This is a genomic window from Nostoc sp. CCY 9925, from assembly GCF_963920935.1.
Taxonomy (GTDB): Bacteria; Cyanobacteriota; Cyanobacteriia; order Cyanobacteriales; family Nostocaceae; genus Nostoc.
In genome coordinates, this window is sequence record NZ_CAWUDO010000071.1 from 1 (window position 1) to 44,769 (window position 44,769).

General features: G+C 41.3%; 35 protein-coding genes and 1 pseudogene. 19 read left to right on the forward strand and 17 right to left on the reverse strand.

The annotated features are described in order from the left end of the window. The 4 genes and pseudogenes from ACM0OY_RS27850 to dxs all read right to left on the reverse strand — a co-directional run. A pseudogene (locus ACM0OY_RS27850) lies at positions 1 to 229 on the reverse strand (hypothetical protein); the annotation flags it as partial. A 505-nt stretch (positions 230 to 734) separates the two neighbouring features. After that, the gene (locus ACM0OY_RS27855) at positions 735 to 905 is read right to left on the reverse strand and encodes a hypothetical protein (protein WP_414572027.1); all 171 of its coding nucleotides are present in this window, start codon (positions 903 to 905) and stop codon (positions 735 to 737) included. A gap of 100 nt (positions 906 to 1,005) precedes the next feature. Continuing rightward, complete coding sequence (locus ACM0OY_RS27860) at positions 1,006 to 2,529, reverse strand: hypothetical protein (RefSeq protein ID WP_414572028.1); 1,524 nt, start codon at positions 2,527 to 2,529, stop codon at positions 1,006 to 1,008. Positions 2,530 to 2,611: 82 nt separating this feature from the next. Continuing rightward, complete coding sequence (gene dxs, locus ACM0OY_RS27865; protein WP_414572029.1) at positions 2,612 to 4,519, reverse strand: 1-deoxy-D-xylulose-5-phosphate synthase; 1,908 nt, start codon at positions 4,517 to 4,519, stop codon at positions 2,612 to 2,614. A gap of 814 nt (positions 4,520 to 5,333) precedes the next feature. Between dxs and ACM0OY_RS27870 the strand changes: the two genes are divergently transcribed. Together ACM0OY_RS27870 and ACM0OY_RS27875 are read left to right on the forward strand one after the other, a co-directional pair. Next, the gene (locus tag ACM0OY_RS27870; RefSeq protein WP_414572030.1) at positions 5,334 to 5,525 is read left to right on the forward strand and encodes a hypothetical protein; all 192 of its coding nucleotides are present in this window, start codon (positions 5,334 to 5,336) and stop codon (positions 5,523 to 5,525) included. Between the two features lie 176 nt (positions 5,526 to 5,701). Next, positions 5,702 to 6,883, forward strand: a complete 1,182-nt coding sequence (locus tag ACM0OY_RS27875; protein ID WP_414572031.1) for an aldo/keto reductase — start codon at positions 5,702 to 5,704, stop codon at positions 6,881 to 6,883. Positions 6,884 to 7,046: 163 nt separating this feature from the next. On the opposite strand, the gene ACM0OY_RS27880 is transcribed toward ACM0OY_RS27875, so the two are convergent. Beyond that, complete coding sequence (locus tag ACM0OY_RS27880; RefSeq protein WP_414572032.1) at positions 7,047 to 8,375, reverse strand: hemolysin family protein; 1,329 nt, start codon at positions 8,373 to 8,375, stop codon at positions 7,047 to 7,049. Between the two features lie 243 nt (positions 8,376 to 8,618). Between ACM0OY_RS27880 and mfd the strand changes: the two genes are divergently transcribed. The 7 genes from mfd (at position 8,619) to ACM0OY_RS27915 (ending at position 16,925) form a co-directional block, all read left to right on the forward strand. Next, positions 8,619 to 12,146 carry a transcription-repair coupling factor gene (gene mfd / locus ACM0OY_RS27885; protein ID WP_414572033.1) on the forward strand — a complete coding sequence of 1,176 codons (3,528 nt, stop codon included), beginning with the start codon at positions 8,619 to 8,621 and terminating at the stop codon, positions 12,144 to 12,146. A gap of 230 nt (positions 12,147 to 12,376) precedes the next feature. Next, on the forward strand, positions 12,377 to 12,595 hold the full coding sequence (locus ACM0OY_RS27890; protein ID WP_414572034.1) for a hypothetical protein: 219 nt from the start codon (positions 12,377 to 12,379) through the stop codon (positions 12,593 to 12,595). After that, positions 12,592 to 12,861, forward strand: coding sequence for a hypothetical protein (locus ACM0OY_RS27895; protein ID WP_414572035.1), 270 nt, complete (start codon positions 12,592 to 12,594; stop codon positions 12,859 to 12,861). The genes ACM0OY_RS27890 and ACM0OY_RS27895 overlap by 4 nt, the downstream gene beginning before the upstream one ends. Before the next feature lie 341 nt (positions 12,862 to 13,202). Beyond that, positions 13,203 to 14,087, forward strand: coding sequence for a TIR domain-containing protein (locus ACM0OY_RS27900; protein WP_414572036.1), 885 nt, complete (start codon positions 13,203 to 13,205; stop codon positions 14,085 to 14,087). A 168-nt stretch (positions 14,088 to 14,255) separates the two neighbouring features. Next, positions 14,256 to 15,029 (forward strand): class I SAM-dependent methyltransferase, encoded by a 774-nt coding sequence (locus ACM0OY_RS27905; RefSeq protein WP_414572037.1) that lies wholly within the window; start codon positions 14,256 to 14,258, stop codon positions 15,027 to 15,029. An 89-nt stretch (positions 15,030 to 15,118) separates the two neighbouring features. Then, positions 15,119 to 15,625, forward strand: a complete 507-nt coding sequence (locus ACM0OY_RS27910) for a hypothetical protein (RefSeq protein WP_414572060.1) — start codon at positions 15,119 to 15,121, stop codon at positions 15,623 to 15,625. 253 nt (positions 15,626 to 15,878) lie between these two features. Then, positions 15,879 to 16,925 carry a PstS family phosphate ABC transporter substrate-binding protein gene (locus ACM0OY_RS27915; RefSeq protein ID WP_414572038.1) on the forward strand — a complete coding sequence of 349 codons (1,047 nt, stop codon included), beginning with the start codon at positions 15,879 to 15,881 and terminating at the stop codon, positions 16,923 to 16,925. A 53-nt stretch (positions 16,926 to 16,978) separates the two neighbouring features. On the opposite strand, the gene ACM0OY_RS27920 is transcribed toward ACM0OY_RS27915, so the two are convergent. Continuing rightward, positions 16,979 to 17,698: a Crp/Fnr family transcriptional regulator gene (locus ACM0OY_RS27920; RefSeq protein WP_096536235.1), complete on the reverse strand. Its 720-nt coding sequence runs from the start codon at positions 17,696 to 17,698 to the stop codon at positions 16,979 to 16,981. A 526-nt stretch (positions 17,699 to 18,224) separates the two neighbouring features. Here ACM0OY_RS27920 and ACM0OY_RS27925 point away from each other — a divergent pair. Next, positions 18,225 to 18,944 (forward strand): DALR anticodon-binding domain-containing protein, encoded by a 720-nt coding sequence (locus ACM0OY_RS27925; protein WP_414572039.1) that lies wholly within the window; start codon positions 18,225 to 18,227, stop codon positions 18,942 to 18,944. A 149-nt stretch (positions 18,945 to 19,093) separates the two neighbouring features. Here ACM0OY_RS27925 and ACM0OY_RS27930 read toward each other — a convergent pair whose 3' ends face one another. Both ACM0OY_RS27930 and ACM0OY_RS27935 read right to left on the reverse strand, forming a co-directional pair. Then, positions 19,094 to 19,966 carry a Cof-type HAD-IIB family hydrolase gene (locus tag ACM0OY_RS27930; protein ID WP_414572040.1) on the reverse strand — a complete coding sequence of 291 codons (873 nt, stop codon included), beginning with the start codon at positions 19,964 to 19,966 and terminating at the stop codon, positions 19,094 to 19,096. Positions 19,967 to 20,159: 193 nt separating this feature from the next. Beyond that, the gene (locus ACM0OY_RS27935; protein WP_414572041.1) at positions 20,160 to 20,867 is read right to left on the reverse strand and encodes a choice-of-anchor E domain-containing protein; all 708 of its coding nucleotides are present in this window, start codon (positions 20,865 to 20,867) and stop codon (positions 20,160 to 20,162) included. 251 nt (positions 20,868 to 21,118) lie between these two features. Between ACM0OY_RS27935 and polA the strand changes: the two genes are divergently transcribed. Together polA and ACM0OY_RS27945 are read left to right on the forward strand one after the other, a co-directional pair. Next, positions 21,119 to 24,040 (forward strand): DNA polymerase I, encoded by a 2,922-nt coding sequence (gene polA / locus ACM0OY_RS27940; RefSeq protein WP_414572042.1) that lies wholly within the window; start codon positions 21,119 to 21,121, stop codon positions 24,038 to 24,040. 776 nt (positions 24,041 to 24,816) lie between these two features. After that, a complete protein-coding gene (locus ACM0OY_RS27945) occupies positions 24,817 to 25,752 on the forward strand; it encodes an ABC transporter substrate-binding protein (protein WP_414572043.1) in 936 nt (311 codons plus the stop codon). A gap of 73 nt (positions 25,753 to 25,825) precedes the next feature. Here the strand turns inward: ACM0OY_RS27945 and ACM0OY_RS27950 are convergent, their stop codons facing one another. The 4 genes from ACM0OY_RS27950 to ACM0OY_RS27965 all read right to left on the reverse strand — a co-directional run bounded on the left by ACM0OY_RS27950 (position 25,826) and on the right by ACM0OY_RS27965 (position 29,800). Then, positions 25,826 to 26,794: an FTR1 family iron permease gene (locus ACM0OY_RS27950; RefSeq protein ID WP_414572044.1), complete on the reverse strand. Its 969-nt coding sequence runs from the start codon at positions 26,792 to 26,794 to the stop codon at positions 25,826 to 25,828. Positions 26,795 to 26,888: 94 nt separating this feature from the next. Then, positions 26,889 to 27,323: a ferritin-like domain-containing protein gene (locus ACM0OY_RS27955; protein ID WP_414572045.1), complete on the reverse strand. Its 435-nt coding sequence runs from the start codon at positions 27,321 to 27,323 to the stop codon at positions 26,889 to 26,891. Between the two features lie 209 nt (positions 27,324 to 27,532). Beyond that, entirely contained in the window at positions 27,533 to 28,573 is a 1,041-nt protein-coding gene (locus tag ACM0OY_RS27960) for a ComEA family DNA-binding protein (protein WP_414572046.1), read from the reverse strand. A gap of 201 nt (positions 28,574 to 28,774) precedes the next feature. Beyond that, positions 28,775 to 29,800, reverse strand: a complete 1,026-nt coding sequence (locus ACM0OY_RS27965) for a multicopper oxidase domain-containing protein (RefSeq protein ID WP_414572047.1) — start codon at positions 29,798 to 29,800, stop codon at positions 28,775 to 28,777. A 760-nt stretch (positions 29,801 to 30,560) separates the two neighbouring features. On the opposite strand from ACM0OY_RS27965, the gene ACM0OY_RS27970 reads away from it, so the two are divergent. From ACM0OY_RS27970 to ACM0OY_RS27995, 6 genes are all read left to right on the forward strand, one after another. Further along, on the forward strand, positions 30,561 to 30,752 hold the full coding sequence (locus ACM0OY_RS27970) for a CbtB domain-containing protein (RefSeq protein ID WP_414572048.1): 192 nt from the start codon (positions 30,561 to 30,563) through the stop codon (positions 30,750 to 30,752). 243 nt (positions 30,753 to 30,995) lie between these two features. Further along, positions 30,996 to 32,165 (forward strand): hypothetical protein, encoded by a 1,170-nt coding sequence (locus ACM0OY_RS27975; RefSeq protein ID WP_414572049.1) that lies wholly within the window; start codon positions 30,996 to 30,998, stop codon positions 32,163 to 32,165. 175 nt (positions 32,166 to 32,340) lie between these two features. Further along, positions 32,341 to 33,942 carry a glycosyltransferase family 39 protein gene (locus ACM0OY_RS27980; RefSeq protein WP_414572050.1) on the forward strand — a complete coding sequence of 534 codons (1,602 nt, stop codon included), beginning with the start codon at positions 32,341 to 32,343 and terminating at the stop codon, positions 33,940 to 33,942. A 112-nt stretch (positions 33,943 to 34,054) separates the two neighbouring features. Beyond that, positions 34,055 to 35,230, forward strand: a complete 1,176-nt coding sequence (gene cofH, locus ACM0OY_RS27985) for a 7,8-didemethyl-8-hydroxy-5-deazariboflavin synthase subunit CofH (protein WP_414572051.1) — start codon at positions 34,055 to 34,057, stop codon at positions 35,228 to 35,230. Between the two features lie 190 nt (positions 35,231 to 35,420). After that, positions 35,421 to 35,819 (forward strand): photosystem II protein Psb27, encoded by a 399-nt coding sequence (gene psb27 / locus ACM0OY_RS27990; RefSeq protein ID WP_414572052.1) that lies wholly within the window; start codon positions 35,421 to 35,423, stop codon positions 35,817 to 35,819. Positions 35,820 to 36,574: 755 nt separating this feature from the next. Further along, the gene (locus ACM0OY_RS27995) at positions 36,575 to 38,074 is read left to right on the forward strand and encodes a family 10 glycosylhydrolase (protein WP_414572053.1); all 1,500 of its coding nucleotides are present in this window, start codon (positions 36,575 to 36,577) and stop codon (positions 38,072 to 38,074) included. A gap of 348 nt (positions 38,075 to 38,422) precedes the next feature. Here the strand turns inward: ACM0OY_RS27995 and ACM0OY_RS28000 are convergent, their stop codons facing one another. The 3 genes from ACM0OY_RS28000 to ACM0OY_RS28010 form a co-directional block, all read right to left on the reverse strand. After that, positions 38,423 to 39,052 carry a molybdenum cofactor guanylyltransferase gene (locus ACM0OY_RS28000; protein ID WP_414572054.1) on the reverse strand — a complete coding sequence of 210 codons (630 nt, stop codon included), beginning with the start codon at positions 39,050 to 39,052 and terminating at the stop codon, positions 38,423 to 38,425. A gap of 10 nt (positions 39,053 to 39,062) precedes the next feature. Beyond that, positions 39,063 to 41,135 carry a thioredoxin domain-containing protein gene (locus ACM0OY_RS28005; protein WP_414572055.1) on the reverse strand — a complete coding sequence of 691 codons (2,073 nt, stop codon included), beginning with the start codon at positions 41,133 to 41,135 and terminating at the stop codon, positions 39,063 to 39,065. Positions 41,136 to 41,535: 400 nt separating this feature from the next. Further along, positions 41,536 to 41,694: a hypothetical protein gene (locus tag ACM0OY_RS28010; RefSeq protein ID WP_414572056.1), complete on the reverse strand. Its 159-nt coding sequence runs from the start codon at positions 41,692 to 41,694 to the stop codon at positions 41,536 to 41,538. Positions 41,695 to 42,318: 624 nt separating this feature from the next. Between ACM0OY_RS28010 and clpP the strand changes: the two genes are divergently transcribed. Further along, complete coding sequence (clpP, locus tag ACM0OY_RS28015) at positions 42,319 to 42,924, forward strand: ATP-dependent Clp endopeptidase proteolytic subunit ClpP (RefSeq protein ID WP_414572057.1); 606 nt, start codon at positions 42,319 to 42,321, stop codon at positions 42,922 to 42,924. Positions 42,925 to 43,038: 114 nt separating this feature from the next. Here the strand turns inward: clpP and ACM0OY_RS28020 are convergent, their stop codons facing one another. Both ACM0OY_RS28020 and ACM0OY_RS28025 read right to left on the reverse strand, forming a co-directional pair. Further along, positions 43,039 to 43,185: a hypothetical protein gene (locus tag ACM0OY_RS28020; RefSeq protein WP_414572058.1), complete on the reverse strand. Its 147-nt coding sequence runs from the start codon at positions 43,183 to 43,185 to the stop codon at positions 43,039 to 43,041. An 87-nt stretch (positions 43,186 to 43,272) separates the two neighbouring features. Continuing rightward, on the reverse strand, positions 43,273 to 44,157 hold the full coding sequence (locus tag ACM0OY_RS28025) for a hypothetical protein (protein ID WP_414572059.1): 885 nt from the start codon (positions 44,155 to 44,157) through the stop codon (positions 43,273 to 43,275). Positions 44,158 to 44,769 lie beyond the last annotated feature (612 nt).

A 44,769-nucleotide genomic window follows, 5' to 3' on the forward strand; every position in this document is an offset into this window, starting at 1 on the left:
AATCAATGACGATATCTTGCTCTTTGGCAACAACAGAATTATCAAAGTACTCGAAAACAAATTGGTCGTTCCCTGCACCGCCAGATAAGGTATCACTTCCAGCGCCACCTAATAATTGATCGTTTCCACCCAGCCCAGAAAGGGTATCATTACCGTTTAAGCCTTGAATAGTATCATTTCCAGAAGTGCCGACTAGATTATCGTTATTGTTTGTTCCTAGAATAGCCATGATTTTATCCTCTTTTTTGAGTTTTAAGATAGTGCAGGCATTTTGAAATGTAGACAAAAATTCTTATGGATTGAATATCAAAATCAATCTTGATTTTGAAAAAAAATCCACGACAAAACACGGGGTTAATTTATAGCAGGAAACAGGCAACAAGTAACAGGCTTCAAAATCTCTTGATGCCGATGTTTAACAATCAGTTGATGTGCTAATGTTACTGACTACTGCTACAAGTGGTTAAACCCATAAAAAATAGAGCGATCGCTTTTTTCTAAATTGATACTGTTACTGAATTGATCGTATAAGAATCCGAGTAATTAACTAGATTAAGTATACAGATAATATAACGATATCAGTTAATTTAAGTAATAATTTAATACCTAGTGGTTTCACTGATTGACTAAGTTTAATCAAACATCATATTACTGATATGAAACTTAGACTTTTCATAAAAGATTGCCCACACCTGAGTCACAAGTGTGGGCGATTCGTTATGATGGAGAGTTAGCTAAAAAACAGCAGATACTTCTTTTTTAAAGAAAGCTTCTAAAACTCTCTGTGCTATTTGGCGATCGCCCAAACCTAATTCTGCGTTAAATTCATTCGGTTCGGTATGGTTTACTAAAACATCTAGTACGCCAAAAGGCTTGACAAAAATCAGAATATCTGCATCTAACAAGGCTTAGGCGATCGCATAAGAGATCGTTTATTAAGTCTCGAAATATGCGTTTAACACACCCTACAAAAATGTTATTTTTACTAGAATTAAGCTTGTTACTTTAACCAAGTCTTCTAGTCATAGGTACGTTTCTGGCAAGTGGATTCCTTCCGAAAAGCTTGATGATAGCTTCAGCAAATTCTTTATTATCGTAAAACTCATGCATTAAAGTAATGGGTTGTGAATAAAGTTTATCGCTCAAAAAGATTGATTTCCAATTTAGTTCGGTACTATTAACAGCTCCAATTTGTGCCATTACTTTGAGGAATTCATAAGCAATCAAACCTTGACCAATGGCAGATGGATGAATGCCGTCTAAACTAAATAGTCCACCTTGTCGTAGTCGCCCGCTTGTATCTGCGTGGTAGTATTTAGTGTTAACTTGGGGATAGATAAAATCGAAATATTCTGGAAAATCATACTGTACTTGTCCAGCATTTCGCTTGAAGGCAATTTCTTGTAAGGCATTAGCAAGTTCAACAATGTGATACCGCGATCGCTGATAGTTACTGTTCTTACTCTTGACCAGTTCTCTAATTATTTGATTGTATTTGCGAATACAGTCATCAATGTAGAGTGCATCTTGTAGCGTTAGGTATAAAGTTCCAGTTTTTCTAACCGTATCCTCTTCAAAAGGAAAATAAGTATAGTATTTGTAGTAAATTGAAGGCCTATCATCTCCAGGGATGTTAATTTCAGTAGTTGGCCCCACGCCTTTTGCTAAAGGTATGATAGTTATCAGTGGTACTGTTCCAACGAAGACATTCCAATCAGGATTGTTGTTACCCTGCATGATTGTATCAACGCGATCGAGCAATTCTTGATATTCAGCCTCAAAATCATTGGGATGCCACAGGTTCCATTGTTCTCTTACCTCCCGGAATGATTCAGGCTTTTGACTTGGGTTTTTGAGAGTCTGATTCGAGTCATTGGGAGTTTGATTAATTTGTAAACTGATGACAGTCCCAAGGGCATTGTTCGATCCTAGCCAGAGAATTAAATTCTCAACTCCTTGAGTTGTGGTTGTATGATGCTTCAACCAATCTAGTTGACTATAGTTGTCATAAATAGGGTTTAAAGATGGGTTGAGAACTTTCAGTGCTGTTCGGTAGAACCCAGCATTAGGTAGACCTAAAAAATCAGGTTTATTTTCTCCTTTTTCGTTACTAATTTCAATTTGGTGTTTACAAATATGGGGTGTAATCATCCAAGAATCAGCAACATCAAAGCCTTGAATTGCTACATTGTGGAAGAATTCAAATCCTCCTGGATAAGGCTGCTTAGCACTACCTCCTTGGCGTTCATAGTAATCTTCAGCTTCATCTAATACTTTCTCAATAGTTGGCAATATGGTGACCCAATCGAAGCCGTTGATATCTGAGCCATATTTTTTCTCCAAACGTCGTAAAATATTCTCAATATTGGCTGGTAGTCCACCCATTGGCCATTCAGGGTAAAGATATTCAGCACCAACTTGTAGCCCGATTGACTTAGCAATCAAAGTTGAAAAGCAAAGGTCTGTCCGGGCTGCTGCCAAAGACATAAAGCCTTGAGAAATACTGTCACCAATTGTAAATAGTTTCATAAGTTTTCCCAAATTTAATAAAATTATCGCCCACACTTGAATCACAAGTGTGGGCGATAATTTTATTCTTACAAAGAATTAGCTAAACAACAGCAGATACTTGTTGTTTAAAGAAAGCTGACAAAACTCTCTCTGCTATTTGATGGCTAGTCAAACCTAATTCTGTCTTCGATTCATTGGGTTCGGCGTGGTCTACTAACACATCTGGTACACCAAAACGCTTGACAGGAACGAGAATATCTGCATCTAATAAAGCTTCGGCGATCGCACTACCAAAGCCACCCATGACACAGCCTTCCTCTAAGGTGACAACGCGTCCGATTTTCTTAGCTAAAGGCAAAATCAACTCGGTGTCCAAAGGCTTAACGAAACGGGCATTAATCACAGTTGCTTCAATGCCGTGTTCACTCAAGATTTCAGCCGCTTGCATTCCTGGATAAACCATTGTGCCATAGCCGACAATTAACACGTCATCGCCTGTACGTAAAATTTCGCCTTTGCCGATTTCCAGAGGTTCCCAGCCTTCTTCCATCAGAGGAACGCCGTAGCCATTGCCACGCGGGTAACGCATGGCGATGGGGCCGCTAGTATGGTTAACGCCAGTTACTATCATGCGTTGCAGTTCTGCTTCGTCTTTGGGCGCCATCACTACCATGTTAGGAATGCAACGCAGATAAGCGATGTCATACATACCTTGGTGGGTGGGGCCATCGGAACCAACAATTCCTGCCCTGTCTAAGCAGAAGAAGACTGGTAAGTTTTGGATGCAGACATCATGAATGATCTGGTCGTAGGCGCGTTGCAAGAAGGTAGAGTAAATGGCGGCGATGGGACGCATTCCTTCAGTTGCCAGTCCAGCTGCTAAAGTCACAGCGTGTTGTTCAGCAATACCGACATCTATATATTGATTGGGCAGTTTTGCTTGCAGTTTATCTAAACCTGTTCCGGTTGCCATCGCCGCAGTAATGCCGACGATTTTCGGGTTTTGTTCGGCAAGTTTCACCAAAGTGTGAGAAAAGACTTTGGCATAAGCTGGCGGTTTGGGTTTGCTGGAGGGAATAGCTTTGCCAGTTGCTACATTGAAGGGGCTTTGGGCATGGTAACCTACTTGGTCTTGTTCGGCGATTTCATAACCTTTGCCCTTGACTGTTGCCACATGTACCAAAACTGGGCCTGGTATTTGATGTGCTTGTTGGAAGGTGGCAATTAATTCTTCTAAATTATGTCCATCAACTGGGCCGATGTAGGTAAAGCCGAGTTCTTCAAAAACTGCACCCACCTTGGGAACAGCTAAGCGTTTCATACCTTCTTTGATGCGTCCGAGTTCCGGAGACAGAGATTCACCAACGAAGGGAATTTGTTTAAACTGTTCCTCAAGATTATCTTTAATAAATTGCACTGGTTGGCTGAGGCGCATTTTGTTCAGATAGCGGGGAATCGCGCCCACGTTGCGAGATATGGACATGTCGTTGTCGTTGAGAACAACCAACAAATTAGTTTTCGGCAAGTGTCCCGCATGGTTGATGGCTTCTAAAGCCATACCTCCTGTAAGTGCGCCATCGCCAATGACAGCCACGGCTTTAAATTTTTCGCCTTTTAAATCTCGCGCTAAAGCCATACCCAATGCAGCTGAAATACTGGTGGAAGCATGTCCAGCACCAAAATGATCGAATTTGTTTTCACAACGCTTGAGATAACCGGCAACTCCGTCCTTTTGTCTGAGGGTATGGAAGGAATCGTAACGTCCTGTAAGTAGTTTGTGGGGATAAGCTTGGTGTCCTACATCCCAAATGACTTTATCCCGATCTAAGTCCAGTGTTTGATAAAGCCCTAGTGTTAATTCTACGACACCCAACCCTGGTCCCAAATGTCCACCATTAACCGCTACGGTTTGAAGATGCTTATCTCGAATTTGACGGGCAATTTGTTGCAGTTGTCGAACGGATAAACCGTGCAACTGATTGGGATGAGTAATTTCGCTCAGATGCATATTACAGGGTTTTCCTCTCTAATTTCTGGTTTCGGTATCTATGATTTTCCCACGGTCGGGTTATCCACATAATCAGACTGTTACATTGTTACTAAGTTGTAGCGGAAAGTATAACTTCGTAATTGATAACCCCTAAAAATGTGCCAATCATTAACAATTCGTCAAAAAAGAATTCAAACTATATCAGCCCTTGCTGTGAATTTTCAACTTAAGTACAAGGCAACAACCAACAGGCAATTAATCTTTCCCCATTGCCTATTACCTACTCCCTTTTGCCTTTTAAAGCTACCTCACGCATGTTTGTTGTCTTGGTTTGATACCACCAGATGTTCTGCTGTGCGATCGCCACTTCATTTGTTTACCATAACTTTGTCAGTAAAGCTACTCGGTTTTTTCCTCCAAATTCAGTACTAACTTCGTAACTTAAACTTTATTTTTCTTAATAAACTTTATCATATTTGTTGCATAAATGGCAAAGAAAATGCTGAAAAACAATATAACATAAGGCTTATAAATTAAGCTGTGAAATAAATCCCATAAAATAATACTTAAACATAAAGTAGATAATAATTACATATATTATTACTTGGCAAAAATAGCTGTATGTACAAAATAACACTGTTATACTTACCCGGAAAAATTAGCAGCTATTGGTTGTGTTGTTGGTCACCAAGTCAGCATTAGATGTACTGCTAATGAATACGAGCTTTACACTGTCAAGCAAGCACCCCAAGAGAACCCAGAGAATATTCTTTATGTTACAGCCCCAGGGCGATCGCGTTTAGCAGCAACTTGATTCCCATTTAATGCTACCGTGGATTCACAAGTAGTTCATTCCACATTCACAGATAGAAGAAGCAGAAGCTATGCATTAGCTTTTCACGGCTTGTCGCAAAGCAAGATTTTAATTAGTGGCAGTGATAGGCTTCCGCTTAAAGAAGAAATTCAGCAAGCAATTGAAAATGCGATCGAAAAATCCTTGCTAGTATTAACTAGAATGTCATAATTGGTTTGTGGAGCTGGAACAAGTCGCAGTCTAATAACCAAAAGACTTGACAAATCTCATCCTCGAATAAATATTGCTGATGTCACAGCTTAAACAGAGGTAATTATTGTGACATTAAAGGCTCGAATGAGTCTTGTTTTGAGGTTTTAAGTTGTTAAATAATCCACAATCCACTAATGCTATATAGACGATTTGGACGCACAGAATTACAGATGCCGGTCTTTTCCTGCGGCGGCATGAGATATCAGTTCAAATGGCAAGATGTTCCTGAGTCAGAAATTCCTGCTAAGAACCAGGCTAATCTAGAAGCGACCATTAAAAAAGCTGTGGAAGTTGGAATTAATCACATTGAAACTGCCCGCGGTTATGGCACTTCCGAAATGCAATTGGGAAGAATATTGCCCAAGTTTCCCCGCGCAAAGTTGATTGTTCAGACCAAAGTCGGTCCAAGAGAAGATGCAAAAGAATTCCGCGAAAATTTTGAGAAATCGTTGCAATATCTCCAACTAGATTATGTTGACCTTTTAGGTTTGCATGGCATTAATACTCGTGAGTCGTTGGACTACAGTATTCGTCCCGGCGGCTGTTTAGATGTGGTACGTCAGTTACAAGCAGAGGGAAAAGTGAGATTTGTTGGCTTTTCTACACATGGCCCAACAGATGTAATTGTGCAGACAATTAATACTAATCAATTTGATTATGTAAACCTGCACTGGTACTACATTAATCAATGGAATTGGGCAGCAATTGAAGCAGCTAAACGTCAAGATATGGGGGTATTTATTATTAGCCCATCTGATAAAGGAGGTTTGTTATATCAACCACCGCAAAAATTAGTCAATCTTTGCGCTCCTTTGAGTCCAATGGTGTTTAATGATTTGTTTTGTTTGAGCCATCACCAAGTACATACATTGAGTTTGGGAGCAGCAAAACCAGAAGATTTTGACGAACATTTGAAGACTTTAGAATTAGTAGATAGAGCATCAGAAATTCTGCCACCAATTTTGGCACGGTTAGAAGCAGAAGCGATCGCCACTTTGGGAGAAGATTGGGTAAAAACCTGGGAAGATAATTTACCCACACTTGATAAAACGCCTGGTGAGATAAATATTCGGGTGATTTTGTGGTTGTGGAATTTAGCGATCGCCTACGATTTGGTAGACTATGGCAAAATGCGTTATAACCTGCTTGGTAATGCTAGTCATTGGTTTCCTGGGAATAAGAGCGATCAATTAAACGAATTAGACTTGCGCCAATGTCTCGCCGCTAGTCCTCACGCAGATAAAATACCTCGAATTCTCCACAAAGCACATCAATTGTTGGCGGGTGAAGAAGTAAAACGATTGTCTCAACAGTAAGTCTGAGGTTAGGCACATTAAATCACCCAACAGTTAATAGTAAACAGTTATCACAGGCTTTTCTGCTGATAACTGTTTACTGCTAACTGATAGGGAAGATGGGGAGAAGAGAAGAAATTGCAGCAGTCTTTCCCCTTTGCCTTTGAGCCTCTTCGGCTCCATGCTAATCAGATGTTGTAGTATTTGCTGATTTATTTGCCTTTGGTACAACTAGCACCTTATCAACGCGGTTACCATCCATATCCATAACTTCAATTCGCATACCTTCCCATTCAAAATGATCTGCTGCGGCGGGAATACGACCTAAATGAGTGATGACAAAACCACCTAAGGTTTGATAACTGCCACGTTCCTCAGATTCCCATTCTTCCATACCGAAAAGTTCCAAAAACTCTTCCACAGGTAACATTCCATCCAGAAGCCAAGAACCATCTTCCCGTTGCACGGCTTGTGGTTCATCTTGCCCATCTGTGGAAGGAACATCACCCACAATTTCGCTCATAATGTCGTTGAGAGTGACTAATCCTTGAATTACGCCGTATTCATCAACTACCAGTGCCATGTGAGTGACGGTTTGCTTAAATAATTCCAAAACTTTCAAACCACGGGTACTTTCTGGTACAAAGACAGGTTGCCGCAATCCTACTGTTAAGTCTAGCTGTTCACCTCGAAAACTCCTAGCTAATAAGTCGGTAACTGGGATTACACCCAAGACATTATCAAGTCCCCCTTGACAAACTGGATACCGGGAGTAGGCACTATCAACCATTTTTTGGCGATTTTCTTCAGCACTGTCATCTAAATCTAGCCAGACGATATCAGGACGAGGCGTCATTAAATAGCTTACAGGGCGATCGCCTAAACGAAAAACTCGTTCTACCATATCCTGTTCGGCTTCCTCAAAGGTTCCCGCCTCAGTACCTTGCTCGATTAAGATTTTAATTTCTTCTTCAGTGACTTGCGGTTCAGTTGATTGGGTTACGCCTAACAATCTCAGTACCATATCTGTAGAAGCACTTAAAAGATGTACCATTGGAGAAGCGATCGCCGATAAGGCACGCATGGGAATAGCTACAAATGCTGCGATACCTTCTGGGTTATTTAATGCCAAACGCTTCGGCACTAATTCGCCGATAATCAGTGACAAATAGGTAATAATCAACACTACAATTCCAAAAGATAGCGGTTCGCTATAAGATGCCAAGGCAGGGACAAGTCGCACATAGACTGCCAGTCGGTTAGCAATTGTCGCTCCTCCAAAAGCACCAGTCAGAATACCGATGAGAGAAATACCTACTTGAATGGTTGACAAGAAATTATTTGGAGACTCAGCGAGTTTGAGTGCTACCCTTGCCTTAGCATCCCCTTGATTAGCAAGCTGCTGTAGTCTAACTTTCCGTGCTGAGACAATTGCCATCTCAGACATCGAAAATACGCCATTGGCAATGATTAACACCAAGATGATTAAAATTTCAAAAGTGATGGAGGACATGTTTAAAGTTGCCGCTTATCAGAGCGAACGTAGCTCAATCCTTAGTATCTAGTATTAAAGGTGTTTCGATAAATTGTTTGACTATACACAAAGTAATAGTTATGAGTTGTTGATTTTATGATGTCGTTGTACATTATTCTTCCTGAGAATGAATAAGAGGGCTGTTAACACTTTTAAAATGGTGGACATAACCTGCCTGAAGATTTTCAACAAGCGCCAAGACTTCCATTGTTAGTAGAACTTATGTCATTTTCTTCTATTGTGCGTGCCTTAGGGCGATCGCCGCTCACTACTGAATTTATTTCTAAGTTAAATCGCCAACAACAATTGCGGTTAAATGGCATTCCCCGGTTGCCAAAGGGTTTGGTGGCTTCGGCATTGGCGCAAACTCAGGGTAGGAATTTGTTCGTGGTATCTGCCACTCTGGAAGAAGCTGGACGCGTTTACGCACAACTGGAGGCAATGGGATGGCAAACAGTACATTTTTACCCCACCTCTGAAGCTTCTCCTTACGAACCTTTTGACCCAGAAACAGAAATGAGTTGGGGGCAAATGCAGGTGTTGGCGGATTTGGTCAAAAGTCAAGAGTCATTAGAAACAAACCAAAGGACAAATGACAAAGGACAAACGACAAATATCGCAATTGTGGCAACTCAAGGGGCGCTACAACCTCATTTACCACCACCAGAAGCTTTTCAAGAATTTTGCTTGACGCTGAAGCGGGGGATGGAATTAGACCTGAATGCTTTTAGTGAGAAAGTAACTATTTTGGGGTACGAACGAGTACCTCTGGTGGAAACTGAAGGGCAGTGGAGTCGGCGTGGCGATATTGTTGATGTCTTCCCGGTTTCCTCGGAGTTACCAGTCAGGCTGGAATGGTTTGGCGACGAAATCGAACAAATACGAGAATTTGACCCAGCAACTCAACGTTCTGCCCTTGACAAAGTTGAGCAGTTAATTCTCACCCCAACGAGCTTTGCTCCCATCATCACGGCACCACTCAAGGATAGTGCCGAGTTTCGAGTTTTGAGTGCTCAGTTAAATTCTGACTCAGCACTCAGCAATGGGAACTCATCATTGATTGAAGGTAGCCGTCGTTTTTTAGGTTTAGCGTTCGAGCAACCAGCATCCCTGCTAGACTACTTACCAGAAAACACCTTGATTGCTATTGATGAACCAGAACAGTGTCATGCTCATAGCGATCGCTGGGTAGAAAATGCTGAAGAACAATGGTCACTCATCAGTCATCAGTCATCAGTCATCAGTGGACTACCGAAAATTCATCGGTCGTTTGATGAGTCTTTGGCTGATGTTGCCAAATTTCAAACACTATATTTATCGGAACTGTCGGAAGAAAATGATGGAATTAATCTGGCGAGTAGATCTGTTCCGGTGACGCCACATCAGTTTGCTAAATTAGCTGAAACTATCCGCCACGAACGCGATCGCAATTTCTCTATCTGGCTGATTTCTGCTCAACCTTCGCGTTCTGTGTCGCTGTTACAAGAACATGATTGTCCGGCTCAATTTATTCCCAATCCCCGCGACTACCTAGCAATTGATAAGCTACAAATCAACCATACTCCAGTCGCACTTAAATATTCTGGGCTGGCGGAACTAGAAGGTTTCATTCTGCCTACCTACCGCCTAGTAATCGTTACTGACCGAGAATTTTATGGTCAGCACTCCTTAGCAACTCCCGGTTTTATCCGCAAACGCCACAAAGCTACTTCTAAGCAAGTTGACCCCAATAAGCTACGTCCAGGGGATTATGTGGTTCACAGAAATCATGGTGTTGGCAAATTTGTGAAGCTGGAAAGCTTAACGATTAATGACGAAACTCGTGATTATTTGGTGGTGCAATATGCCGATGGTTTACTGAGAGTCGCAGCCGATCAATTAGGTGCATTATCTCGGTTCCGCGCCGCAGGCGATAAAGCACCAGAACTCAATAAGATGACTGGTAAAGCTTGGGAGAATACCAAAAACAAAGTCCGCAAAGCGATTAAGAAATTGGCGGTGGACTTGCTGAAATTATATGCAGCGCGATCGCAACAACAAGGTTTTACTTTCCCAAGTGATATGCCTTGGCAAGAGGAAATGGAAGACTCTTTCCCTTACCAACCCACAACAGATCAGCTAAAAGCCGTACAAGATGTCAAACGCGACATGGAAAGCGATCGCCCAATGGATCGCTTAGTTTGTGGCGATGTCGGTTTTGGAAAAACGGAAGTGGCGATTCGTGCTGTTTTTAAAGCAGTCACCGCCGGTAAACAAGTGGCACTCTTGGCGCCTACAACTATTTTAACTCAGCAGCACTACCATACACTCAAAGAACGTTTTGCTCCGTACCCGGTGAATGTCGGCTTACTCAATCGCTTTCGTTCCGCTGAAGAACGCCGCGATATTCAAAAGCGATTGGCAACGGGCGAACTCGATGTAGTTGTTGGCACACACCAACTTTTAGGCAAAGGCGTATCATTCAAGGATTTAGGACTGTTGGTGGTGGATGAAGAACAGCGCTTTGGGGTGAACCAAAAAGAGAAAATTAAAAGCTTGAAAACTCAAGTTGACGTGCTGACTCTCTCTGCTACTCCCATCCCCCGTACCCTGTACATGTCTTTGTCGGGAATTCGGGAAATGAGTTTAATTACCACACCACCTCCAACTCGACGCCCGATTAAAACTCACCTCGCACCACTAAATCCGGAAAGCGTGCGTAGTGCCATACGTCAAGAATTAGACAGAGGCGGACAAGTATTTTATGTAGTTCCACGAGTTGAAGGCATTGAAGAAACAACCGCAAGCTTGCGAGAAATGATACCAGGGGGTAGATTTGCGATCGCTCACGGTCAAATGGATGAAAGCGAGTTAGAATCAACCATGCTCACCTTCAGCAATGGTGAAGCAGATATCCTCGTTTGTACGACAATTATCGAATCTGGCTTAGATATTCCGCGAGTCAATACCATCTTAATTGAAGACGCTCATCGCTTCGGCTTGGCTCAACTGTACCAATTACGCGGTCGTGTGGGACGTGCAGGTATCCAAGCTCATGCTTGGCTATTTTATCCCAAGCAACGGACGTTATCTGATGCCGCACGCCAACGTTTACGAGCAATTCAAGAATTTACTCAACTGGGTTCTGGGTATCAATTAGCAATGCGCGACATGGAAATTCGCGGTGTGGGTAACTTGCTAGGTGCTGAACAATCCGGTCAAATGGATGCTATCGGTTTTGATTTATACATGGAAATGCTCGAAGAAGCAATTCGGGAAATTCGCGGTCAAGAAATTCCCCAAGTTGAGGATACCCAGATTGACCTCAACCTGACGGCATTTATCCCAGCAGATTATATTACCGATTTGGATCAAAAGATGAGTGCTTACCGGGCGGTAGCTACAGCGAAATCGAAAGGAGAATTAAAACAGATTGCAGCTGAGTGGAGCGATCGCTATGGTACTTTGCCAGTCCCAGCCAATCAACTATTGCGAGTCATGGAACTCAAACAGTTAGCGAAAAAAATCGGATTTAGCCGGATTAAACCAGAAAACAAGCAACACGTCGTTTTAGAAACACCAATGGAAGAACCAGCTTGGAATTTGTTGGCGGCGAACTTACCAGATAATCTCAAAACCCGCTTTGTCTATTCTCCGGGGAAAGTCACAGTGCGCGGTTTAGGAGTTTTCAAAGCCGACCAACAATTGCAAAGTTTGATTGATGCGTTCGCAAAAATGCAAGGCGCAATTCCAGAGGCAGCTGTTGTTTGACAAGTAGAGACGTAGCAATGCCACGTCTCTACATTGATTCAATTGTTATCTTTGGGTTAGTTTCAGGTATAGGCATTAGGTTAGTTCAAACTCAACGTCTTTGGTTTTATTGTAAAACTGTCTCAAACTTTATTATTTGGAATTATAAAGACGCACATCGCAACCTCACACCCCCAAAGAAGACCAAACAGAGATAATTGATAGTAGGACTTTCCTAACAATACACAGCTATGACTGAGCTACTGGAATTGGCGATATCCCGATTGAAAAGCTTACCTGCCACCGAACAAGATGCGATCGCGGCAATAATTTTGGCAGAACTAGAAGACGAACGCCGTTGGGATGAAGCTTTTGCCCGTTCTCCAGACATACTTGCCAAACTTGCAGCTGAGGCAATGGCTGAATACCGTGCAGGTAAAACCCAAGATTTAGATCCAGATACGTTGTGAAGTCACGTATAACTGCTCAGTTTCGTCAAGAGTTTGCCAATTTACCCGAGCAAGTTCAAGAGCAAACGCGTGAGGCATACCGCCTTTTCAAACAAGATCCTAGCCATCCAAGCTTGCGTTTCAAAAAAGTACATCCAGAACTACCAATTTATTCAGCACGGATTAGCAAAAGTTACCGAGCAGTTGGACAGTTAGATGGAGATACCATTATTTGGTTTTGGCTTGGTTCACACGCCGAGTATGACAGGTTGCTCTCTCAGTTGTAGCGACAACTCAAAAGTTGCTTCTACTCAAACTTTAATACTTCTGTTATGGAGAGCGATCGCTATGGTACTTTGCCAGTCCCAGCCAATCAACTGTTGCGGTTGATTAAAATTCGTTAAATATCTCTCTTATAAGAAAACAATGTATTATTTTACACTAATATTATTAGTTGAAATTTCATATTTATTTTCAGTGAAGAGGTTCTAATGAAACTGCTTGATGAGTTAGAGATACAGTATGGTTCAAAAAATAAATATATAAAATATATCATGGCAACTTAGCAGAAATACCTGTTGAAGAAGCCGTTGACATCCTAGTGGTATCTGCCTTTCCTAATGACTATGTGCCAACGCCTACATCGTTAATTGGCGCTCTTCATCGCAAAGGCGTTTCTGTCGCTGAACTAGCTCAGACAAAGGCAGTTGATTTACGCAAATCATTTTCGTGCTGGATGTCACAGGAGATTCATTCGTCCGATCCAGGTATTCAATTCAAGCGGATTCTATGCTTCGAGCCACAGATGCGTGGTCAGCCATCTGAAGTTGTCGGTGAGATATTTCAAAGCTTAATGCTTTTTATTACTCAAAGTCCTTCAATTACGAGTATCGCTATGCCCTTAGTAGCAACTGGCGCTCAACGTGTGCCTTTACTCGATATACTTGAACCCCTTTTAGATGCGGCAGCCCATTGGCTGGCTCTGGGCTTACCAGTTGAAAACTTGAAGATTGTCGAATACTCAGAACTTAAGGCTGCTGAACTCAAAGGTGCATTTTCGGTTTTAAAGCGAAACTATTTGGGATCTTTTGTGAAGTCGAGTTCTAAATTCAAGTACGATCTTTTTATTAGCTATTCCCACCTCAATATGGATGAAGTCATTTTTTTAGCTGAAGAGCTTCATCGACAGGGCCCAAATCTTCGTATTTTTCTTGACCGTAAAAATCTTAATACAGGGGTGTCTTGGCAGCAAGAGCTTTACGATGCTCTTGATGATTGTCGCAAAGTTGTGGCTGTATATTCACCAACTTATCTAAGTTCAAAGGTTTGTAAAGAGGAGTTCAACATTGCTATGTTCAGGCATCGTGAATCAGAAGACAGTGTTTTATTGCCGATTTATCTATACAGCACAGAGTTACCAACTTATATGAGACTTATTCAATTCATTGATTGTCGTGAAGCAGATCAAGATAAGCTCCGCAAAGCTTGTAAGGAAATTTTAGCAACTCTATAAAGATAAGTGCTCCTAGCCCGCAAATATAGTTGTTTGGGATGGAAATATGTACCTAGTTCTACTTTGATTAAACAGAAGCAAGGTAAATTATTCTTTGTAGGTTACTCTGGTAAGTGATCCCACATAAAAGGTTTTATTATATACAATTAAATACCACCATAGTTGTTTATGAAAAATATTTCGACAAGCAAGAATTGGGACACTTTTCTCTATGAAGATAAACACGCCTTTGTCTGGCAGTATGGCGAAGACTTGTTGCAACTACTCAACCCCCAGTCAGGAGAATCAATTTTAGATCTCGGTTGTGGAACTGGACAACTCACAGAAAAAATTGCCCAAGCTGGTGCCCAAGTATGGGGAATTGATAGCGCACTCGCGATGATTGAAAAAGCAAGAGAAAACTATCCCCATATCCGCTTTGATGTTGCCGATGCGACAAATTTTCAAGTTGAACAACCCTTTGATGCTGTGTTTTCCAACGCTGTATTGCATTGGGTGAAACAAGCAGATAGCGCGATCGCTTCCATACACCAAAGCCTAAAACCCGGAGGGCGTTTTGTAGCCGAGTTTGGTGGTAAGGGGAATGTTTTGGCGATCGCCACAGCTTTATCCAAGGCCTTAGAAGCAATTAATATCCCTGCACAAGCCCTAAATCCTTGGTATTTCCCTAGTATTGGTGAATACGCCACCCTATTAGAACAGCAAGGCTTTGATGTCATCTATAGCACCTTGTTTGCTCGTCCAACTCCTTTAGCAGAAGGAGAGGCAGGTATGGCAAACTGGATTCGGATGTTCGCCAGCAGTTTTTTAACAGGACTTTCTGATGAGCAACAAATACAAGTAATTCGCGTCGTGGAGGAATATCTTAAGCCAACACTGTATCAACAAGGAAATTGGACAGCAGACTATCGAAGAATTCGCATCGTTGCAATTAAGATTTAGATTGTGCGAATTTTGACTTATGCTTTAATTACGAATAAGTATCAGTTATGCATATACCTAAATTGTGCGTAGACGTGAAGCGGCTTGTGATGAGACATGGCCAGACATCATTTTCATTACTACTAACCATTAGCTTCGCTGGTTTACTAATACCGACCTCACTAGCCCAAACACGCCCGATACCGCCGCCTTCTAGTGCGCCTTTAGAACTAGATTTATTGACCAAGCCAACAGACTATATAATCACAGCTAACACCATTAACCCAGTACGATTAACCGTTCCCAGTTTATGGTGGGCACAACAAAATTCTGAGAAAAAGCTATTGGATAATTGGATAGCATATCCAGCTTTTGAAAAAGAACCCGCGCGAGTTGATTTGATAGTTAATCAACAAATTTGGAGCTTATTAGACTATGTAGAACGCTATGATTTTGTGAATCGTTTGGGTAGCACTGCACGGAACTTTCGTTACAATGTCCGGGTATTTAATTATCAAAAAGAATCCTTAGCAACCTACACTTGTAACTTTACTACAAGTCCAGCTTTATGCAGTATCCAGATCGGTACTCAGAACAAGATAGGGTTAGGGCGTTAGAATGCCATTTACAAACGTGCGATAGTCATCTTTAAGGCTGGCCTGTCAGCGGCTGTTCTCGTGTTAGTAACGGTTGTAATCTCTCCCAGTGTTATATACTTGTTGCCCTTCGGTTCATCGTGAGTACACTAAAGATGCTCATTTTTTAGGATACAACGAGTTTGAAAACACGCCCTAGACCTCTTTCTCTTGTACCCCATGCCCAATACCCAATCCCCAGTTCCTAATATAAACGGACACACGGGTAATTGTTATGTCCCAAAAAAATGAAATACCTATTCTTGTTTTATCTATACTAATCACTGTTGGGTTAATAGCTGGTGGTTTTTGGTGGTTCAGCAGAAAATCTGGTGTTGACCTAAATCAAATTAATTCTCGTAGCACCAACACACCCCAACCCCCATCAGGAAAACCTAGTGGCAATCCTTTCGCCTCAGTCCAGGATGTTCCGACTGGATTATTCAATTACGGAGGTAGTACATCTTGGGCACCAATTCGATTAGTTGTTGACCCAGCAATTCAAGCAGCGCGAGCAGAATTTAGGCTGCGTTATGTAGAACCGAGTAATACATCTCCTGGTTCTGGTACTGGTATCCAGTCGCTGATAGATGGTCAACTAGCTTTTGCCCAGTCTTCTCGACCAATTTTAGACCAAGAGTTTAACCGCGCCCAGCAACGTGGGTTCACTTTGAAACAAATTCCTGTAGCAATTGATGGTTTAGCAGTTGCAGTTAACCCAAACCTTAACATTTCAGGACTGACGGTAGACCAGTTAAAGTCAATTTACACTGGCAAAATCAATAATTGGAGCCAGTTGGGCGGTTCCAATATCCCAATCAAGCCTTATTCCCGCCGGATTGTTGATGGCGGTACGGTAGAACTTTTTGTCCAAGATATCTTGGGTGGTCAAGCTTTCAGCTCCAATGTGGAATTTATCTCCACAACCACCCAAGCCTTGCAAAAATTGGCTGGTAGTCCTGGTGGCATTTACTACGCTTCTGCCCCAGAGGTGATTCCTCAATGTTCAATTAGAGCCTTGCCATTGGGGCGCACACAAGGACAATATATTGCTCCCTACCAAGAACCATTTGTCCTCCCGTCTGAATGTCCTGGTAAACGGAACAAGTTGAACATTGAGGCTTTTCAATCAGGAAAGTACCCGATTACGCGCAATCTGTTTGTGGTGGTCAAACAGAATGGTCAGACTGAGCAGCAAGCAGGTGTCGCTTACGCCAACTTACTGCTGACTGAGCAGGGGCAGGAACTGATTACCCAAGCTGGGTTTGTCAAAATTCGCTGACACTGTAATGGTACTCAGACAGAGTGGCGGAAATCGCCCCTCTGAACTGTGGTTTAGCTGGCTCTATTAATCGACTCTGCTGGTAAGCAAATAAGATTATCGCCTTGGGTAAGAATTAAGCCACGTTGACGCAGCTTGCCCATTAAGCGGGTGACGGTGACACGAGTCGAACCAATCGCGCTACCAATTTGGGCATGGGTAAGGGGGAAAGGCAGACAATAGCCGCGAATTACATCCGGATCGGTGTCGCTCATTGCCGGCTCTCCATATTCCTCAATCAACAATGTGAGAAATCCTAAGAGTCGGTCAATTGTGCGGCGTTGTCCCAATGCACTCAGCCACAGCAGCTTACGCTGGTGCTGATATCTAAAGGCATCCATAACTTCCCGGCGGAAGTGAGGCCAGTTGTCTAAGTCGTGCCAGTACATCCACAGCACCGCAGTTTGATCTACATGGGCGTAAGCCTGGAGTGTAAATGGTGACTGAGCAACAATTTCAAATGGCTGTCCCGCTCCAACAAAACCCAAAAACGCTTCTTCTGGAGTTCTGTTGATTCGTCGAGATGTTAGCTGGCTGGCAGTCGCGCTAACCTGGGCGGTTCCTACCATACGGATTGCACCCCTTTGCACCAAATATAGCAATCCAGGTCGGGCTGGAATACGCTCATCTTTGCTGAAGGTGCGGCAGCGGTAGTGTTCCTGAGCCCAGTCAAGAATCCGTTGCCAAGTTAGAAAAGGCCGTGATGCCTCAGAAAAAGAAGATGGAGATTGCATAGGTAACAAAGAGCGTTCGGCTGAAGACAAAGACGTGATCAAAAGGTGCAAGGAGTGTCTTTGTGTTGGCGATGCAGGCTTAACGCCTAACAGCGCCAGCCATCCAAAGAATAGAAAGCAAAGAATTACTCTCTACTCTTTTGTTATACTTCCTACTGTACAATGATGGTAGTAAAGTTTACTCACTATTCATCGATTATTCATCAAATTTTATCCTACTCTCATTTTTCTTCATCTAGATTAAACCTATATCCGGAGATAGGTGACACCAAATTAACAAATATACTTTACAAAGCTATTTACGTAAAATCTTTTGTTTAATAAAATACAAACAGTCAAATATACATCATTTAAACATTTAGTGTATGAGTGTTTAAGTAAATATTTAAGTATTAATACTGAAAGTATCAAAAATGAACACATAAAAGATAAAAAAATTCTTCTATACAAAGATAGAAACAATAGCAAAATTTTGTATACCTCAAGTGTGGCGTTGCAAGTGTCAAACTCTCAGAATCGAAAAGCGATGAAGCTTGCCAATGCGATCGCCATTGATCTATCAGCAACCTGTGGCGACGCTTTTAACGTGCAAATAGTTCCCCCTGGTTGGATACATTTTGAATTAATTGACTCAGCCCTAGCAGCTTGGTTACAAAGTCTGGCAGGGGGGAAGGGGGAGCTAGGGAGTGAAGGAGCAGCGGAGATAGGGGGAGAAAGAATAACCGATGCCCAATACTTCTCTATGAGAGGCCGCGGCAACGGCTACGCTCAGTACAAGTGCCCCATACCCCATGCACTATTTCCTGTTCAATATGCCCATGCGCGTTGTTGTTCGCTAGTGCTACTGGCTCACCGAGAGGGATTGATTGAACTTAGAGAACCACTTGCAAATAGTAGTCCAAATTTTTGGAGCGTTATCTCCCCTAACCCCATACCTTGGCTCAACTGCGATGGAAGATTGCGGCTAAATCACCCAGATGAGCGTCGCTTAATTAGCGAGTTAGTGGGGATAGTGGACAACATAGAGTGTCCTCATGTTAACGGTTCTGTGAAATGGGAAAAGGCAGCGTTGAATTTGAGCCAAGCTTTTGAAAACTTCTGGTGTAATTGCCGCATTTGGGGTGAAGTGAAAATTGTCTCACCAGAGTTAGCCCAAGCTAGGTTGGGATTGCTTATGGCTACCCAGTCAGTATTAAAATTTGTACTGGAGGAAAACCTGAAAATTTTTGCGCCATTGCAGTTATAAAAACTTTCATCACAGCTATTGACTCAATGCATCACCTCGGCTACATTAGCAGGTGTGTGAGGAGCGAACCAGCAGGGGCACCGAGACGAAACACGGCCAGTCGTCGGTGTCCTTTCTGATTGGTATCGGTTAGGTTGGAAAAAGTACCCTTATTGGAGCAAAAACTTTTCGATTGCCACTGCTGCTCCATCTTCATCTACGCTAGGAGCTACCCACTGAGCGATCGCTTGTACTGCTAATGGTGCGTTTCCCATAGCTACACCAATACCCGCATACTCTAGCATTTCCAGATCATTGAAGTTATCACCAATAGTCATAACGTTGGCTAGTTGTAATCCCAACAATTCTTCGGCTAGGTAACGTACAGCAGTTGCCTTATTCACAGAAGCGTTAGTTGCTTCCAGGAAGGTGGCAACAGATGTTGTTAGATAAAGTTCAGCAGGTGTATATTGGCGGCGCAAATTCCCCAATACATGGCTGATGAAATTAGTGTCATCACACAAAGCCAGAATTTTTGTCGGTTCATTCGTTAAAACTTGGCGCAAATCACCCACGGGAATCGGAATAATACCAGAACGTTGTGCATAAATTTCGGTTTCTTTGGTTATTTCCCGGACGTAGAGTTGGTCATTGATGTAGAAGTGGATAGATAAAAGACGCCGCAATTGAGGCTGTTCAAAATAATCGATTAGCTGATGGGCAATTTCCCTGGAAAGCACTAAATGGCGATGAATTTTTTGGGTAGTGGGGTCTTGAATCCAGGCTCCTTGATAAGCCATTAATGGCAAGGTAGAGGCGATTTCTTGGTGAAAGCGCAAGGCTGAACAATACATACGACCTGTAGCGATCGCTACTTGAATGCCTTGTGCTTGTGCCGCAATCAGCGCTTGCTTGACAGGTTCGCTGATGGTGTTGGAGTGTCCGGCGATCGTGCCATCTATATCTACAACCAGTAGTTTAATATCTTTGGCAGCAGCCTGATTACCAGCCGATTCCAGATGTGTGGCAGATGCTTTGTGCATAAATTCCCTAAATTGAAAGTTACAGTTAGAGGTTATACCATTTTAGATTTTGGATTTGAGATTTGCGATTGGGAATAGCGTTCTAAATATGCCAACAAAAAAACCGATTCTCGAAAGAATCGGGGATTTACATTTAAGTTAGAAAACTTGACTGAGAGATAGAAGAAAGAAAATCTAACTACTCAGCAAAAGTCTATGAATTTAACACCTTGATTGAGCTTTTTTTGCGTTGTGACAACAGACAAAGCCCAGCCACTAAACCAATTCCAAGGGTAGTTGATGCTTCAGGTACAGACTTAATTTCTTCGTAGTCATAAGTTACTTTGATACCAGCTTTAGCATATGTATCAATATAGGATCTCATGTTACCCGATCCTGTAACTAGTGAGCTAGCTATAGCTGAGAACAAAAAGTCTATGTTGCCATTACCAATAAAAGACTGCAACAATTGTATATTAGTAAAAGACTGAATACCAGACTGTGTAGCAGTTAAGTTAGAAAGAGTCTTTCCAGATGTGCCACTATAATCAGTGACGCCATCGTATTTGGCAACTTGGTAACTGGAAGTATATTGTGGATTCAGTGCCAACAAAGATTGATTATTTAGTTGTAAACTGAATTCACTGCTAAGATTTACTGTTGTCTGACTTGGCGTTGGACTTCTATTTTCAAAACCTGCATTTCCAAGTATGTCGCCAGTAAATTCTATTGTTACACCTTTAAGTGTGCCTAAAGATGAATCAAATTTTTGGACACTCAAAGTTGCATCAATGATATCTGTAAACTCGTAATTAGTGGAATTAGTGTACGAAAGAGCAGCTGCATTTGCTACTCCAGAAGTTGCAACAATTCCTGCCAAAGTTGTGGCAGCGCCTAGAGTACTCAATAGTTTTGTTGTCATGATGGAAGATGCTTTTCTAAAACGAATCATTACGGGATTACTAAATTATTTCTAACTCTTAACTTTTGCTTCTAGGCTTGATAAATACACGTAAATTTATGTGAATTTTTTATGTTCAATTTTCTTTAGCAAACATACATTTTTATTAATTATATGAAGTTTTGTTAAGAAAGCCATCCCAAGTTAGAGGAATTTCAATAAACCAACTGATGCGGTATGTAAATAACGAAGCTTCTGGCTAGAATAGGGCTATGTCTCAAACTACTGCTACTGCAACCCCAACACGTCCGACGTTCATCCTCGTAGATGGACACTCTCTGGCTTATCGTTCATACTTTGCTTTTGCTAAAGGCCGAGATGGAGGACTACGTACAAAAACGGGGATTCCCACAAGTGTATGTTTTGGTTTTATCAAGTGCTTACTGGAGGTAATGGGAACACAACAGCCCCAAGCAATGGCTGTAGCCTTTGATTTGGGTTTGCCCACCTTCAGGCATGAAACAGATGATACATATAAAGCCGATCGCAAAGAAACACCCGAAGACTTTATTCCCGACTTAGAAAATCTGCACGAGTTACTCGATGGCTTGAATTTACCAATTTATACTGCTCCTGGTTACGAAGCAGATGATGTTTTGGGAACCTTAGCACAACGAGTAACGGCTGCTGGGTATAGGGTGAAGATTCTGACTGGCGATCGCGATTTATTTCAACTGATAGATGCTGATAAACAAATCACTGTTCTAAATTTTAGTCCAGATGCCTTAAAGCGTTCTACAAATAGCATTACTGAATTTGAGGCAGAACAAGTTAAACAAAAACTGGGCGTTTTACCTTCACAAATTGTTGATTTCAAAGCGCTTTGTGGTGACAAATCAGATAATATTCCTGGGGTTAAGGGAATAGGAGAAAAGACAGCAGTACAGTTGCTTAATACCTATGGTTCTCTTGACAATATCTATGCTGCTTTAGATGAAATCACAGGCGCAAATCAGAAAAAATTGGCAGCGGGTAAAGAAGATGCCCATAAGTCTCGATATTTGGCAACTATTGTTTTGGATGTTCCTCTAGAAATTGATTTAGAAGATTGCAAATTAAAAGGGTTTGATACAAGCGTTTTATCAGCAATTTTAGAAAAGCTAGAGTTTAAATATTTTTTAGGTAAAATAAACGAACTACAGCAACGTTTTGGCGGTCAAGTTGAAGAAGCACCAAAAGTAGAAACAGCAAAAACAGAAACTGAATTTGAAGACCCAGATCTTTCATTTTTTAGTTTTGCTGAAACACAAGCTGCACAACAAAAACCTGCATCATCAATTCAGCCACACATCATTAACACTGAAGCTAAACTGGCTGAATTAGTCAAGATTTTGCAAAAATTCACCAATCCAGAAATACCCATTGCTTGGGACACTGAAACCACAGATTTAGAACCAAGAGATGCTGAGCTAGTAGGAATTGGTTGCTGTTGGGGAACGAAAACAGATGAATTAGCGTACATTCCTACTGGTCACAAAACTGGAGAAAATCTAGATAAAAATTTGGTTTTAGAAGCACTACGTCCAATTCTTGAAAGTGTTAATTATCCTAAAACTTTACAGAATGCCAAATTTGATCGCTTAGTTTTCAAGTGTCAAGGAATTAAATTGGATGGAGTGGTATTCGATCCGATGTTGGCGAGTTATCTGCTAAATCCAGATTCTAGTCATAATTTGATGGATTTAGCACAGCGATATTTGGGATTAACGGCGAAAAGTTATTTAGATTTAGTACCTAAAGGTAAAACCATCGCTGATATAGATATTCCCGCAGTAGCAGATTACTGCGGTATGGATGTTTATTCTACCTTTGGTTTAGTGGCAAAACTACGTGCAAAATTGGAGAAAATTCCAGCTTTGTCTAAGCTATTAGTCGAAGTGGAACAGCCGCTAGAAGCAGTTTTAGCACAAATGGAATACATAGGTGTTCGCATTAACTCAGCTTATTTGCAAGAACTTTCACAGCATTTAGAAATAGAATTAGCCAGATTAAAAGAAAAAGCAATAGAAATTGCTGGAGAAAACTTTAACTTGGGTTCTCCTAAACAATTAAGCCAAATCCTGTTTGAAAAATTGGGATTAAGCACGAAATATTCTCGAAAAATTCAAACTGGTTACTCTACAGATGCAGCAACGCTAGAAAAACTTCAAGAAATCGATCAAACTGGATTTGTTGAGACGATAACTGAATACCGCACTTTATCTAAATTAAAGTCTACTTATGTAGATGCCTTACCTGTGTTAGTGCGTCCAGATACTCAACGGGTACATACTGATTTTAATCAAGCAGCAACATCAACTGGCAGGTTATCTTCTTCTAATCCGAATTTGCAAAATATCCCCATTCGTACAGCTTTTAGTCGCCAAATTCGTAAGGCATTTTTACCAGAACCTGGCTGGTTAATGGTGGCTGCTGATTACTCACAAATTGAATTGCGAATTTTGGCTCATTTGAGTCAAGAACCAATATTAGTGCAAGCATATCAGCAAAATGAAGATGTTCACACTGTGACGGCACGATTAGTATTTGAAAAAGAAAATATTACATCAGAAGAACGAGCGGTAGCAAAAACTATTAATTTTGGTGTGATTTATGGAATGGGTTCTTTAAGATTTTCTCGTTCAACTGGGATAGATAAGGGTATTGCCAATGAGTTCATTAAGCGGTTTAATGAACGATATCCTCAAGTTTTTGCTTATTTGGAGCGAGTGAAAAAAGAAGCGATCGCTCAAGGTTATGTAGAAACTATCCTCGGTCGTCGTCGTTATTTTGATTTTACCAACAACAGTTTACGCCAATTAAAAGGTAGGAACCCAGAAGATATTGATTTGACTAAATTGAAGAATTTGGGTGCTTATGATGCAGGTTTACTACGTTCGGCTGCTAATGCACCGATTCAAGGTTCCAACGCTGATATTATCAAAATTGCGATGGTGCGACTGCATGAGGTTCTGCAAAAATATCAGGCGCGTTTATTATTACAAGTTCACGATGAATTGGTATTTGAAATCCCTCCTGATGAGTGGGAAGAATTACAACCGCAAATTAAATCCGTGATGGAGAACGCAGTACACTTAAGCGTACCTTTGTTGGTGGAGGCGCGTGCGGGTGAAAATTGGATGGAGACGAAATAAGTTGAATATCCAGATTATAAGGGAGTGGAGACTGGGTAAGGGTTCTCAAATTTTGGAGCTTCAAACCCAATGATCGATCCCTAGTGCCTTTTAGTTATTCCCGTAAGTAAAGCCACTTTTTCGAAAAGATACTAGGCTCAAGTTAAAGCTTTGGTTAAATCTTGCTTTTTGTAGTCAAAAATACTAATATAATGAGCCAATTAGTATAATAATATTTATTGTCAAGAGAGTAATCACTCACGCCACTATAAATCTATAATTCAAGAAAGCTTTTTTAAATAAACCTTGTATAGATACTGGAGGGTAAAACAGTAACAAAATTCTTTAGGAATTTTGAACTTGTTTTTACTCGCCTTTTTTTATATCAGCAGTGGCTGTGGGCTAGGCAAAACCCTGGGCAATACTTGTCGGTTAAGGGGAAAAGGGGAAGGGGAAAAGGGAAAGAAAAAACCTTTAACCCTTACCCTTTAACCTTTTCCCCAAACCAAATTCTGAGTTCAAAATGCACAAAGCGAGTAGTATTGAAACCCTGGGAAGCTAGTTTCTAGTTTTGAATGTATAAGTACTAAGAGAACTAATGAATTTTTGCACTAAATGGTGCTGATACCAATTCACTAAAATTTTGAAACAGATCCAAATCCAGAAACCCTTGTCAAATATGGATTTATTAATTTTGAATTTTGAATTGGTATGAGTTTGTTCTGCAATTCTTATAGTAATTGTGCATGAAGATGCGCGAAACTATATGAGGAATAAAACTCACAAGGGATTTTATTATGTATCATCGTTGGCTTTTATCTGCTCTAGCATTTTTTTTGAGTGTAACTTTAGTTGCTTGCAACACTGCTAGTACTCAAAAGCTACCAAGAAAAGTAGCAAATACTACTGAAACAATTAACGCCAATTCGCAGCAATTACCAAAAAAATCAGCAACAAGAGTTGTTGCCCTTTCTTCTCTATCAGCTGATATTATCGTTCAACTTGACCAAACAAAAATTGTCGGAATTACTGGTAGTAAATTATTTAAAGATGACTCTCGTTTTAAAAATATTCCTCGTGTTAGTGAAGGTCAAAATGCTCCTAATTTAGAAAAGATTGTGGCACTCAAACCAGATCTAGTTATTGGTGCAGAAGGTTTTTCTAGTATTCCAATTCAAAAAATTAAGCAATTAGGAATTCCAACTTTGCTTACCCAGGTTAATAACTGGGAATCTCTAGAAAACTTGACTAAAACATTAGCTAAATTAATTGATGCCGATCCTCAGCCTTTGTTAAATCGTTACAAAACTTTCTTGCCAAATCAGTCTAATCAGAGCCTTACGGCTTTGGTGCTAGTTAGTCGTCAACCAATTTTAGCACCCAATAAAAATAGTTGGGCGGGAGATGTACTAATGAAATTACAGGTCAAAAATGTGGCAGCAGAATTACAAGGAAAAAGTCCAGTTGGTGGTTATGTGACGCTTTCGGCTGAGAAAGTTTTAGAGGCAAATCCAGAGGTGATAATTTTGGTTAATCCTCCCCAAGCTAATTCCGAAGCAGGGCTTTTAGATTCTTTGAAAAATGAGCCTTTTTGGAAGCAATTGCAAGCGACTCAAAAGAACCGAATTTATGTGTTTGATTATTATGGTTTAGTGAATCCAGGTAGTATAGATGCTATAGAAAAAGCTTGTCAGCAGCTGAAGCAAGATTTGTTTGGATTAGAGCGTAGTTAGGGTAATAAATATAATTTAAAAGTGGACATCGTTTTGTCTCACGTAGAGGCGCAGAAAGAGTTAAGAGATTGTTTTAATCTTTTACAGAATTGATTGGTTTTTGACGAGATGAGGTATTATTTTTACCTTCAAAAAAGCCTCCTCCAAGACTACGGAAATATAGCCCGCCTATGGTGAGCAAAAAACCGACATATGCCACGGCTTGAACGACATAAATTTTGTCACTGTAGCCAAATAAAGATTTGAGAATAATGCCAGGAAATTGTTCGTCTGGCAAAATTGTGGAAGTGTTTGAAACCATTGGTCCCAAAATACAGGAGTGGATTTTAGTAAAGCGTTCGTAATAGAAACAAAGGCTTTGTGTCGCGCGACTGCTAAGGGCAAAGTTAGCCACAGCGTCATCAAAATTTTTTAAGGCTGAAACTACTAACCCAGCGACAATCAATACTAATAAAACGCCCATTACCTGAAAAAACTGGCGGATATTAATTTTGATGCCCCATTTAAATAAAAGCACACCTATGGCGATCGCTACTGTTAAACCTGCAACTGCGCCGATGCTGGGTATTAATCCTTGTTGAAAGTTAGCAGCAATGAACAGAACAGTTTCAAAGCCTTCCCGAACAACAGCAATAAAAACTAAACTAAAAACACCCCAAGCGGCATTTGAGTTTTGTTTCAGTGCTTGTATAACTGCTCCCTCAACTTGCGCTTTCATAAATTTGGCTTGTTGAGTCATCCAGATTAGCATCCAACTGAGCATTGCGATCGCTAATACACTAAATACACCTTCCAGTAGTGGCTCAACTACGGAAGTATATTGAGGATTAGCAGCTCCGACTACTTGAATTATCCAACTGAATAGCACACCTATCAAGGCACTAACGGCAATACCAATACCGACACCGGCATATACCCAAGATTTCAGATTGGATTTTTTAGCTTTTTTCAGTAAAGCTAGCACAATTCCCACAACAAGGGCAGCTTCTACTCCTTCTCGGAGTGTAATCACAAAAGTAGGTATTGCAGTACTAAAATTCATTTTTTGTTATTAATCATTAGTTATTAATCATTTGTCATTAGCCATTAGTCATTAGTCATTTGCAAATGACTAATGACTAATAACTATTAACTATCTAACTAAAATCACGTAACATCTTTTTCAGTTCGAGATTATGCATCTCTTCTTGCCCTATCATGCCACGAGCAAATTCTTCTAGATAAACGCTGGCATCGTTGACAGTTTCCAGGAGACTTTTATACAGATCTAATGCCTTTTTTTCATGCGATAAGCTTTCTGCCAAAATATCTTTGACTGTATGCTTGTAGGTTTCTTCCATTGAGGCAATTTTTAAGGAGGGATGCCCATCTAAACCTGTGAGAATTTCTCCCACTTGTTGGGCATGAAGCAAAGATTCGCTTGCCTGTGCTTTAAAGAAAGCTACTATGGGAATGCGGTTAGGGCCAGTCACCATTAACGAATAATGTGTATAGCGTACTACTCCTGCTAGCTCAAACTCCATGATGGCGTTCAGTAGGTCAATGGTCTTTTTCTGGTCAAGTTCTTGCATCAGTTGTTGGTTGAAGTGACGAATAAAGTGTAATTAGTTAGGAGTTATGAGTTGGAAATTGAGTGTAGAAAGTTAGGAGTTATGAGTTGGAAGTTGATAATTTCTAAATTCTTAAGTTTTAACTCCTAACTCTTCACTCTTGGCTTTTAACTCTTAACTATCTCCTAATTTTAAACTCCTTACCCTAAGCTTCCCATTAAATTAAAGTGTTATCGTTGTACTTGGGAACTGGATTTATCAATCACTTTTTGAGAATTTTCCTCAATGGTTTTCACCAATTTGGTAACATCCTCAGGAGTCTTGACTGGTTTAGCTGGTGGAATTGCGGCAGGCCAAACTTTGATGAGTTCAGCAAAACTAGTATTAATTACTTTATCTGCTTCGGGGTCTTGTTGAGCTACTTGGCTAGAAATTCCTTTGTATAATTCATTGGCGTAAGTGACAAATCCACGAGAGTCTTGATACTCAATTGCTGCGGATATCTTACCATCTGCGATCGCCGCACCATATTCGGAATTAGCTGCATCCAGTAATTCGTTAATTACCTGTAATACAAATCCTGGTTGTGAACGTTCAGCTGGTGGTAAAGCTGCGATCGCTGTGTCAACTGCTGCCACTGAAGAAGTAAAATTAGTTTTAACTTTGCTATCCTTGGGACTAGATTTTACTAAATCTTGCAAACTCACCAAAGTTGTCTTAAATTCTTTAACTTTGCGCTCATTAAGTTGGTCTTCTACATCAACATAAATCTCCTCAACTGGATGCCCAATATGAGGTTCTGCCTGTTTCGGCTGATTTTGATCTAGCAGTTCTTTTGCTACTAAAAGATGTCCTTTCATTAAGCCTAATTTAGACATGTAGTCAACATCTTTTGCTTCACCTGTAAGTACTACATCTTGAACACCAACCTGGTCTTTAATTTGGTCGAACTGTTCCTGAGTAATCACTTTTTTTGTCACTAAATCTTCTGGACTACCGTAGGGTCGATTCGCCTGAATTTTGTTAGATAAAGCCGGAATACCCAGCTTGGCTTCAAATTTATCTAATTCTGACAATATAGCAGTATTAATGTTGATTTTTTCTTTACCACCGTGACCGCTATGACTGCTATTATTTGCTGCTGCCTCTGTAGCTTGAGGAGTAGCAACTGGGGCTGAGGGATTTTCTGCGGTTGGTGTACTACTACAGGAACTCAAGGTAATTATTGCCGCAGTCGCAACAGTTAAACAGATATAGCTGATTTTTATCATTTTTGCTCCTAGCACAATTTAAATTTATTAATCGCCGTCTTGCAAACTACAACCTGAAGGTGGTTTGTTTGACGCATTGTCATAGATTGTACTTTCGCATATAATGACATTTTTTATCAACTAGTTATTTAAAATTTTCAGGAATTAATGACGAATTACTTAGCTTATGATTTGCTTGAGTAGCAATAAGTAATAATTTTATTAGGAATTGTTAACAGTTTTTTGAGAGTTACTATCAGCAACTACTTCAAATTGACCCATACAGCCATTTTCGGCGATCGCATCTTGATGCGGATGAAACATATACTTACCTGGGTAGCGAAAAGCAAATTCTAAAATGTGCCTTTCTGCTATACCCATCGTAATCACATCACTTTTTTCACTCTTCTTCATACTCATGCCGTAGCGATAGACATCAAAAAAGTTGGCGTGGAGGTGAAAGGTGACTGCCGGATCGTATTCAATAATGTTGAGGACGTAAAGCCGAATCAACTGATTTTGATAAATCGGAATTGGATGATGCATGTAGTGATGAGGCAGGCCGTTAAAGGCGTAATAGTCATTATGGCTATCATCATTCACGTCATACCCAGACATCACTAGTACAATTTCATCAGCTGGCGGACGGGGAGTAGGAGGATCGATGATAAACATCCCGTACAGTCCCTTGGCGATGTGACGGGTGACTGGTTCAATATGACAGTGGTATAAGTGAACGCCATAAGGTTCGGCATCAAATTCATAAATTGTGGCTTTACCGTTACTGACTGGACGAATACCATCCATTTCTGCCGGATGAACGCCATGAAAATGCAAGGAGTGAGAATGTCCAGCATTATTGAGAAAAAGTACTCGCACGCGATCGCCTTGTTTGGCCCGTAGCGTTGGCCCTGGTATGCGGCCGTTTAAATCCCAGATGTTGTAAGAAACAGCACTATTGAGTTGAACAATGGAAGTACCCGCAGTTAACTGAAATTCTCTGATAGTACGCCCATTTTCTTGCTTCACCGTCCCATAATCAAAATCCCTTAGCATCTTCATTGGGTTAGCAACGTTGTCTGATGCTTCCATATCGAGTGGTGGCACTTTGACCATTGACCGACTTTGTAGATTCAACGTTTGCCAAAGTGCAGCTGCACCAGTCACTCCCACACCTGCTAAGCCCAGCTTTAGTAATTGACGGCGACTCCAGAGCTTTTCTTTACCCAGAGCAAAGTTGTTGGGCATGACATTTAACAGTTAGCACCAAAAAAGAATTGAAAATTATTTGCAATTATCCTTGTGTATATTATATGAATTAAAAATTATTGTCAATAATTTTTAAGTGCTTCAAAAGTGTTACTAAAATTATTAGATTCAGATTGAGTTAGAATCTAGCTTGAAAAAGGAAGTAGGCAATGGGGTATATTCCTGATTGCTGATTGTGCCATTTTCTCATGATTTAGTGTCTTGGAAAACTCTAGCTAAATTTTTGGATTTTTCGCAGTATTTTTACTTAGCAATTGTATAAATAGTGTCTCAATAAGACTCATTTTTTGTACTTGGTCCTGATATGTCTAATGGTTTAACAGTAATTGGAATAAATACATTACATATCAGAATGCCTTTTTATTGAATGTCATTAATAAGTGATTGGTAAGGTGTAGCATATTTAATTAGCTGACAGATAAAATAAATTGCATTTAAAGGATTTTTTGATATTTAGCAACATCATGATTTCTAATTTTTAATTAATTTTGATTTGTCATGTTCGTGTTAATCAAAACCATATGTCATTGTTGTGTTATTTGTATGGACTTTGCGTGTAGATTTCTGATCGCCATTAGCCAATATTGAAAGGATAGTATAGTATTCACTAAGGGCAAATTACCCAAGACATTTGATACACACTTGTCAAATTGGAACTCTATCGTATATCTTTTTGCAATCAATCTGTATCATGCCCTTTGATTGATGAATTACCCAAACTAATGATGCGAGGTCAAAAATGAGTACTCTTTCTCATATTTCAGTATTGCAGAAGACCGCAAGTATTACCTTGTCCAAGCCTGTGCAGATAACGCTTTATATGCTGCTATCTTCTTTGATTATCTGGACTGCCTTGTTCTCCAACTATCCTGCGGCGCACAATGCAGCACATTCAGCACGTCACCACACTTTAGGCGTTGCATGTCACTAAATTATCTAATTCCAAAATTTGACTGCTGGATTAGATAATGGTTTGACACCTAATAAAGTTATCAAAACGGAATTCAGGAGTCAGTCGTCAAAATTCATTTTAAATTTTGGCGACTGGTGGCTACATAAAGGGAGTTTTTGGACTCCAATCAAATAATAGATTTGTTGGTCGTTAATTAGTAGCATGTTGCAATCCACAAATCTGTGATTTTGACTTTTCAATTGTTCTTCAGCCTAAGCTTTTATGAAAAAAAATCGACTTTTTGGAGTTATCAGTGCTGTTTGCATCACTTTGTCAATTATTTATTCCTTGGTAGGGAATACTCAAATTCCTAGTTCTAGAGTGTTACTCTCTACCAATCCACCTTTAGAACGTATTCTTCCCTTTGAAGCAGGAACAGAAAAACATCAATCTCCTGTTACCCTGACACTACAAGCTGTTAATGCTGCGGGTAAATCGTTAGAAAATGCCAAAATTAGCTTAGAAATTTTGACGCCACCATCTAGTCCTTTGTTAACAACAGATTTTCCGATTGTTGAGGGAACAAAACTGTTGCAATTAAATGCCGTTGCTCCTGATGGTAAGCTAGAAATTCAGCAGATGTTACCCATCCGGGGAAATTATCAATTACTAGTTAAAGTGTCACCTTTGGTAGCAAATGCCTTTGCTCCCTATGAGCAAACTTTAAATCTTAATGTCCGAGAAAATCCAGTTAAGTATAAATATTTTGTTGTTATCGCAGCTATTTTACTATCAGTTGGATTGTTGGGTGGTTGGGTTATTGGCGGACAACAAGAACTACAACAAGGAGAAATTGCACCCCAGTCAGTACGCCTTTTATTAAGTACGTTGACAGTAGTAGCGATAGTAACTCTACTATTTATTAACATCAGTGCAGAAGTGGCCGAAGCTCATGGCAGTGGACACAACTCAAGTACTACCGAAGCCATAGCACCATCATCTCAAAAGTCGCAAGGATTAGAAATCCAACTCCAGGGAGATAAAAACGCGACTGTCGGTAAACTTGCAAATTTAGGGTTACAGGTGAAGGATACCACCACAGGACAACCGATTAAAGATGTAACCTTACAGGTAAAAGCGATCGCTCTTGAAGATAATTTAACAGTCTTTGCCTACAAAGGACTTACCGATCAAGAAGGTCAGTTAACATGGCAAGAGCAATTTTTTGATGGTGCGCCTCACAAAGTTGAGGTAGAAGCAACTCCCAACCCAGGATCTAGCCGTCAATTTACACCAGTAAAAGTAGCACAAGAAGTTGAAGTTGAGGCGATCGCACCACCAATTTATATCCGATTGATTGGTTTATTCTATTTTACTGCTATTGTCGGTATTGGTATGGGGATTGGATTGCTAATACAGCATCGACGAACACCACAACCAAGGGAAAATTAGTCATATCAATGCTTGACTAAGAATTCCAGCGAAAATAACAATGTGCATTAAGTAAGTAAGCAAGCAAGAAAAAATCAAACTATATTACGCAATGTCAAACGAATGAAATTGTCTTGTAGTAAGCGGTTATAGCCCTTACTACAAGCCTTTAATTATTAACGCTTGATATTTATTTATGCTCAACAGACAATCAGTACTTGAAAAATATTTTCCTCCTATTTGGCTACGATTTTTAATTATTATTTTGTTAATATTAGGGATATTTTTTCGCTTCACCTATCTCGATCGAAAAGTCTACTCCCACGATGAAGCATATACCTCATTACGAATTTCTGGTTACACGAAGACAGAATTTATTCAACAAGTCTTTAATGGAGATGTGTTTGCTGTTGGAGATATACAAAAATATCAACAGCCTAATTCTGAAAAACGTTTAATCGATACAATCAACTCTTTGGCGGTGGAGGATGCTCAACATCCTCCACTTTATTACGTGATGGTTAGATTATGGATGCAATTTTTTGGCAATTCAGTAGCGACTACAAGAAGCTTGTCAGCCATAATTAGCCTGCTAGCCTTTCCTTGCATTTATTGGCTGTGCTTAGAATTATTTCAGTCATCCGTAACGGCATGGATAAGCGTAGCTCTTCTAACAGTCTCACCTTTCCATGTGCTGTACGCCCAAGAGGCAAGGGAGTTCGGTTTGTGGATGGTGACTATTTTGTTAGGGAGTGCTGCATTGCTGCGGGCAATAAGGCTGGGTAGCAAGCAGCTTTGGGGGATTTATGCAGTAACAGTGGCACTAGGATTGTACACCTTTTTGTTTTCTGGGTTGCTGGCGATCGCCCACGGCATTTATCTATTTGCAATTGAACGCTTTCGATTCACTAAAACCGTTAAAGCTTATCTAATAGCAACTAGCGTCGGCTTTTTCGCTTTTGTTCCTTGGATTTTAATTGTTATTAACAGCTTGTCTGAAATTGAACGGACAACAACTAGTGCTCAAACCAGACAATCTCTGTCAGTTTTGGTTTCTGGCTGGATTGGTAATATTAGCTATTTATTTGCTGATTTTTGGCGTTACGAACCATTTTTTCCAGACTTGAATTTGCCAGTTTTGCGCTGGGGTCGATTTTTAATTCCCTTAATACTAATCTTGGTAGTATATGCATTCTTATTTCTTTATCGTCAAACAGAAAAACAAGTTTGGTTATTTGTTTTTATCTTAAGTGGAGTATTTACTTTAGTTCTCATCTTGCCTGATTTAATTATTGGAGGTAAAGTCAGTCTGCGACCTAGATATGTGACTCCATGTTATGTAAACATTCAGCTAGCTGTTGCTTACTTACTAGCGGCTCAAATTATTTCTTCTAAGTTAATAGCCCGCAAATTTTGGCAATTAGTAATAGTAGTACTAATTTCCAGTGGAGTTATATCCTGTGCTGTCAGTTCTCAAGCCGAGACATGGTGGAATAAAAGCAGCCATGCCAATCCTCAAATAGCTCGTATCATCAATCAAGCTAACAATCCACTATTAATTAGTAGTAATTATTCCCTAAATATTGGCGATCTCATGTCTCTGATTCATCTCCTAGATAACAAAGTGCAGATGCAATTGGTAACTGAACCAAGCATACCAAACATTCCCGATAGTTTCAGCGAGCTATTTGTGTATAATCCTTCTCAAAGATTTAGATCTGAGCTTGAGAAGAAATACAAACTAGTCGATGTTTTTAAGTATAGTAGGCTGTGGCGGCTAAAACAGAAAAGCAGCTAAATTTTATACATCATATCATTTGGATTCCCCAGAACTTAGTGTATTTATTTAAGTAGAATTTTATTATTTTCCAGATCGTAAAATTAAGATTTATTGAGAAATTAACAAAGTAATGCTGACAAAAATTGCTGTTGAAAAAATTCTTGAGCGTGCTTTGATGGGGTACGATTTATCTCCCGAAGAGGGGGTGCTATTGTTACAACAAACCGAGCCGGAAGCGATCGCTGCAATACGTAATATATCTGATACTCTACGCCACGCACAAGCAGGTGATACAGTTACTTACGTAATAAATCGTAATATCAACTTTACTAATATTTGCGAGCAACACTGTAGTTTTTGTGCTTTTCGTCGAGATAATGGTGATACAGGTGCATATTGGTTAGATTCGGCACAAATTTTGGAAAAGGCTACAGATGCAGTGCAACGGGGTGCGACGGAAATCTGTATGCAGGGGGGATTAAATCCACAAGCACAAATCAACGGCAAATCTTTGCCCTACTACCTCAAACTAGTAGAAACCATCAAACAGGAATTTCCCCAGATACATCTACACGCTTTCTCTCCCCAGGAAGTGCAATTTATCGCCAGACTTGACGGACTTGAATACGCTGATGTCATCGCTGCTTTACGAGATGCTGGTGTTGGCTCAATGCCAGGAACCGCAGCAGAAGTGTTAGATGATACAGTCAGGCGAATACTGTGCCCAGAAAAGATTGATACAGCCACTTGGTTAGAAATTATCAGCACCGCTCACAAATTAGGCCTCCATACCACCAGTACCATGCTATCTGGGCATATTGAAAGCCACGAACAGCAAATTGGGCATTTAGAAAAACTGCGATCGCTGCAAAAAACTGCCATCGAAGGGGGATATCCAGCACGGATTACAGAGTTTATTTTATTACCTTTCGTTGGGCAAGAAGCACCCAAACCCTTGCGTCGCCGTGTCGGACGCGACCAACCAGTTTTGCAAGATGCACTACTACTAGGGGCTGTAGCGCGGATTTACTTAGGAAATTGGATTCCCAACCATCAGCAGAGTTGGGTAAAACTGGGACTTGCAGGTGCAACAGAAGCCTTAGTTTGGGGTTGTAACGATATCGGCGGCACCTTAATGGAAGAACACATCACCACAATGGCAGGTGCCTTGGGCGGTACATGTATGGAAGTGGAAGCATTACAAACTGCGATCGCTTCTTTAGGACGACCTTACCAACAACGGGATACTCTTTATCAAAGAGTCATTAGTCAAAACCCTTCGGGTAGACAAAAGGGTAAAGTTTAAAGGGAAAGGGGAACAACAACGGAAAACGAGAAAGGTTAAAGGGAAAATGAGGGATCTTCCCTTTGCCCCTTGCCCCTTGCCCTTTGCCCTTTTCCCCTTGGCAAAGCCATCTCCCCCACTAAATTGATCCCCAAGATACCAATACAGGATACGATGGACGTTGATTTACGTATTCTTTTAGTTAATGCATATGAAGCGATATTGGTCGCGTCTGCTTGCGCTGGTTTTGGTTGTATCTATCGGCTTGATGGGTTGTTCTGGCAGTCCAGATAGTTTGACTGGCGATTATCGCCAAGACACTTTGGCTGTTGTCAATATCATGAGAGAAGCCATAAATTTATCACCAGATTCACCAAACAAAGCAGCAATTCAAGGAGAAGCGCGTCAAAAAATTAATGACTTTTCAGCTCGTTACCAACGGGCTAACTCTGTTTCTGGTCTTGGCTCCTTTACAACTATGCGAACAGCTCTCAACTCCCTAGCTGGACACTACAGTTCTTACCCAAATCGTCCAGTACCCGAAAAACTCAAAAATCGCTTAGAGAAGGAGTTACAGCAGGTAGAAACAGCACTCAAGCGTGGCGGTTAACTCTTAACTATTACCTATTCCATGATTAAGAGTCAGCAGTCTCAAGTTTTGATTCTTCAATCCTGAGTGGAGGCGGAGTGTCTCCAACTCCACTCTTGACTAAGTTCTCAACTTAATCTTAGTCTAAGTTGAAAATTTTAAATTTTATACTAAACTAATTTATACTCCCTTAGACGTTGTTTGAAAAGTGTTTCGCTGTGACTTTAGGCACTTCTAGATCCTCCCTAACCCACGCCAATCGCTTCACTTGGGGAGACCTCAAGACCGCGCTGGCTCCTCTTAAAAAGGGGGGACTGGAATCAAAGTCTCCCTTAAAAAGGGAAATTTAGAGGGATCTAAAACTTTTGATACCAACAAGAGGACTTTTCAAACATCCTCTTAAAGAATGTCTAATAGCTTCTACATTAAGAGGAAAGAGATTTATAGTATATATTTTGACTTTGAAAAAATTTTTTAAGTGTAAGTAACAGTATCTTTAATTCAAAAATCCCATTGATTCTGCGAGATTTTCAATAACTAAGGTACGGATAGAGTCTAGCTAATACCAGGGTAAAGTTGCTCTGTATTTATATGTTTTATATTCAAGTTTATGTATTTATGTGTTTAGAAAAAAATATGGCAACAGAAATAGATATTTGGCAGTCTTGAAAAAGTAGGTTTTAAAACCCTGATTACTCAACTATATAATTTGATACAAGTTGCTCATAACCATCTGAGTTGGAGTGATTAATTTTTGTGTCCATCTACTAGCAGCTATGTTTAATCGTCCTTTGAACGTTGCAAGATCAACATTATTTTGGCGACGCCTATTCGCTGTGGTTTTCAGTAGTAGCTCATTACTTTCCAGCTTTGGGAGCCAACCAGCCGCATCGCAAGTAACCCAGTATTGTCAGTTATCACCAGGGGCGGCGCAAGAAAAAGAAAAGTTACGTTTATCAGCCCTCAAAGGCAATCAAAATGCCCAGGCTGGATATCAAAAAATATTACAAGAACAGGCACAGGAATTACGAGAATGTCGTAACCGGACTTGGCCACAAATCCAAGCCCTTTGGTTGCGCTTGTATCCCTGTGATATTCAGCCAGGAACAATCGATCTGGTTATGGATCGGATTGTCAACGGTGGCTATAACCAAGTTTATTTAGAAGTATTTTACGATGGGCAGGTATTATTGCCAGCAACTGCTAACCCGACTGTTTGGCCTTCTGTGATTCGTACTCCAGGAACAGAAAACATCGATTTACTGTCTCTAGCGATTCAAAAAGCTCGGCAACGGGGTTTGAAGGTCTACGCTTGGATGTTTACCACAAATTTCGGCTATACTTACGCCCAGCGAAAAGATAGAGAAGCTGCGATCGCTCGCAATGGCAAAGGTCAAACGAGCTTATATGTTGTAGATAATGGCTCTCAACTATTTATCGACCCCTATAACCCCCAAGCAAAACGCGATTATTACCAATTAGTACAGGAAGTTTTACGCCGTCGTCCAGATGGCTTGTTATTGGACTACGTGCGCTATCCCCGACAAGCAGGAAGCGATTCTATCGCCACCAAAGTCTCAGATTTATGGCTATTTAGTCCTGCAATTCAAGAAGCTTTATTTAAACGGGCACAGAATTACAAGGGACTGGACTTAATTCGCCGCTTTTTGAGCAAGGGATATGTCACCGCTGGAGACGTAGCAGAAGTTGATAAACTTTATCCTCAAGAAAGCGAACCTCTTTGGCAAGGACGCATTCCCCCAACAGCTGAAAAATCGATTCAGCCTGCAACTAATAGACAACCACTTTTACAGTGGGAGTTGTGGCAACTCGCCGTTGCCCACGCCATGCAAGGAATTTTAGATTTTGTCACCATCGCCAGTTATCCAGCAAAACAGCAAGGTATTCCCACAGGAGTGGTGTTTTTCCCTGATGGTAACCAAACTGTCGGACAAGGCTATGATTCTCGTTTGCAACCTTGGGATAGATTCCCCACAACACTGGAGTGGCATCCCATGTCTTACGGGACTTGCGGTAATGCCAGTTGTATCGTGTCTCAAGTGCAGCGAGTTTTGAGTATGGCAAAACCAGGTACGCAGATAATCCCTGCTTTAGCCGGTCAGTGGGGAAAACCTGTTAGTAATCGTCCACCCCTAGAAGTGCAAATGCAAGCACTTCGGCAATTCGCCCCCCAACTCAAGGGAGTTAGCCATTTTGCCTATTCTTGGCAATATCCTCAGAATGATAGCGATCGCAAATTTTGTCGCAATCGCTAAGGGACTTCCAGTTAAAAAAATATCCCATCCCTGCGGGACGCTCCGCGAACGTAGGGGCGTACACCTGTCATTAGTGTCAACTTAAGCTCAAACACGCAATTTTATTTCGTTTTAGATCCCCCAACCCCCTTAAAAAGGGGGCACAAGATTCTAGTTCTCCCCTTTTTAAGGGGGGTTAGGGGGGATCGAAAATCTAGGTGGTACATCGACAAATGTTCAAATGCTTATCAGGCTAAGCTTTCACGTTAAGTTGACACCCATGCACAGGTGTGCGCCCCTACAAATGTACGAATAATTTGGGATAATTTATTTTTTGGAAGTCCTTAACCAGAATTCTGAATTTTGAAATTAAGTTAAGGTCAAGTCCTCTGGAGTATTACAGTTAAACAGCATTTCTGGTTCTGGTAGAGGCAAAACTTCTACAGGATATTGCTGCAACCACTCCTGAAACGATCGTCCCCCTTGGTTGATAAAATCCAGAAGTTGTGGCAAACAGCGACGGCGATAAAAACCACACAGAGGTTCCCAGCCTTTGGGATGATGAGCTAAAGCTGCGATCGCATCATCCCCCACAGTATCAAGTCTAGTTGCCCATTCTTCCAACACCTCAACCCGCAATCTCGGTAAATCGCAAGCCAGCAACAACACCCATTCTGTCTGTACTTGGGCTAGTCCTTGGGCAAACCCAACTAAAGGCCCGTGTGTTTGGGTAGAAGCAGAAGGCAAAGGTACTTCCTGGATAAACTGACAACCAGACAAAAGCAAGTCTTGATAGCGTTCTGGCCAGGAAGTTACTACATAAACAGTATCAGCACACCCTTTGGCAATGTCACAAACTCGCTGCAACAACGGCACTCCTTGAAGGGGAATCAGGGCTTTATCCTGACCCATACGAGAACTATTGCCCCCAGCTAAGACAATTGCCGTTAATTTGCAGCAAGTAAACCTAACACCGCTGCCTTCTTCATTTTTACCCACTCTCTACTCCCTAATCCCTACTCCCTACTCCCCTATTCTGACTTTGCTGGACTTGCTGCAATAACCGCTCTACACTTTCTGCTGGTGCAAGACACTTCAAACCTTGGCAAACTAACCCAACACTTCCCTCTGGTAAATCAGATACCACAGCAAACACGGCACTCGGCAGAAAGTTGGGGAGCAGAGAGTTTAATTGCTCTGTTGTACTGCGAATCAAAGTTGAATTACGATACCAATCCAAGGCTGTAAACAAGCTCGGACAAGCTTGGGGAGCGCGATGCATCACACTCTTAAAAGCTTTTAAACCTTGTTCAGCTAAATCTAAATAATGTAGATTATCGGTGAGTAAGGCCAGACGCACAAGGTTAGCGATCGCTACTCCATTCGCTGATGCTGTGGCGTTATCGGCGTAACTCCGCTCTCGCACAATTAAATCTTGACTAGAATCACTTGATGCGTTATAGTATCCACCTAATTCCACGCTCCACAGAAATTCATTAAATTCATCTTGGATGGCGATCGCTGTTTCTAACCATTGCTTATCCTCAGGGTTGGAAGCTTGTAAATCCAAAAGAGCTTTGATAAAAAAGGCGTAGTCTTCAGACTGGGCTAAAACGGTTGGTTCACCTTGATAGTTCAGTCGGTGGAAGCGCCCATCAACAAACTGACGATCTAAAATGAAATTTGCCGCTCGTGCCGCTAATTCCAGGTATGATGGTTCTCGGAATACTCCCGCAGCCTTAGCCAGCCCAGAAATTATCAAGCTATTCCAAGCGACAATCATTTTCGTATCTGTCACTGAGGGAATGCGACCTGGCCAGTTAGTGGTTTTTGCTTCTTGGTTGTTGCGAGCAGGGGGAAAAGTTTCGAGGGACTCAGGACTAGCGCCATAACGAGCTCTAAACAGTTTGCTTAGTGCTGTTTCCAGTGTTGCGCTCAGTTGCCCGATATGGCGTCTTTGCAAGACATTCTTGCCTTCAAAGTTTCCATTAGGAGTTACCGTAAACTGTTGTTGTAATTCCGTAAGTTCTTCAGGGGTTAGCAATTGTTGTAGTTCGCTGTAACTCCAGACGTAAAAGGCTCCTTCCTCTGGCTCGACTGTTGTGGGTTCGGTGAAGCTGTCAGCATCTTGAGCAGCATAAAAGTAACCTTCAGGCGCGGTCATTTCCCGCTTCAGCCATTGTATAGTACCAGCGATCGCCCTTTCAAAAGCTGGCTCTTGTATTCCTGCACTCCACAAACCAGCTAGATACTCGACAATTTGTCCATTGTCGTAGAGCATCTTTTCAAAGTGGGGTACTGTCCAAGTCGGGTCAACAGTATAGCGATGAAACCCACCGCCCACATGGTCATAAATCCCTCCCAGTGCTAGGTCTAGTCCCCGCTGGGTACAAACTTCCTTGCCATCATATCGAGATTCAAAATTAAATCGAGTTCCTCGCAGTGCTAATTCTGCGTAGGGGATCATCGGAAAGCTATTGCCAGTTTGATTAGGAGTAATTATGCTTGTGCTGGTTTCCCAACCTTGTCGGAGAAATTCATGGTCTTCTAGCTCATTAGTTGTAGCGTCTTGCAATACCGCAGATGTGAGCAGCGACTCAATAATTATGGCTTTGCGTTGCTGTAAATCTTTTTTTTCTGTATCGTAGTAACGACGTAACGCTTGTAGCACTTCTAAAAAGCCAGGACGACCATAGCGTTGGTCTACAGGAAAATAAGTACCAGCATAAAACGGCACTAAATCGTCTGGGGAAAGAAAGACATTTAAAGGCCAACCCCCTTGACCGCTCATCATCTGTAAAGCCTGCATGTAGATGCTATCGAGGTCAGGTCTTTCTTCCCGATCTACTTTGATAGGGAGAAAATTGGCATTCATGTACTTAGCGATCGCTAGATCCGAAAAAGCCTCGCCTTCCATCACAGTACACCAGTGGCAACTAGAGTAACCAATGGAGAGAAAAATCGGTTTATCTTGCGCTCTTGCAGTTGCAAGTGCTTCGTCACACCAAGGCCACCAGTCAATGGGGTTTTCGGCGTGTTTTTGGAGGTACAGGCTCTTAGCTTCAGCAAGGCGATTAGTCATAATCAAATGCAAGTAGTTGCCTTCTTTGCTCAGTCTACCCTGTTGTCAGGAATGTTCGTCTAGATTGCTATGTGCATAACAAAGAAACCCTAGAAGAAGATTATTCTTTGGTCATGAAAAAAATACAGTTCAGTTAAGGCCAAAAACTAAAACTGATATCGCTTGAGTTGAAAAGCGTAGACACCCTAAGGGTAGCCCAAGCGTTTTGGGATAAAAAACACTAATGTAAGTAAGTCGGTGCAATAAAACCAAACTGTGTGAATAAAAGAAAATAAGGCTCAAACTCTTTCTCCCCCTGCTCTCTGCTCCCTGCTCCCTGCCTTATCCCAACAATAATTATTTACGCCGACCTACTTAAGTTTTGAATATCACCTACAACTGTGCGATTTGGAAATTATTTTTACTCAAAAGTACGCAAAAGCAAACTGACGATAATATTTGTTGGCGTTTGGGGCACAGGTGATGCTGTTCTTGTCTGAACTATAGTATTCGAGCTAAGTCCTGCTATCAGGTGGAGCAAGAAGGTGATGATGGCGGCTTGTACAATTTTTTCCCGCATGGCACGTCTCTCTCTAGATGGATAGCATTTCAATTAGGACTGGTTATTCTAAATACACCTTGTACTATCGATTTACCGAATCTAACAAAAATAATTTGACAAATGTCGAAGGAAATCCTGAAGAAATGTTTAAAATGTTACTTTCATTTCATAGAATTTCCCAACCAAGTCAAATCACCACATCGCCAAAGTCATACAGCAAACGTTGAGATATGCCCTTGGCAACAGTTGGAGTTTTTCGATTGTTCTTCCCTAAACAGGGACATTTTGAAAGACAGCCTTTGCAGTTAAAAAGTGCCCTGAGTGCAACCGACGATCAAAAGGGTTAGAATTTTATTTCTTATCTCCCAGAGAACAGGAGAGTTAACAATTCAAAATTCAAAATGACGCTCGCAGACACGGCTTAGCTGCGCTAACAAAATTCACGCATTAAAGACAATTTCAGACGAAGAGGAGTGCGGTCTTGGGGTCTCCCCAAGAGGAGCAACTCCGGGGGATTTAAACCCCGACTGAAACTGGGGCTACCTGTAGAGGTAGGGGTCTTAAACCCTTTTATTTACGATAAACTCCAGTTTCTTGTTCTCATCGATAAAATGTATTTAATATAGCCACAAACACGCTTCCATGATTCCTATCGTTATTGAACAATCGGGTCGAGGTGAACGCGCCTTTGACATCTACTCACGGCTGTTGCGTGAGCGCATCATTTTTTTGGGACAACAAGTTGACAACAACATCGCTAACTTGATTGTTGCCCAACTGCTGTATTTGGATGCTGAAGACCCGGAGAAAGACATTTATATGTATATCAATTCTCCCGGTGGTTCAGTGACGGCTGGCATGGGCATTTTTGATACCATGAAACACATTCGCCCTGATGTCTGTACCATTTGTACTGGATTGGCAGCGAGTATGGGTGCTTTTCTCCTCAGTGCTGGTGCCAAGGGTAAGCGGATGAGTCTACCTCATTCTCGAATTATGATTCATCAACCTCTAGGTGGCGCTCAAGGACAGGCGACTGAGATTGAGATTCAGGCGCGGGAAATTCTCTACCACAAGCGGCGGCTAAACGAATATTTAGCCGAACATACTGGTCAACCAATCGAGCGTATTGCTGAAGATACCGAACGTGACTTTTTTATGTCACCAGAAGAAGCTAAAGATTATGGCTTGATTGACCAAGTAATTGACCGCCACGCTGCTGGTAGCCGTCCGGTAGCCCTTGTTTAGTTATTAATCATTAGTTATTAGTCATTAGTCATTAGCAAAATACAGAGGACTAATGGCTAATCAAAATCTTGCTAACATATCTGGCTGAGATAGCAGGAATTCAAGGAATTCCTGCTATTTTTTATTGGTGAGCAAACTACGCGATCGCTTCCCATAAGTTTTAATCAGATGTTCCCGCCCCTGGTCTGTTGTCCAGCCTAAGCGCTGCATTTCAAAATCTATTTTTTGACCTATTACTTTAGAGAAATTAAAAGGTTCCATACCTTAATTAGTATTTCAATAGCCTGTGTCTTTTGCCATCAGTCCTTACAAATCACAAATGACAAAAGACAAATGACTATTGACTAACTAAAATCCCGCTAGCGGGTCTGGCTGAGATTGGAGGTATTTGAGAAATCCGTGCAATTCTTCTTCAGTTAGCAAAGTGCGCCCCCGCTTGCCGTAGGTTTTAATCAGATGTTCGCGTCCTTGTTCTGGAGTCCAGCCTAAGCGCTGAAGTTCAACATCTGTTTTGGCAATTACATCGGATAAATCTACGGGTTCAGCTTTTTTCTTTCTCTTGCCTGTACTTATTTGCGGAACTGCATCCTCTTGAGGACTATAATTCCGAGGTGTAAATGGTGTGACATTACTGGCAGAAATTCCTGGAAAGGTTTGATTTTCTATCTGTTTACTAGATAGCATTTCCAAATTTTCGACTGGAGGATCAAATTCTAGTTGTCGGTTAGCAGCCAAAGCAAACTCTTGACCTAAATCTTGGCTATAGGTATCGCTTATGCTTGGCGCGTCAGCTGTCAGCTCTCTTGTGCTGTTGGCAGGTGGCGCATCTAAATTCTCGGTTGTTACTGGTTCTAGTTTGATATTCCGTTGTCTAGAGGAGGGTATGGATATTTCGTTGTCGCTGACAGCTGACCACTGAGGAGCAACAAATTCCTTACTTTTTGTAGGAGAATAAGTAGACTCACTCAATCCTCCTTTACTGTTCAACGAAGGATTTGGCTGTGCTTGAGAAATTGATTCCTGTGGTGCATTAGTAATTCCCAAAACCGTCAACGCCCTGGTTATGGCTTGGTCTTCTGCTGCTTCTATTGTTTCAGCTGCTGCCATACCCGTAGCACGGGTTACACCTTCAATTTGTACGCTTGCCCGGACAATATATTTTCCTTGAAAAATTTCAACTAATTCAGAAATCAGGCTGCCGTTGGGATACAAGCTCTGGAATTGAGCCAACATAGTACTGTTACCAATCTAAAGGGAGTGGGGAGTAGGGAGCAAGGGATCGGGAAGCAGGGGAGCAGGGGAGCAGGGGTGAAGAGTTTTTCCCCTCTGCACCCTGCCCCCTCACCCCCTGCCTCTTTCCCCATGCCCAATGCCCTAAAGTAATATTCTTGCTTTGCCCCGTGTCCCAATTGTAGCAGTAGCTCTTTTTTGAGGAAATTTTTGGCTGGTGACAACTTACCTGGGTAGTTTTGTCTGTAATGCTATACTATTTACCCAACTTAATGTCTATAACTATTTTGTGGAAGTGCGCTCTAAATCTACAATAATGAAGATAAGGTTCGCCCTCACTGCTTATTAAGCTGCTCGCCTAATTGTTACCGATTCTACGTGTGGAAAAATTGGGTTTACCAGCAGTTCCTCCTAGTTAAAAATCAGAGTCTAATGGCGTAAAATTACCTTCAATCTAGACAATCAAACACCTGTGGTTTTCACGCCACTTGACGGCAGTTGCTCATGGGGGAAACCACGCCAGTTGCTCATGGGAGAAACCACGCCAGTTGCTCATGGGGGAAACCACGCCAGTTGCTCATGGGGGAAACCACGCCAGTTGCTCATGGGGGAAAC

What these genes read in the sequence shown, in the direction of transcription:
- ACM0OY_RS27860 (WP_414572028.1), bottom strand. Translation starts at nt 2,529, where the DNA reads ATGAAACTATTTACAATTGGTGACAGTATTTCTCAAGGCTTTATGTCT.
- dxs (WP_414572029.1), bottom strand. Translation starts at nt 4,519, where the DNA reads ATGCATCTGAGCGAAATTACTCATCCCAATCAGTTGCACGGTTTATCC.
- ACM0OY_RS27875 (WP_414572031.1), top strand. Translation starts at nt 5,702, where the DNA reads ATGCTATATAGACGATTTGGACGCACAGAATTACAGATGCCGGTCTTT.
- ACM0OY_RS27880 (WP_414572032.1), bottom strand. Translation starts at nt 8,375, where the DNA reads ATGTCCTCCATCACTTTTGAAATTTTAATCATCTTGGTGTTAATCATT.
- mfd (WP_414572033.1), top strand. Translation starts at nt 8,619, where the DNA reads ATGTCATTTTCTTCTATTGTGCGTGCCTTAGGGCGATCGCCGCTCACT.
- ACM0OY_RS27890 (WP_414572034.1), top strand. Translation starts at nt 12,377, where the DNA reads ATGACTGAGCTACTGGAATTGGCGATATCCCGATTGAAAAGCTTACCT.
- ACM0OY_RS27905 (WP_414572037.1), top strand. Translation starts at nt 14,256, where the DNA reads ATGAAAAATATTTCGACAAGCAAGAATTGGGACACTTTTCTCTATGAA.
- ACM0OY_RS27910 (WP_414572060.1), top strand. Translation starts at nt 15,119, where the DNA reads ATGAGACATGGCCAGACATCATTTTCATTACTACTAACCATTAGCTTC.
- ACM0OY_RS27915 (WP_414572038.1), top strand. Translation starts at nt 15,879, where the DNA reads ATGTCCCAAAAAAATGAAATACCTATTCTTGTTTTATCTATACTAATC.
- ACM0OY_RS27920 (WP_096536235.1), bottom strand. Translation starts at nt 17,698, where the DNA reads ATGCAATCTCCATCTTCTTTTTCTGAGGCATCACGGCCTTTTCTAACT.
- ACM0OY_RS27925 (WP_414572039.1), top strand. Translation starts at nt 18,225, where the DNA reads ATGAAGCTTGCCAATGCGATCGCCATTGATCTATCAGCAACCTGTGGC.
- ACM0OY_RS27930 (WP_414572040.1), bottom strand. Translation starts at nt 19,966, where the DNA reads ATGCACAAAGCATCTGCCACACATCTGGAATCGGCTGGTAATCAGGCT.
- ACM0OY_RS27935 (WP_414572041.1), bottom strand. Translation starts at nt 20,867, where the DNA reads ATGACAACAAAACTATTGAGTACTCTAGGCGCTGCCACAACTTTGGCA.
- polA (WP_414572042.1), top strand. Translation starts at nt 21,119, where the DNA reads ATGTCTCAAACTACTGCTACTGCAACCCCAACACGTCCGACGTTCATC.
- ACM0OY_RS27945 (WP_414572043.1), top strand. Translation starts at nt 24,817, where the DNA reads ATGTATCATCGTTGGCTTTTATCTGCTCTAGCATTTTTTTTGAGTGTA.
- ACM0OY_RS27950 (WP_414572044.1), bottom strand. Translation starts at nt 26,794, where the DNA reads ATGAATTTTAGTACTGCAATACCTACTTTTGTGATTACACTCCGAGAA.
- ACM0OY_RS27955 (WP_414572045.1), bottom strand. Translation starts at nt 27,323, where the DNA reads ATGCAAGAACTTGACCAGAAAAAGACCATTGACCTACTGAACGCCATC.
- ACM0OY_RS27960 (WP_414572046.1), bottom strand. Translation starts at nt 28,573, where the DNA reads ATGATAAAAATCAGCTATATCTGTTTAACTGTTGCGACTGCGGCAATA.
- ACM0OY_RS27965 (WP_414572047.1), bottom strand. Translation starts at nt 29,800, where the DNA reads ATGCCCAACAACTTTGCTCTGGGTAAAGAAAAGCTCTGGAGTCGCCGT.
- ACM0OY_RS27970 (WP_414572048.1), top strand. Translation starts at nt 30,561, where the DNA reads ATGAGTACTCTTTCTCATATTTCAGTATTGCAGAAGACCGCAAGTATT.
- ACM0OY_RS27975 (WP_414572049.1), top strand. Translation starts at nt 30,996, where the DNA reads ATGAAAAAAAATCGACTTTTTGGAGTTATCAGTGCTGTTTGCATCACT.
- ACM0OY_RS27980 (WP_414572050.1), top strand. Translation starts at nt 32,341, where the DNA reads ATGCTCAACAGACAATCAGTACTTGAAAAATATTTTCCTCCTATTTGG.
- cofH (WP_414572051.1), top strand. Translation starts at nt 34,055, where the DNA reads ATGCTGACAAAAATTGCTGTTGAAAAAATTCTTGAGCGTGCTTTGATG.
- psb27 (WP_414572052.1), top strand. Translation starts at nt 35,421, where the DNA reads ATGAAGCGATATTGGTCGCGTCTGCTTGCGCTGGTTTTGGTTGTATCT.
- ACM0OY_RS27995 (WP_414572053.1), top strand. Translation starts at nt 36,575, where the DNA reads ATGTTTAATCGTCCTTTGAACGTTGCAAGATCAACATTATTTTGGCGA.
- ACM0OY_RS28005 (WP_414572055.1), bottom strand. Translation starts at nt 41,135, where the DNA reads ATGACTAATCGCCTTGCTGAAGCTAAGAGCCTGTACCTCCAAAAACAC.
- ACM0OY_RS28010 (WP_414572056.1), bottom strand. Translation starts at nt 41,694, where the DNA reads ATGCGGGAAAAAATTGTACAAGCCGCCATCATCACCTTCTTGCTCCAC.
- clpP (WP_414572057.1), top strand. Translation starts at nt 42,319, where the DNA reads ATGATTCCTATCGTTATTGAACAATCGGGTCGAGGTGAACGCGCCTTT.
- ACM0OY_RS28020 (WP_414572058.1), bottom strand. Translation starts at nt 43,185, where the DNA reads ATGGAACCTTTTAATTTCTCTAAAGTAATAGGTCAAAAAATAGATTTT.
- ACM0OY_RS28025 (WP_414572059.1), bottom strand. Translation starts at nt 44,157, where the DNA reads ATGTTGGCTCAATTCCAGAGCTTGTATCCCAACGGCAGCCTGATTTCT.